The 45,129-nt window shown below is 69.9% G+C and carries 40 protein-coding genes; 14 read left to right on the forward strand and 26 right to left on the reverse strand.

The genetic code is table 11. The features are described 5' to 3' along the window. Positions 1 to 207 precede the first annotated feature (207 nt). Complete coding sequence (locus MFF54_RS14630; protein WP_238303596.1) at positions 208 to 1,527, forward strand: polysaccharide biosynthesis protein GumE; 1,320 nt, start codon at positions 208 to 210, stop codon at positions 1,525 to 1,527. A 100-nt stretch (positions 1,528 to 1,627) separates the two neighbouring features. Then, positions 1,628 to 2,620: a glycosyltransferase gene (locus MFF54_RS14635; protein ID WP_238303597.1), complete on the forward strand. Its 993-nt coding sequence runs from the start codon at positions 1,628 to 1,630 to the stop codon at positions 2,618 to 2,620. A 33-nt stretch (positions 2,621 to 2,653) separates the two neighbouring features. Here the strand turns inward: MFF54_RS14635 and MFF54_RS14640 are convergent, their stop codons facing one another. Continuing rightward, positions 2,654 to 2,935 carry a hypothetical protein gene (locus tag MFF54_RS14640; RefSeq protein WP_238303598.1) on the reverse strand — a complete coding sequence of 94 codons (282 nt, stop codon included), beginning with the start codon at positions 2,933 to 2,935 and terminating at the stop codon, positions 2,654 to 2,656. Between the two features lie 329 nt (positions 2,936 to 3,264). On the opposite strand from MFF54_RS14640, the gene MFF54_RS14645 reads away from it, so the two are divergent. Further along, positions 3,265 to 4,338, forward strand: coding sequence for a glycosyltransferase family 2 protein (locus MFF54_RS14645; protein WP_238303599.1), 1,074 nt, complete (start codon positions 3,265 to 3,267; stop codon positions 4,336 to 4,338). Between the two features lie 63 nt (positions 4,339 to 4,401). Here MFF54_RS14645 and MFF54_RS14650 read toward each other — a convergent pair whose 3' ends face one another. Next, entirely contained in the window at positions 4,402 to 6,876 is a 2,475-nt protein-coding gene (locus tag MFF54_RS14650; RefSeq protein ID WP_238303632.1) for a glycosyltransferase family 2 protein, read from the reverse strand. Between the two features lie 85 nt (positions 6,877 to 6,961). Further along, on the reverse strand, positions 6,962 to 7,774 hold the full coding sequence (locus MFF54_RS14655) for an ABC transporter permease (protein WP_238303600.1): 813 nt from the start codon (positions 7,772 to 7,774) through the stop codon (positions 6,962 to 6,964). A gap of 450 nt (positions 7,775 to 8,224) precedes the next feature. Between MFF54_RS14655 and MFF54_RS14660 the strand changes: the two genes are divergently transcribed. The 4 genes from MFF54_RS14660 to MFF54_RS14675 all read left to right on the forward strand — a co-directional run bounded on the left by MFF54_RS14660 (position 8,225) and on the right by MFF54_RS14675 (position 13,381). Further along, on the forward strand, positions 8,225 to 9,436 hold the full coding sequence (locus MFF54_RS14660; protein WP_238303633.1) for an ABC transporter substrate-binding protein: 1,212 nt from the start codon (positions 8,225 to 8,227) through the stop codon (positions 9,434 to 9,436). 269 nt (positions 9,437 to 9,705) lie between these two features. Beyond that, positions 9,706 to 10,578 (forward strand): branched-chain amino acid ABC transporter permease, encoded by an 873-nt coding sequence (locus tag MFF54_RS14665; protein ID WP_238303601.1) that lies wholly within the window; start codon positions 9,706 to 9,708, stop codon positions 10,576 to 10,578. A 39-nt stretch (positions 10,579 to 10,617) separates the two neighbouring features. Beyond that, positions 10,618 to 12,666 (forward strand): branched-chain amino acid ABC transporter ATP-binding protein/permease, encoded by a 2,049-nt coding sequence (locus MFF54_RS14670; protein WP_238303602.1) that lies wholly within the window; start codon positions 10,618 to 10,620, stop codon positions 12,664 to 12,666. Beyond that, the gene (locus tag MFF54_RS14675) at positions 12,659 to 13,381 is read left to right on the forward strand and encodes an ABC transporter ATP-binding protein (RefSeq protein WP_238303603.1); all 723 of its coding nucleotides are present in this window, start codon (positions 12,659 to 12,661) and stop codon (positions 13,379 to 13,381) included. The genes MFF54_RS14670 and MFF54_RS14675 overlap by 8 nt, the downstream gene beginning before the upstream one ends. Positions 13,382 to 13,409: 28 nt before the next feature. On the opposite strand, the gene MFF54_RS14680 is transcribed toward MFF54_RS14675, so the two are convergent. The 14 genes from MFF54_RS14680 to MFF54_RS14745 form a co-directional block, all read right to left on the reverse strand. Further along, entirely contained in the window at positions 13,410 to 14,051 is a 642-nt protein-coding gene (locus MFF54_RS14680; RefSeq protein WP_238303604.1) for a response regulator transcription factor, read from the reverse strand. Between the two features lie 10 nt (positions 14,052 to 14,061). Beyond that, on the reverse strand, positions 14,062 to 14,571 hold the full coding sequence (locus MFF54_RS14685) for a hypothetical protein (RefSeq protein ID WP_238303605.1): 510 nt from the start codon (positions 14,569 to 14,571) through the stop codon (positions 14,062 to 14,064). Next, positions 14,568 to 15,530, reverse strand: coding sequence for a YncE family protein (locus MFF54_RS14690; protein ID WP_238303606.1), 963 nt, complete (start codon positions 15,528 to 15,530; stop codon positions 14,568 to 14,570). The genes MFF54_RS14685 and MFF54_RS14690 overlap by 4 nt, the downstream gene beginning before the upstream one ends. Then, positions 15,527 to 16,066, reverse strand: a complete 540-nt coding sequence (locus tag MFF54_RS14695; protein WP_238303607.1) for an SRPBCC family protein — start codon at positions 16,064 to 16,066, stop codon at positions 15,527 to 15,529. The genes MFF54_RS14690 and MFF54_RS14695 overlap by 4 nt, the downstream gene beginning before the upstream one ends. Before the next feature lie 6 nt (positions 16,067 to 16,072). Next, positions 16,073 to 17,029: a vWA domain-containing protein gene (locus tag MFF54_RS14700; RefSeq protein ID WP_238303634.1), complete on the reverse strand. Its 957-nt coding sequence runs from the start codon at positions 17,027 to 17,029 to the stop codon at positions 16,073 to 16,075. Between the two features lie 47 nt (positions 17,030 to 17,076). After that, positions 17,077 to 17,652: an MxaK protein gene (locus tag MFF54_RS14705; protein ID WP_238303608.1), complete on the reverse strand. Its 576-nt coding sequence runs from the start codon at positions 17,650 to 17,652 to the stop codon at positions 17,077 to 17,079. Between the two features lie 242 nt (positions 17,653 to 17,894). Next, positions 17,895 to 18,962, reverse strand: coding sequence for a vWA domain-containing protein (locus tag MFF54_RS14710; RefSeq protein WP_238303609.1), 1,068 nt, complete (start codon positions 18,960 to 18,962; stop codon positions 17,895 to 17,897). Beyond that, positions 18,959 to 19,867, reverse strand: coding sequence for a nonribosomal peptide synthetase MxaA (locus MFF54_RS14715; protein WP_238303635.1), 909 nt, complete (start codon positions 19,865 to 19,867; stop codon positions 18,959 to 18,961). The genes MFF54_RS14710 and MFF54_RS14715 overlap by 4 nt, the downstream gene beginning before the upstream one ends. Positions 19,868 to 19,878: 11 nt before the next feature. Further along, positions 19,879 to 20,739 (reverse strand): DUF58 domain-containing protein, encoded by an 861-nt coding sequence (locus MFF54_RS14720; protein WP_238303610.1) that lies wholly within the window; start codon positions 20,737 to 20,739, stop codon positions 19,879 to 19,881. After that, positions 20,736 to 21,770 carry an AAA family ATPase gene (locus tag MFF54_RS14725; RefSeq protein ID WP_238303611.1) on the reverse strand — a complete coding sequence of 345 codons (1,035 nt, stop codon included), beginning with the start codon at positions 21,768 to 21,770 and terminating at the stop codon, positions 20,736 to 20,738. The genes MFF54_RS14720 and MFF54_RS14725 overlap by 4 nt, the downstream gene beginning before the upstream one ends. Before the next feature lie 71 nt (positions 21,771 to 21,841). Continuing rightward, positions 21,842 to 22,123: a methanol dehydrogenase [cytochrome c] subunit gene (locus tag MFF54_RS14730; RefSeq protein WP_238303612.1), complete on the reverse strand. Its 282-nt coding sequence runs from the start codon at positions 22,121 to 22,123 to the stop codon at positions 21,842 to 21,844. Between the two features lie 79 nt (positions 22,124 to 22,202). After that, positions 22,203 to 22,793 carry a cytochrome c(L), periplasmic gene (gene moxG, locus MFF54_RS14735; protein WP_238303613.1) on the reverse strand — a complete coding sequence of 197 codons (591 nt, stop codon included), beginning with the start codon at positions 22,791 to 22,793 and terminating at the stop codon, positions 22,203 to 22,205. A gap of 34 nt (positions 22,794 to 22,827) precedes the next feature. Continuing rightward, the gene (gene moxJ / locus MFF54_RS14740) at positions 22,828 to 23,709 is read right to left on the reverse strand and encodes a methanol oxidation system protein MoxJ (protein ID WP_238303614.1); all 882 of its coding nucleotides are present in this window, start codon (positions 23,707 to 23,709) and stop codon (positions 22,828 to 22,830) included. 144 nt (positions 23,710 to 23,853) lie between these two features. Further along, a complete protein-coding gene (locus MFF54_RS14745; RefSeq protein ID WP_238303615.1) occupies positions 23,854 to 25,740 on the reverse strand; it encodes a methanol/ethanol family PQQ-dependent dehydrogenase in 1,887 nt (628 codons plus the stop codon). Positions 25,741 to 26,097: 357 nt separating this feature from the next. Between MFF54_RS14745 and MFF54_RS14750 the strand changes: the two genes are divergently transcribed. Beyond that, positions 26,098 to 26,934, forward strand: coding sequence for a trypsin-like serine peptidase (locus MFF54_RS14750; protein ID WP_238303616.1), 837 nt, complete (start codon positions 26,098 to 26,100; stop codon positions 26,932 to 26,934). A gap of 9 nt (positions 26,935 to 26,943) precedes the next feature. On the opposite strand, the gene fhuF is transcribed toward MFF54_RS14750, so the two are convergent. The 5 genes from fhuF to MFF54_RS14775 form a co-directional block, all read right to left on the reverse strand. After that, complete coding sequence (fhuF, locus tag MFF54_RS14755) at positions 26,944 to 27,675, reverse strand: siderophore-iron reductase FhuF (protein WP_238303617.1); 732 nt, start codon at positions 27,673 to 27,675, stop codon at positions 26,944 to 26,946. Beyond that, positions 27,672 to 28,907 (reverse strand): MFS transporter, encoded by a 1,236-nt coding sequence (locus MFF54_RS14760; protein WP_238303618.1) that lies wholly within the window; start codon positions 28,905 to 28,907, stop codon positions 27,672 to 27,674. Before MFF54_RS14760 ends, fhuF begins: the two co-directional genes overlap by 4 nt. 200 nt (positions 28,908 to 29,107) lie before the next feature. Further along, entirely contained in the window at positions 29,108 to 29,569 is a 462-nt protein-coding gene (locus MFF54_RS14765) for a response regulator (protein WP_238303619.1), read from the reverse strand. A gap of 218 nt (positions 29,570 to 29,787) precedes the next feature. Continuing rightward, positions 29,788 to 29,952 carry a hypothetical protein gene (locus MFF54_RS14770; protein ID WP_238303620.1) on the reverse strand — a complete coding sequence of 55 codons (165 nt, stop codon included), beginning with the start codon at positions 29,950 to 29,952 and terminating at the stop codon, positions 29,788 to 29,790. 64 nt (positions 29,953 to 30,016) lie between these two features. After that, positions 30,017 to 31,000: a LacI family DNA-binding transcriptional regulator gene (locus tag MFF54_RS14775; RefSeq protein ID WP_238303621.1), complete on the reverse strand. Its 984-nt coding sequence runs from the start codon at positions 30,998 to 31,000 to the stop codon at positions 30,017 to 30,019. Positions 31,001 to 31,209: 209 nt separating this feature from the next. On the opposite strand from MFF54_RS14775, the gene ptsP reads away from it, so the two are divergent. From ptsP to MFF54_RS14800, 5 genes are all read left to right on the forward strand, one after another. After that, entirely contained in the window at positions 31,210 to 33,756 is a 2,547-nt protein-coding gene (gene ptsP / locus MFF54_RS14780) for a phosphoenolpyruvate--protein phosphotransferase (protein WP_238303622.1), read from the forward strand. Next, the gene (gene pfkB, locus MFF54_RS14785; RefSeq protein ID WP_238303623.1) at positions 33,753 to 34,703 is read left to right on the forward strand and encodes a 1-phosphofructokinase; all 951 of its coding nucleotides are present in this window, start codon (positions 33,753 to 33,755) and stop codon (positions 34,701 to 34,703) included. The genes ptsP and pfkB overlap by 4 nt, the downstream gene beginning before the upstream one ends. 112 nt (positions 34,704 to 34,815) lie before the next feature. Further along, the gene (locus MFF54_RS14790) at positions 34,816 to 36,525 is read left to right on the forward strand and encodes a fructose-specific PTS transporter subunit EIIC (RefSeq protein WP_238303624.1); all 1,710 of its coding nucleotides are present in this window, start codon (positions 34,816 to 34,818) and stop codon (positions 36,523 to 36,525) included. Positions 36,526 to 36,682: 157 nt separating this feature from the next. Further along, the gene (locus MFF54_RS14795; RefSeq protein ID WP_238303625.1) at positions 36,683 to 38,197 is read left to right on the forward strand and encodes a carbohydrate porin; all 1,515 of its coding nucleotides are present in this window, start codon (positions 36,683 to 36,685) and stop codon (positions 38,195 to 38,197) included. A 134-nt stretch (positions 38,198 to 38,331) separates the two neighbouring features. Next, complete coding sequence (locus tag MFF54_RS14800; protein ID WP_238303626.1) at positions 38,332 to 39,615, forward strand: MFS transporter; 1,284 nt, start codon at positions 38,332 to 38,334, stop codon at positions 39,613 to 39,615. Positions 39,616 to 39,658: 43 nt separating this feature from the next. Here the strand turns inward: MFF54_RS14800 and MFF54_RS14805 are convergent, their stop codons facing one another. From MFF54_RS14805 to MFF54_RS14820, 4 genes are all read right to left on the reverse strand, one after another. Continuing rightward, positions 39,659 to 40,897, reverse strand: coding sequence for a cytochrome P450 (locus MFF54_RS14805; protein WP_238303627.1), 1,239 nt, complete (start codon positions 40,895 to 40,897; stop codon positions 39,659 to 39,661). Then, complete coding sequence (locus MFF54_RS14810; RefSeq protein WP_238303628.1) at positions 40,894 to 42,186, reverse strand: NAD(P)/FAD-dependent oxidoreductase; 1,293 nt, start codon at positions 42,184 to 42,186, stop codon at positions 40,894 to 40,896. Before MFF54_RS14810 ends, MFF54_RS14805 begins: the two co-directional genes overlap by 4 nt. Further along, positions 42,183 to 42,425 carry a ferredoxin gene (locus MFF54_RS14815; protein ID WP_238303629.1) on the reverse strand — a complete coding sequence of 81 codons (243 nt, stop codon included), beginning with the start codon at positions 42,423 to 42,425 and terminating at the stop codon, positions 42,183 to 42,185. Before MFF54_RS14815 ends, MFF54_RS14810 begins: the two co-directional genes overlap by 4 nt. Positions 42,426 to 42,997: 572 nt before the next feature. Further along, on the reverse strand, positions 42,998 to 43,228 hold the full coding sequence (locus tag MFF54_RS14820) for a hypothetical protein (protein WP_238303630.1): 231 nt from the start codon (positions 43,226 to 43,228) through the stop codon (positions 42,998 to 43,000). Positions 43,229 to 43,409: 181 nt separating this feature from the next. On the opposite strand from MFF54_RS14820, the gene guaA reads away from it, so the two are divergent. Beyond that, a complete protein-coding gene (guaA, locus tag MFF54_RS14825; protein ID WP_238303631.1) occupies positions 43,410 to 44,966 on the forward strand; it encodes a glutamine-hydrolyzing GMP synthase in 1,557 nt (518 codons plus the stop codon). Positions 44,967 to 45,129: the final 163 nt, after the last annotated feature.

Below are 45,129 nucleotides of genomic sequence, written 5' to 3' on the forward strand. Positions count from 1 at the left end.
CCTCCTCGAACAAGCCCGAACTCGTCGTGGTGGTGGAGAGCCCGGTCTCGGAGGCGCGCCTGCGCGCCATGTTCGCCGCCGTCGACGCCGTCCTCCGCCAGAACAAAGAGGTCGGCGCCTACAACCAGACCCTCTGAGGAACCCACACGATCGAGCGCACCGCCCCTGATCGGAGGGGCGGTGCGATCATCCCACGAGGAGACCGAGATGCAATCCGCGTCCCCGATCCCCGCAGGCTTCGCCGGCCCGGGCTGGTCCGTGATGCATGCCGGTGGCGCGAGAGCTGCCGGATCGCGCCTCGTGCATCTGCCATACTGGCTGATGCTCACGGCGCTCACCTTCAACCCCGCCCTCGCCTTCATCAACGGCAACATTAGGCCGCTGACGCCCGGCGTCGTGATCGCCCTCGAAGGCGCGTTGACGCTCGGCTGTCTCCTTGTCGCGCTCCTCCATCAGAGGCGCGAGATGAACCTCCCTATGGCGTTCATCGTCTGGCTATTCCTCTTCATGGTTCTCCGCAGCGCGGTCGTAGATCCGGCAACGAGCGTCAAGTACTTCCGCGATCTCCTGATCGCGCCGACGTTCTTTATGCTCGGCCTGTGTACCGATCGTCGCTACCTTACCCGTTACGTCCTCATCGGCCACACGATCGTCTTCCTCATCGGCGCCCTGGAGGCCTTCCGGACGGACCTCTACTCAAGCCTGTTCCACGTCAAAGACTACTTCATCGCCACGCGCGGGCTGAGCGAGGCGGATTTCTGGAACACGGATTCCGATCTCTTCGTCAGCGCGACGCGGCCGAATGCCCGCTTCCTGAGCATCGCGGACGCGGTGATGGCCAACCATCGCGTGTCCTCGGTCTTCTTGGAGCCGGTCTCCCTGGGGACCTACTGCATCATCATCTCGGCCTACCTCTACGCCCTGTGGCGAAGCCTCGGCTGGAAGAGCCGGGCGTACCTCCTCTCCACCAACCTGTTCCTCATCGTCGCCTGCGATGGACGGCTCGCCTTCGTGACCTTCTTCGCCACCCTGTTCGTCTGCGTGTTCTGGCGGCGCTGGTCCCGCTATCTGCCCGTACTCTACCTTCCGGGCATCCTCATCGCGGCCTTTGCCTTCGTGCACGTCACCGACCCCGCGCGCGGCAACGACGACTTCGTGGGCCGCATCGCCTGGACGACGGACCTGTTGGAATCCTACGACATCGCGGAATTCGTCGGCATGTCCGAAGCCTTCATCGACAAGGCGGTCGATAGCGGCATCGGCTACATCATCACGACGCAATCGATCGTCGGCCTCATCCTGTTCTGGGTCCTCTGCTCGTGCTGCTCACGCTACGAGACCCGTGAGCAGATCTGCTACAACCACGCGCTCTGCCTCTATGTCTGCTTCAACTCGCTGGTCAGCTACGGCTTCCTGACCATCAAGACCGCCGCACTCCTGTGGCTGGTGAAGGGCATTCTCGAAGTCGGGCAGACGTCGCCGAGCGCGGGCGACGCCCGATCGCCGGCCCGATCCCTCCCGCGATAGGCTCATCATGATCTCAGGCCCGGCTCTGGTCGTCGATCGAACCCATCTCGGGCGCCGCGCGTCCGGCATCGAGCGCATCACCGAGGAGCTGTTCTCGGCCGTGGCGCTCGCGCCGCTGCCGGTGGCCGGCTGGGATGCGGCGGGCAGCAAGCCCTCGATGGTGCTGAACCAGCGCCTGCGGATCCCAGCAGCGGCCCTCGCGCACAGGGACAAGCTCTGGCTGTTCCCCGGCTACCCGCCCTCCCCCTGGATGACGTGGATGCCGGAACGGACGATCTTCTACGTCCACGACCTCTTCCTGCTGACCCGGCAGGACGAACTCAATCGATCCGCGAAGCTCTACATGGTCCGGCCCTTCAGGGCGGCGCTCGCACGGCTGCGCTACTTCCTGGCCAACTCGCAGACGACGGCCGACGCCCTCCGGGCGGCCGTCCGCCCCGAAGCCACCGTCCTGCCCTACCGCCCGGCGATCCGGAACGTGTTCGGCCTGAGCGACCAGCACCCCGTCGCGGCGGACGACCGTCCGCTCGTCGTCGGGGCGATGGGAACGATCGAGCCGCGCAAGAACTTCGTCGGTGCAGCGCGGCTGTGCGAGAGCCTCGGGCGAGCGCTCGGACGGCCGGTCGAACTGCACATCATCGGGCGGAGGGGGTGGGGAGACGACGCGTCGATCTTGGAACGTCAGCCGCATGTTCGCCTCAAGGGTTTTCTCGACGATGGCGCCGCGCGCGCCGTGATCGACGGCTTCGACCTCTTTTTGTGCAGCTCGCACGACGAGGGGCTCGGCCTGCCGCTGCTCGAGATGCAGTTTGCCGGCCTCCTCGTCGTCGCACCCGACAAACCCGTGTTCCGGGAGGTGCTCGGCACATCGGGCCTGCTCGTCGACATGGCCGATCCCGAGAGCGCGGCCCGAACGGTCGCCGGCCGGCTCGCCGAACCCGGCTGGCAGGCGCGGAGCCGAGCGCAGGCCGCCGCGAACATCCTGCGCTGGAACCGGCAGGCCGCGCAGGACCGCGACACCGTGATCGCGTTTCTCGAAGCGCGCCTTGCCGCGCTCGATCCGTCCGCCGCTCAGCTCATGCAGCGGGCATAGGATGCCGCGGGCCGGATCCGGCGCGGTGCGCGACTACTTCTTCGAGTGCGCGTGCTTGATACGGCGAGCGAGGCCGGAGGCTGCAGTGGCGCGGTCCGACCTCGCGAGAAGGAAGCCCGCGACGATGTAGCTGAACTGGAGTGTCAAGACCGCCAGCGCCCCGAAGCCGAGGGCGGGCCAGACGCCCTCGGTCGGTAGCGTGTAGATGAGCACCGCCATGAACAGGAAGATACCGAGCAACAGAACCGGCAACCACAGGACCGCAATGCTCAAGCCCGCGCCGACAACTGCCACAGCAACGAGAAAGAGCAGCATCAACGTCTCCCCCGTCGAAGTGCGCCGAACACGCAGAAGATTCCACCCCTTCTGCCAGCGCCGTCGAGCACGGACCGTAGGCCGGCATCAGTCGAAAGACTTACAGAATCTCTTGACGAAGTTCGTTCGACACCCTGGCCGGACGGGTAGCACGAAAATGGCGACCCGCCAAGAAAACCGCTCTCGAACAGGAGCGGCCGCCTCGCGACCGCGTTCGGGTCGCGGACGCGCGCATCCCGCCGGACGGGTCATTGTCCCACGGCGCCTGACGCGCGCAGAAGAACAGTGAACGGCCGATTGGCCGCCGTCGCACAAACCGGAGACCGATCATGCGTATGCCTGTGGGCAGCGGCCCGGACGACGCCTCGACAGACGGCCCCCGCAAGCCGGGTCCGACCTTCAGCGTCATCATCAACAACTACAATTACAGGACCTTTCTGCCCGAAGCCGTGGAGAGTATCCTACGGCAGACGTACGAGGACTATGAACTCATCATCGTAGACGATGGATCGACCGACGGATCGGTCGCCTATATCGAGAGCCTGGGGGGCGACCTCATCCTCGTCCTGACCGACCGCCGTGGCCAGGCCCGGGCCTGCCTGGAGGCATTCAGACACGCGCGCGGCCGCTACATCTATTTCCTCGACGCCGACGACGTCGCCTTCGAGGGCCTCTTGAGCGCGGCTGCCCTGGCCGTCGTGGACGAGCCGGCCAAGGTGCAGTTCCGCCTCGTCCCAACCGACGCGGAGGGTAGACCCTTCGCCGATCCGACCCCCGCCATCACGGCAGAGCACGACGCCGCGAAGCAGCGCGCCGAGATCTACCGGACCGGCATGCCGCTCTCGCCGCCCACCTCGGGCAACATCTTTCACAGGCGCGTCCTGGAGGCCATCGGCGACATTCCGTACGAGACGGCCATCGACGGGATCACGATTCTGGCGGCTCCCTTCCTCGGCGCGGTGGTCAGCATTCCCGAGAGCTTGGGAGCCTACCGTGTCCATGGCCTCGGGCATTCCGCACATGCCAATCCCCTCGATGCCGGACGTATCGGGCGCGACCGGGAGCGTTTCAGCGGACGCATCAACCATCTGAACAGGGTCCTCGAAACGCTCCGACCGTCCGCGCGGCCGGTCCGGGAGGCCGAGGGCTTCTTCTACCATTGGGACTGCGTCACCCTGGAAGCGGCCGTGAAGGGGCAGGTGATCGGGCCGCGGGCGATCCTCGCCTTCGTCGCGCGGCTGTTGGCCGAGCACGGCCTCACGCGCTTCAGCCTTCGGAAGCTCGCCTGGCTGATCATCGCGGTGGCGGCACCCGGGCCGGTCAAACTCCGCTACGTCCGGGCACGGATGAACCCATGGCCTCGCCGCCGGGTGCAGCATCCGCCCGCACTGGAGGGTCGATAAGCGTCGCGACCCGGGCGCGTTGCGTAAGGCACCGAGCGAGGCCGCCGGGCCGAAAGGCAGCCGTCAGGGCGCCGTACCTCGCAGCTCCACTGCGACCACCGGCACCTCCTCGACGCGCGCGGCCGGCAGCGAGGTGGGGTCCTTCCAAGGGGGCGGCACGCGCGGGAACTCGGCGAGTTCGAAGTCGCCGCCGCGGGGGGAGAAGGCCGGGTTGTAGAAGGGGTCGCGCAGGCCCGCGCGGCCCCAGCGCGCCTCCATCCGCTCGGCCTCGCGGCGCAGGCGCACCACCTTGGTCGGGTCGACGTCGCGTCCGCGGCTGACGGATTCCTTGTGAACCAGCCGGATGCCCGGATCGCAGATCACCTTGAGTCCCCGCTTCCGCAGCCGCAAGCACAGATCGACATCGTTGTAGGCGACCGCAAAATCTTCATCCATGCCGCCGACCGCCGCGTAATCGGCCTTGCGCAGGAAGCAGCAGGCGGCCGTCACCGCCACGAATTGCTGAAGCAGCACGCTCTTGCTGAACTGCACGTGCTCGCCGTCCGCCCGCCCCGCATGCGCGTGGGTGGCGATGCCGTAGGGGCCGACACCCGTGTAGACGCCGAAATGCTGGACCGCTCCATGCGGGTAGAGCAGTCGGCCGCCGACCGCGCCGACATCGGGAATCGACAGCCACGCGCGGGCCCGCTGGAACAGGTCCAGGCTCAGAACCTCGGTGTCGTTGTTGAGGAGGCAGAGGATCTCGCCCCGCGCCCGCGCCACGCCGAGATTGCAGAGCTGCGAGAAGTTGAACTCCGTCTCGGAGCGCAACACCACGACTCGCTCGCGGTCGCGCCGCAGGCGCTCCAGATAGGCCAGCGTCTCCGGATCGTCCGAGAAGTTGTCCACGATCACGATCTCGAGCAGCGGATCGCCGAGGCCGAGGAGGGATTCCAAGCAGGGGCGCAGCAGGTCGACCCCGTTGCGGGTCGGGATGACCACACTAATCGTCTTCGGATCGCGCACCCCCAGGGTCCGCACGGCCGCGATTCCGGCGAAGGGCCCATCGACGGATTCGAGCGGGTAGCCCTGTCGCTCGAAATGGCTGTTGATCGCGCGCTTGGCCGCCTCGAAGGCGTAGGATTTCTGCGACGCGCCCATCGAGGTCGAGCCGGGGAGCTGGCGCCAGCGGTAGAGCACGTGCGGGATGTGCACGATCTCGGCCTCCGCGCAGCGCTCCATGCAGCGCAAGGCCAGATCGTAATCCTGACTGCCTTCGTAGCCGACCCGGAAGCCGCCCACCGCCTCGAACAAGGCGCGCTCGTAGACGCCCAGATGGGTGAACATGTTGTGGCCGTACATCAGGAAGCGGTCGAACGCCCCCTTCAGGTAGGGCTGCGCCCGGCGCCCCTCGAGGTTGATCTTGTCCTCGTCGGAGAACAGCATCCGGCAGCCGGGATTGCGGTCGATGGCGTGGGCCACCGTCCAGAGCGCGTGGTCCGGCAGCAGGTCGTCGTTGTCCATGAGGACGAGGTAATCGCCCCGAGCGAGGGCGGCGGCGGAGTTCGAGGCCTCCGAGATGTGGCCGTTGCGCTCGCGGAAGACGTAGCGGATGCGCGGATCCTCCGCGGCGAGCCGTCGGATCGCGTCGCGAACCGCGAAGCTCGGCGAGGCATCGTCGGCGACGCAGAGTTCCCAGCGCGGGTAGGTCTGCCGCTGGAGCGAGCGGATCGCCTCCTCCAGCAGATCGACCGGCGGCTCGTAGACCGGCATCACCACCGAGAGCAGCGGTCGCCGGGCGAAGCGGGCCGTCTCGGCGTCCATCCAGGCGCGGTCGGCTTCGGTGAGGCGGTCGAGGCGCTCGGCCAGAGCCGCGTAGGCCGGATCGGAGGGCGCCGACTGCGCGAGATCCGCGAGCAGGCCCTGGCCGACGGCCGCCGCCAGCGCCGCTTGCGGCCGCTCGGCCGCGGCGTCCTCGGCTACCGCGTCGCGCTCTCGCTCGATCGCCGCGAGCACGCCCGCGACCTTGCCAAGGGTGAGACGCCGCCGGTCGAGGTCCGGCATGCGGAAGAGATGATCGAGGAGGTCGCGCAGGTCCGAGCGCTGCACCAGACAGGCGCGGATCTCCGTCCGCCCCAGCATCAGCCCGTGGAACTCCAGCCGCAGGCCCCGAACGAAGTGCGGCAGCGGCACGTGAATGCCCCAGCGCGAGCCCGCATCGAGGCGCCGCAGCGCGAAGGTAAGCTCGGGGGTATGGCCGGCGCCGTAGTCGATCGCCAGATGGGGCGGTCCGGTCACGGTCTCAGCCTCGATGTCGAGCACGAGCTGCACGGAGAGCGCCGAGAGGGCGAGATAGCGCTTGATGCCGAAGCTGATCCGCGAGCCCGGATGCAGCACGAGGCGGCCTTTTCCGAGCACCGTCAGGTCCTCGATCCGCGCGTCGACGAGGCCGGCGACCTGGCCGGCGAAGTGCGGCGCCTGCCGGAAAAGGCCGTCACCCCCTTGCCCCGCTCCGATCCGCCGGATCGCCGCCGAGAGGCCCTTGATCGTCAGTCCCACACGCAACCCCGGCTCGGCCGCACGCGCGGCGGGGCAGGCGCCGCGCGCCGGCCCGAATGTGACACGTTCAACGGTTATCGCTCCGCTACGAGAGCTTGCGGACGACGAAGCGCTCCATCAGCAGGCCGATGCACAAGCTCGTCAGCCCGAACATGATGACGTAGAAATAGTCCACTTGGACGTCGAGCGTCGGATAATAACCGAGCCGGACCCACTCGATGAGTTGCACAGCGGGATTGTATTTGAAGATCGCGTAGATCTGCTCGGGCAGATAATTCGGCAGAAACATCACGCCGCTGGTGATGTAGATGACGATGTTGAAGAGAACGTAGCCGAGCGCCCATTGCGGGAAATACGCCATGACGCAGACGTTCACGGTGCCGATTCCGATGCCGAGCAGGATCGCGGCCAGAAACCCCGTCACCGCGGTGAAAGGCTCGGCCGGGCGAGGATCGATGCCGAGCGCGACTAGGATCGCCATCACAACGATCAGGCTGAGGCATCCGCTCACGATCTCCACGAGGAGACGGGCGATGATCACGTCGATGAGCTTGACCTGCGGGTAGTAGGTCAGCGGCCGGTTCGCGCTGACCGCCTTCATGACTTCGCGCGACATGTACTGGTAGATCAGCACCGGCACGGCACCGCTGGCAAAGAAGATCGAGCTACTCTCGCCGATCGGCGCCGGCACCTTCCGGAGATAGAAGATTGCGACGAGCATGAAGACGTGGGCGCAGGGCCAGAGCACCACGACCGCGTAGCCCCAGTAGGAGGCCCCGAAGCGCGTGCGCATGTCGCGCAGCATCAGGGCGTGCAGCACGCGCAAGTAGGACTCGGTCGCGCTCAGCCGCGGGGCGGCCTCCGGAAGCGCGAGGGCCGGCTGACCCTGGTAGCTCATGGCGTCTTGCGTCTCTCGGAAAGGGGCTTCCGCCCCCGGTTAAGCCGTAGGCTCTGCTCGGGCAACACGTCGAGAGTATGACCGCGCGACCGGGCGGATCGCCGGATCGCTTGCTGGCACTGCCCTGATCGGGGCCTCGCACATCGCTCCGGAGACGATCGGACGTCCGTGACGGCTCCCCGGATGCCAGCCCAGAGGCGGCCTGGCCTACGGGGCCGTACGGTGCCTGCCGGCAGACTGCTGCGTCGTTTAATCCCGCTCTGGCAGGGGACAACTACTCAAGTCGCTCCGTATGTCATCCCGGCGTGAGGCATGCCCACACGATCGGCACGAAAAACAGAGTCCCCCCTCCGAGGGCGGCTTGACGGTCGAGCTCGATTCAAGGCTACTAAATACAGAGTGCCACACTGAAGGGCACGCCGCGCGAGCGGCCTTCTGGGAGAGGAAATGATGCGATTTACCGTAGGCGCGTCCGCGCTCGCGCTGGCCTGCGCGCTGGCGCTCACACCGGCTTGGGCCGCGGACCCCATCAAGATCGGCCTGACCGGCCCCTATACGGGCGGCTCCTCCTCGATGGGCGTCTCGATGCGCGATGGCGCCAAGCTCGCCGCAGCCGAGATCAACAAGGCCGGCGGCGTGCTCGGCCGGCCGATCCAGCTCGTGGAGCGCGACGACGAGGCCAAGAACGAGGTCGGCGCTCAGGTCGCGCAGGAACTGATCAGCAAGGAGAAGGTCGTCGCCACCGTCGGCTTCATCAACACCGGCGTGGCGCTGGCCGCCCAGCGCTTCTACCAGGAAGCCGAGATCCCGGTGTTCAACAACGTCGCCACCGGCACGATCATCACCAACCAGTTCAAGGAGCCGGACTACGACGCCAACTACGTCTTCCGGAACTCCGCCTACGACGTGCTGCAGGCCGGCCTGATGGTCGACGAGGCGCTCGCGCAGGGCCATAAGAAGATCGCGGTGCTGGCCGACTCGACGAATTACGGCCAGCTCGGCCGCGAGGACATCGAGAAGTACCTCGCCAGCAAGGGCGTGAAGCCGGTCGCCGTCGAGAAGTTCAACATCAAGGACGTCGACATGACGGCCCAGCTGCTCAAGGCGCAGCAGGCCGGCGCCGAGGTCATCCTTGCCTACGGCATCGGGCCGGAGCTGGCCCAAATCTCGAACGGCATGGCCAAGCTCGGGTGGAAGGTGCCGATGATCACGAGCTGGCCCTCCTCGATGCAGAGCTTCATCGATATCGCCGGCGCCAACGGCAACGGCGTGATCATGCCGCAGACCTTCATCGAGGATCAGACGCTTCCGAAGCGCAAGGCCTTCTTGGAGAACTACTACAAGACCTACGGCGTGACGAAGATCCCGACCCCGGTGGCGGGCGCGCAAGGATACGACTCGATCTTCCTGCTCGCGGCCGCGATCAAGCAGGCCGGCAGCACCGACGGAGCGAAGATCCGCACCGCCCTGGAGAACCTGAACGAGAAGGTCGAGGGCGTCGTCACCACCTACGACAAGCCCTTCACGGCCAAGGACCACAACGCGATCTCGCGGAACATGGTCGTGTTCGGCAAGGTGCAGGACGGCAAGATCGTCTACGCCAAGCCCGAGGACGCGAAGAATGCGGGCATCGTCCGCCTCAAGGAAAAGACCTCGAACTGAGGTCTCGGCTCTGCCGTCGCCGGTCCCCGCACGGGACCGGCGGCGCTCTCGCGTAGGCCGGCGACCGAAACCGGCCCGAGCGAGTCGTAACCGGTGCCGTACGAGTCGGCTCTTCCCGGCTACCGCTGTCACTCGGGTCGCTCGCCGAGCTGCCCGGTCCGACGAAGTGAAGTCGGACCGACGTGTCCACGTAAAAACCGGCATCGCACCCATCGATCCCGCGGCCAACGTCCGCGGATCACGAATCTTCACCCCCTCACGGCGCTCCCATGGCCATCCTGCTCCAGCTCATCGCGTCCGGCGTCGCGGTCGGCATGATCTACGCGGCGATCGCGTTCGGCTATCAGCTGACCTTCGCTACCTCGAAGACCCTGAATTTCGGTCAGGGCGAGGCCCTGGCGCTCGGCGCCCTGTTCGGCCTGACGCTGGTGCCCTTCACCGGCTACTGGCTGATGATCCCGCTGGTGCTGGTCTTCGGCTTCGCCCTCGGCGCTGTGGTCGAGCGGCTCGGCGTGCGCCCGGCCGTGAAGATCAAGTCCGAGTACGGGTGGATCATGGCCACCATCGCGCTCGGCATCATCTTCAAGAACGTGGCCGAGAACGTCTGGGGCCGCGACGACCTGAAATTTCCCTCGCCTCTGCCCGAGACCGCCATCCAGGTCGCAGGCGTCCGCATCCTGCCGATGGAGCTGCTCATCGTGGCCGGCGCGCTGCTGATGATGCTCGCGGTTGAGATCTTCAACCGCAAGTCGATCTGGGGGAAGGCGGTGGTCGCCACCTCCAACGACATCGACGCCGCCGGCCTGATGGGCATCAACACGCAGCGCGTCATCACCCTGTCCTACTCGATCAGCGCCATGACGGCGGCCTTCGCCGGCGTGCTCGTCGCCCCCGTGACGCTCACCGGCGCCACGATGGGCGCGGTGCTGGCGCTGAAGGCCTTCGCGGTGGCGATCATCGGCGGTCTCGAATCCGGCCTCGGCGTCATCGTCGGCGGCCTGATCCTCGGCGTCGCCGAGACACTGACCGGCTTCTACATCTCGACCGGCTACAAGGACGTGCCGGGCCTCATCCTGCTTCTCGTCGTTCTCTCGATCCGCCCCGTCGGCCTGTTCGGCAAGGCGGTCATCAAGAAGGTCTGAGCGTGTTCCCCCGCCTCCCCCTGACGGCAGCCTGACGCCATGGCGCAGACCCTCGCCCCGACGGCCGCGCCCGCGCCGGCCTCCGCCCCGAGCCTGTCCCGCTACGCGGGCCTCATCGGCACCGTGCTCCTGGTGGTGTTCCTCGCCGCCTTCCCGCACGTGGTCACCAGCTCGTACTACATCCACCTCGTGGTGGTGATCGCGATCTACGCGATCCTGATCCTCGGCCTCGACATCGTGGTCGGCTATACCGGCCAGGTCTCGCTCGGCCATGCCGGCCTGTTCGGCGTCGGCGCCTACGGGGCGGCGGTGCTGTTCCTGCACTTCAAGCTCGGGCTCTGGTGGGGGATCCTCGCCGGCATCGGCGTCACCTCGGCCTTCGGCGTGCTGCTCGCCGTGCCGGCTCTGCGCGTCACCGGCCCCTACCTGGCCATGGTGACGCTCGCCTTCGGCACCATCGTGCAGATTTTCATCAACGAGCTGACGCCGCTGACCAACGGCCCCCTCGGCATCACCCTGCCGCCGGCCCGCGTGCTCGACTTCTCGCTCATCGGCATGCAGGCGCCCTGGGGCGCGGCCGGCCGCAAGCTCGAGTTCTACTACCTGACCTGCATCGCGCTGCTCGGCACGATCCTGGTGGTCAACCGGGTGGTGCGCTCGCCCTTCGGCCGCGCCTTCGAGGCGCTGCGCGACTCGCCGATCGCCTGCGACTGCATGGGCGTCAGCGTCTACCGCTACAAGGTCTACGCCTTCGTGATCTCGGCCGCGCTGGCTGGCCTCGCGGGCGCGCTCTTCGCCTGGTCCGAGCGCTACGTCGCGCCGAACTCCTACGGCTTCGAGCTGACGGTGCTGTTCCTGCTCGCCGTCACCATGGGCGGCCGCAAGTCGCGGGCCGGCCCGATCATCGGCGCGGCCATCATCGTGATGATGCCCAACATCCTGGCCGACATCGCGCTGGTGCGGATCATGGCCGGCGTCATCGCGGCGATCGCGTTGGTGGTCGGTGTGCTGGCCTTTCTGCGCCGCCAGGACAACCGGTTCGCGATCCTCGTGCCGGTAGCGCTCTGCCTCGCCTTCTTCCCGGCGACGCTCGCCCTGGAATCCGTCACCGATTTCCGCCTGACGGTCTTCGGCCTGATGATCCTGTTCGTGGTCTACTACCTGCCGGACGGCATCGTCGGCTTCGTCCGCGAGAAGATCCCGGCGCTCCGCCCGGCGCACACCGCCGAGGGCACGCGCGTGCAGGCGGAGGGTGCTGCGCTCAGCGTCCAGAGCGGACGCGGGGGGGCCGACCCCCTGCTCAAGGTCGAGCAGGCCCTGATGCAGTTCGGCGGCCTGAAGGCGCTCGCCGGTGTCGACCTCACGGTACGGCCTGGCACGATCCACGGGCTGATCGGCCCGAACGGCTCGGGCAAGAGCACGATGATGAACGTGCTCACCGGCATCTACAAACCGACCGCCGGCTCGGTGACGCTCGCTCGCGCCGATGGGAGCACGCGGCTCGACGGGCGCACGCCCTCCGAGATCGCGGCCTCCGGCGTCGCCCGCACCTTCCAGAACGTGCAGCTCTTCCGCGAGATGACGGCCCTGGAGAACGTGCTGGTGGGCCTCCACCACAGCTTCCGCGGCAACATCTTCGACGCCATCCTGGGCACGCCGCGGCGCAAGCGCGAGGAGCGCGAGCAGCGCGCCCGCGCCATGTCGATCCTCGACTTCGTGGGCTTGGGCTCGCTCGCGCAGGTGGAGGCGCGCAACCTCCCCTACGGCAAGCAGCGTCTCCTGGAGATCGGCCGGGCGCTCGCGCTCGACCCGGTGCTGCTGCTCCTCGACGAGCCGGCGGCGGGCCTCACCGCCCCCGACATCGCGGAGTTGACCACGATCATCCGCAAGATCCGGGACGCGGGCATCACTGTGATCCTGATCGAGCATCACATGGACGTGGTGATGGGGCTGTGCGACCGGGTCAGCGTGCTCGATTTCGGCCACAAGATCGCCGAGGGGAGCGCCCGCGAGGTTCAGCAGGATCCCAAGGTCGTCGAGGCCTATCTCGGCAGCCCGGTAGGCGACGAGGAGACGACCCATGCTTGAGGTCTCCGGACTGTCGGCCGGCTACGGCCAGATCGAGGTGCTGCACGGCCTCGACTTCGCAGTGCCCAAAGGACAGGTCGTGGCGCTGATCGGCTCGAACGGGGCCGGCAAGACCACGACCATGCGGGCGCTCTCCGGCATGATCCGGCCGCGCGCCGGGTCGATCCGCCTGAACGGGCGTGAGATCGGCGGGCTCGAGAGCTACGACGTCGCCCGCTTCGGCCTCGCCCACTCGCCGGAGGGGCGGCGCGTCTTCCCCACCCTCTCGGTGGAGGACAACCTGACGCTCGGCGCTTTCCCGCGCCTGACCGGGTCGCGTCCCAAGGGCGACGTGGCCGCCGACCGCGACCGGGCCTTCGAGCTGTTCCCGCGGCTCAAGGAGCGGCGCACGCAGCTCGCCGGCACCCTATCCGGCGGCGAGCAGCAGATGCTCGCCATGGGCCGCGCCCTGATGCTGCGCCCGGAGATCCTACTCCTCGACGAGCCCTCGATGGGGCTGGCCCCGAAGCTCGTCGAGGAGGTGTTCCGGATCATCCGGCAGCTCAAGTCGGAGCAGGTGACGATGCTGCTCGTCGAGCAGTTCGCCATGGCGGCGCTTGGCGTGGCTGACCATGCCTACGTGCTGGAGAACGGCCGCATCCGCTTCCAGGGGCCGGCTCAGCAGCTGCGCAGCGATCCCGCCGTGCGCGCGGCCTATCTCGGCGGCGGCCACTGAGGCAGGCGGGGCGCCGCCGCGCCCCGTCTCAGCCCTGCGACTCGAGATCCTCGACCGCGATGATCATCTTCAAAAGCTCGGCCTGCGTGCGCGCACCGAGCTTCTTCCGGATGGACGCGCAGGTATTCACTACCGTTCGGTAGCCGATCGACAGGTTGTCGGCGATGAAGCGATAGCTGCGGCCCTCACGGAGCAGGATCGAGACCTGAATCTCGCGGGCGTTCAGCGCGTCGTAGCGTGACGGTTCAGGCATCGCGCCGATGCCGGCGATCTGCGTAGCGAGGAGGTGCGGCAGGTAGGGACGACCCTCCCGCACGGCGTCGAAGGCGGCCAGAAAATCCGGGACCGGCGAATCCTTGAAGACGTAGCCGATGGCACCTGCCTCGAGCGCGCGTGCGGCGATTATGGGATCGCGGTGCATGCTGAAGGCGAGGATGCGGGCCCGCGGCTCGAGGGCCCGCATGCGCTTGATCAGGGCGAGGCCGGCGAGCCCACTGCCCCGGAAGGTCAGATCGACCACCGCGACCTGCGGGCGGATGCGGTGGAACAGCCGGTAGCCCGACACGGGATCGCCCGCCTCGACGATCATCGCGACGCCCGCATCCTCGACCACCCGCCGAAAGCCCTGCAGGATCACCGGGTGATCGTCCACGATGAGGACGCCCGTCACGCCGATCCTCTCACGGATGCCTCTGCGCGGCGTAGCGCTCGCGCAGGCGCTCCAGCGCGGCCGCGCGCGAGAGCCCGTCGCGGCGCACGGTCGCGTAGTGCTGGCACATCTCGCCATAGAGCTGGCGCCGACCGCTCACGGCCGCCACCTCGGAGAGGTCCGCAATCAAGGCGGCCGGGCTCTCGGCGACGTCGATCTCGGCCAGCATCGCCTCCAGTTGCGCCGTGCGGTTTGCCACCATGCGCGGATCCTCGACGAATCGACCGCGTGCCTGTGCGAGGCTCGCGCGGAGTGCACCGAGTGCCGCCGGATCGACCGACGGTCCGCTGGTCGCCCGCCGGGCGAGCCAGAGTGCCGGCTCGGTCGTGTCTGTTGGCGCGAGCCAAGCCGTCTCTGGCGCGGCCCGTTCGCTACGCGCCGCCACCGTTTCGGGCTCGCGCTCGCGCTGATCCTCCTCGCCGCAGCCGGCAAGCAGGGCGAAGGCGGTCCCGAGGACCGCGAGGGCGCGCGGAACCCTCACCGGGCGGTTCCGCGCGCGAAGGCCGGCCGCGCCACGAGGGCACGGGGGCCGCCCGGCACCTTGCGCCGGGCCACTGCGCGCATCTGCGCGAGGTCGATCACCGAGACGTCGTCCGAGAACCAGTTCGCCACGTAGGCGCGCGCACCCTCGACCGCGATCCCCTCCGGGTAGCGGCCGACCGGGATCGTCGCCGTGACGGTGAGATCCAGGTCCAGAACCGAGACGGTGGCCGATTCCTGGTTCGTCACGAGGATCCGGTCGCCGTGCACGGCCACACCGTAGGGGCTTCGCCCGGCCGGCCGCGTCGCCACAGCGGTGAGCAGAGCGGTGTCGATCGCCGTGAGGTCGTTGGTGCGCACGTTGCCGACATAGAGGCGGCTCCCGTCCGCCGATAGTCCTAGCGCGAAGGGCGCGCGGCCGACGGGCACGCGGGCGAGCCGAGTCATCGTGGCGCCGTCCACGACGGCGACGGCGTCGCCGCCCCGCTCGGCGACGTAGATCCGCCCGGCCCCATCCCGCACCAGACCCGCGGGCTCGGGCCCGACCGCGAGTTCAGCCTCGGCCGCGCCGGTCGCGGCGTCGATCCGCACCAGACGGCCGCCCTGCCAGTCCCCGACGAAGAGCTTGGCGCCGTCGCCGGAGACCGCGATGCCGAAGGGTTGTCCGGCGAACGCGAGGTTCCGCAGCACGCGGGCCTCGTCGGGCGCGACCACCGTGATCGTGCTCCGGTCGGGATGGGTGAGGTAGAGCGTGCCGTCCGGCCCCGCCGCGAGGCCGGCAGGGCCCGCGCCCACAGAGACGGGCGCCCGCTCAACCGCGCCGTCGACCTCAGTCAGAGCGCCGCCGTCCTGGCTCACCACGTAAACCGCCGCCTCGCCGCGCTGGCCGCAGAGGGCGAGCAAGAGGGCGAGCACCGTCCCGAGGCTGGCTGGCCCGAGGCTGGCTGGCCAGAGCCTCACCGATTGCCCTCGACCTTCGCCTTGAGGCCCTTCAGCCCATCTCCAAAAAAGCGATCCATCGCGGCGTGTCCGGCGGCGTCGCTCAGTTCCTCCGGCGGCTCGTTGCCGGTGTCTCCACGGTAGAAGCGTCCCGCCCAGGACACCTTCGCGCCCGTCCCGTCCGGCGTCACCGTGATGGTCGCCGAGTAGGAGGAGACCGGCAGCGCCTTCAGGTCCGGCTCACCCATCCGGTACGAATAGGTCATCCCGTCGGCCTTCCACTCGTCGAGGCCCTCTTCGAGGGTGCCGCCGCTTCTGAGCGTCACCTTCCGGGTCGCGCCGCTGCCGTCGCCGCCGGTGGCCGCGACCTTGGCCACGTCCGGGTGCCACGCGCCGATATTGCCGAAGGGGCCGACCACCTTCCAGACCGCCGCCGGGGGCGCCGCGATGGTGATCGTCTGCTCGACCTTCTGGGGTGTGGGGCCGTGGGCGAGCGCCGCCCCGGGCAGGAGAGCTGAGGCAAGGGCGAGGAGCAGCGTCGGCAGGGTCAGTCGCATGCAGGATCAGGCCTTCGTGGGAGTGGAGAGCTTCAGGGTGATGGTGCGCACGGTCAGGGCGCGCAGCGGCGCCGCTGAGAAGGCCGCGAGCACGAGGAGCAGGGCGGCGGCGCCGAGGAACGGCCGCAGGTCTAGCCGGCCGGGCACCGGGCGGGCCGTGGCGGCGGCGCGAAGCGGCGCGTCGAGGGAGGCCGTCCCGTCGAGATGGACGTAGGCGAGGCCGGTGCGGGCGGCGAGTTCCTTGAGGTGAGTCTCGCGCACCGAGGATAGGTGCTCGGTGCCGCTGGCGGCCGCGGCCCCGAAGGGTGCGTTGCGCGGATTGTAGCCTTCGCGGGCTTCAGCATCGGCGGGGGGCGGGCCGAAGCGGTTCTCCTGCTGCACATCGGTCTCGCCGTAGAAACCGGTCTCGCGCCCGCGATCGTTGAATTTCGGGATCGGCGAGAGGCTGTAGCCGCCCGCGCCCGCGATCAGCCCGCGCACGGCCCCCGGCTGCCCCTCGAAGGGCGGCAGGGAGCCAGCCCGCAGCGGGGGCGCTTCCTGCCCGTCCGTGATGAAGAGAAGGTCGGTACCGATCTCGCCCGCCATCGCGACGGCGCGGTCGAGGCCCGCGGTGATCCGGCTGTCGGCCTCCCAGGCCATGCGCCAGTCCAGCGCCGCGATCGCCCCGTCGAGGGGGGTGAAATTCTCGCAGACCTCGACGGGCGCGAAGAGCAGGAAGGGCCGCCGTTCGGTGAACAGGCCGAGCGCGAAGCGCGAACCGCAGGGCAGGCCGGCCACGAGATGCCGGAGCGCCGCCTTGGCGGCCTCCAGCCGGCTCTGCGGCCGACCGTTCGCTGTATAATCCCGCACGTTCATGCTGCCGGTGATATCGACGACCGCCAGCACCTGCACGCCGTCCCGGGTCAGTGGGAGCGGGGGCACCCAGGCGGTGGCCAGCGTGAGGACGAGGGCGGCGGCGAGCATCTGAAAGCGCCGGTCGCGCAGGTTGCGCCGCCAGGGCAGCCCTATTCTCACGGCGCCCCCCGCGGCTGGCCCGGGATGTCGGTCCAGATCTTCTTGGGCTCGGCCTTCAGCTCGTCGCCGATCTGCCGATCGACCTCCGGGAAGTCGCGGATGAGCCGGGCGGCGACATCGAGGTTGAATTTGGCGTCCCAGAACTCGGGCCGGGCCTGAAGGGCGCGGCGGTACTCCTGCCGCGCCAGCACGATCAGCGGCCCGGCCGGATCAAGCTGGCTGCGCTCGATCAGGTCGAGGGCGCGGCGCAGGCGCGCGTTGCCGAGCGCATAGCGGGCGCGCGCCAGCAGGAGGGGGACATCCCGGGATTCGAGAGCGACGACGAGCGGCTCCATCTCTTCGGTGGCGTCCCGTCGGGCGAGCTGCAGCACGCGGGCCAGGATGAGCTGGGATGCGGCTGCCGTGGTCACCGGGCGGTCTTGATTCGCCTCAAGCGCGGCGATCTCGCGGTTGGTGGTCTGCGCGCGCCAGGTGAGGCCACCCGCGACGAGCGCGCCCGCCAGCAGCAGGATGGGGAGGACGAGAAGGAGGTTTGGCCGGGTGCGGGTCCAGGCCGTGTGGAGGAAGGACATGCGCTATTCCTGGCCCAAGGCGCGCCTTCCCTCCCCCCACTGCGGGGGAGGGTACCCTGCAAAGCAGCGGGGGCCGGGACCAAGTCTCGCGAAAGAGGAGCAGCGGTACAGGATCGAGCGCGGTATCGACGCTGCGCCCACCTCGGAAACGGGGTTCCCCTCTCCCGACCCGGCCTTACGGCCGGCCCACCCTCCCCCGCAGAGGGGGGAGGGAGAGAGACGGAGGCCCTTCGACATCTGGATCATGCCGCCATCCTCCGCTCCGGCGCGCGGGCCGTCCCCTGCCCTGCCCGCCCCCGTGCTAGATCGACCTCCGCCAGCTTGGCCAGCACCAGCAGCACCAGCCCCAAAGCCGCGAGCCGATAGGCCCAGGCGGCCAGATCCCGCCGGGGCCGGACCTCGACGTAGGGAATGGGGTCGCGCTCCAGGCTCTCGATCTGCCGGATCGCGGCCGCGACCGCCTCCGGCCCCTCGGCCTCGAAGGCGCGGTAGGGCACCGCCAAGCTCTTGAAGAACAGGTCGAGATGGCGCTCGGGCGCGGCCTGCGGCGTGTCCTCCCCGGTCGGACGGTCACCGATTCCGGGCGAGCCCTTCGTGCGCAGGAACAGCCAGTACAGGTTCGGTCGGATCTTGGCGAAGGCGGCGCGCAGGGTGTCCTGCATCCGAGGGTCGATCACCGCAGCCCCGTCCGAGACGAGGAGCAGTACCCGCGAGGCGTGGCCCGAAGCCGCGCCGAACTGGCCGAGCGCCATGGCGAGCCCGCGCCCGACATTGGTGTAGTCGAGGCCCGGCCGGTCGATCGCCGCGATGGCCGCCCGGACCGCGTCGTGCCGGTCGGTCATCGGCAGGACCAGCATCGGCGCGGTCGAGAAGGCGGTCACGGCGAAGAGATCGTGCGCCCGGCTGCCGACGAATTCGCCGAGGATCCGGCGCGAGGCCGCGGCCTTCGCTTCCTCCTCGCCCGAGGGCTGCCTCCCTGCGAAGGTCTCGTTCATGCTGCCCGAGCGGTCGAGCAGCATCGAGACCTCGGCGCCGGTGCCGGTGCGGGTCACGCGCTCCCCCGCGCGGTAGGGACCGCTGATCCCGGCGACGAGCCCCGTCACCGCGAGGCAGCCGGCCGCCCATAGCAGGCCCGCGAGCGCGCGCGAGAGCGGATCCGGCGGCACCGCGCGGAGGTCGGCCCAGGCGGCGCGGCGGCGCGGCGCGGAGACCAGCGGCAGCAGGGCGAGCGGCAGCAGCCAGAGCACGGCCGGCCGCTCCGCTCCGAACCGGGCGCACTCCGCCAGGACCTTGGCCAGGAACCCACTCACGCCGCGCGCTCCGCCACCGCGAGGGCGCGGGCGGTCGCCCCCGCCTCGGCGAGCGGCAGCCGGTGCCGGGCCTCCGCGACCGAGCCGCCGAAGAAGGCCAGTCGCGAGGCTGCGAAGAAGCGGGCGAGCCCGTCCCGCTGCGGCCGGTAGGCGGGGTGACGGGCGAGGAAGGCGTCGAGATCGTCGGCGAGCAGCCGGTAGCCGGCCTTGGCGTCGAGGCCGCGGTGGAGCGCCAGCAGGCCCTCACGGTAGCCCTGCTCGCTCTCCGGCCCGCGGCCGAGCGCGGCGAGCCGCCGGGCGGCGTCCGCGAATGCGCGCGCGGGTCGCGGCCGGAATGGCCACCAGGCGCGGTCGCGGGCAAGGGACACGAGGGCAAGGAGGGCAGCCGCGCCGAGCGCCAGAGCGGCGTTGCGGGCCGGGACCGGATCGAGGCGCGGCCCCAGCCCATCCGGCCGCAGGTACTCGGCCGGGTCAGCGCGCCGTGCCGGCTGTACCTCGCGCAAGGGGGAGAGGCCGAGGCTCCAGCTGGGTACAGCGACGGGCGCGGTGGTGGCGCCGTGGTCAGTCCCGCTGGACAGCACCAGGGGGAAGCCGGGCACGTCGAGGCTGCGCGCGTCGATGGCCGCGTAGAAGGTCTGGTAGGTCAGGCGCAGGATGTGGCGCGTGCCCTCTTGCCGGGCCTCCACCCTGCGCAGGTCGAGCCAGTAGGTCACCGGCCCCGGCTGCGGCAGCGACGAGGCCTGCAGCACGAAGCCCGGCTCCGCCTCGATCACGATCGTGGCCTCGACGAGGTCGCCCAGGAAGTATCCGAAGGTGCGCGGCACCCGCACCTCGACGCCGTGGAGCTGCGCCGCGGCCGGGCCGGCGGCCAGGAGCACCAGGGCGAGAAGCGGAAGGGCAAACAGACGCACGAGGATCAGGTCCCCAGGAGGTGACGGCTGAGCGCCGCAGGATCGAAGCGCTCAGCGAGGCGAAACGGGGTACGTCCGTACCGGCGCGCGAGTCGCCCGAGACGGGCGAGCCGCTCGGCATCCCGGGCGATCCAGCGGCGGCGGAGCGCCGGCCGCATCAGAACAAGCCGGGAGCCGGAGCCCTCGAGATCCTCCAGCTCCACCAGCCCCCATTCAGGCAGCGCCTCAGCCTCGGCGGGGTCGGCGAGGAGCACGGGCACGACATCGTGGAAGGCGAGGCTCGCGAAGACCTGTTCGAGCAGGGCGGGCGGCCAACGAAAATCCGAGATCAGGAAGACCATCTTGGGTCGGCCGGCGATGCGGGCGGCGGCCGCCAGAAGGCCGGCGGCGCTGGCACCGGCCGGCACGGACTCGGCGAGGCGCGCGGCCGCCAGCGCCGCCCCTGCCCGGCCGCGGGTGGCGGGCAGGAACAGGTCCTCGCGGATGGCTGCATCGCAGGCGAGAAGCCCGAAGCCGTCGCCGATACGGGTAGCGGAAGCGGCCAGACTCGCGCAAAGCGCGCCCACCAGCGCCATCCGGTCGGCGGTGCCGCGGAAGCGCATCGAGGCCGAGAGATCGACGAGCGCCCAGACCTCGACGGCAATGCGCGCCTCGAAGCGGCGGACATAGGTGTTCTCGAACGGGTCTCGGAGCGTGGCGCGCAGATCCAGCCGGCGCGCGTCCGGCAGGCGCAGGAACGAGACCTGATCCTTGAAGGTGCCGGGCCCGCCCGCGTCCCGCCCGCGATGGGCGCCCACCCGGTTCCCCCGCGCGCGCCAGCGCGGCAGGTAGACGATGTCGGCGCCGGGCCGCGCGTCCTCCGTCACGGGGCCGGCACCGTCTCGAACACTGAACGGCAAAGCGCGGGCACGATCTCGGCGCGGCGCAGCTCGTGGATCGGCTCCAGGAAGATGCGGTGGGCCATCACGGGGACGAAGACGGCGCGGATGTCCTCGGGCACCAGCCAGTCGCGCTCCTCCAGCCAGGCGCGGACGCGTGCGGCGCGGACGAGGGCCGCCACGCCGCGAGGCGAAGCGCCGCCCTGGACGAGGCCCGCCATGTCGTCGATCCCGGGGAGCCGGATGCCGGCCGTCTGCGGGCGCACCAGCGCCTCCCAGAGGGCGACGACGTAGGCCTCGATCGCCTCGCTCGCCCGCACCCCGTGCTGGATCGCCGAGGCGATGCCGCCGAGTCGGACGGGATCGAGGATCGCTGTCGGAATACCCCCAATCAACCCGTCCGTATCATGGAAGCGGGGGTCGAAGGCGAGCGTGCGGCGCGTCGCGGGATCCCGCGGCGCCTCCATGCCGATCTCCATGAGGAAGCGGTCGCGGGCGGCGGCCGGCAGTTCGAAGGTCTCCTCGCGCTCGACCCGGTTGCGGTCGGCGAAGACCTGGAGCTGAGGGAAGCGGTACTCGCGGTTGAAGGCGGTGAGACTGCGTTCGGCCATCAGGCGGAGCAGCAGCGCGTGGACCTGCGGGCGGGCGCGGTTGATTTCGTTGAAGAAGAAGATCGCGAGGTCTTCGGAGGAGCGCAGCACCGGCCCCGGCTCGACGCGCGGTCGCCCGTCCTCGGCGAGGTAGGTGTGATAGACGAGGTCGGTCGGCATCATGTCGACCGTGCCCTCGACGCGCTCGTAGGCGCCGCCCATCGCGCGGGCGACCGCGCGCAGCAGCGTGGTCTTGCCGACGCCGACATCGCCCTCCAGCAGCACGTGACCGCGGGCGAAGACGGCGATCGTGACGAGGCGGATGATCGGCTCCTGCCCCAGCACCGCGCCCGCCACTGCCGCCTCGAAGCGCTGCGCCGCGCCGCGCCAGTCGGTCAGCATCGCGTCGCCGCGGCGGATGTCGTTCATGAACCCCTCTCGGAACCCCTGAGGCGCGCCCGCACGGGGCGAGCGCGCTTGGAAAAGTCAGTCGCCGATGTTCAATTGCCGATCTTGGCGACGTCGTACTCGAACTTGCCGGTCTTCTTGGCGTTCTCGATGCGCTTCTTGTTGCGCTCCTCCATCGCCTTGATCGAATCGGCCTGCTTGTTGAGTTCCTTCGGGTCGTGCTTGGGATCGTACTTCGTGCCGGCGATCTTCTCGGGGAAGCCGGGCTTGGGCTCCCAGCAATTGCCCGGCGCCTTGCACTTGGTGCCGTCATAGGCGAGCGCCGGAGCGGCCAGCGCCAGGGTCGCGCTGAGGGCGAGGATCAGGGTGCGCATGCGGTTTCCTCCTTGGGTGGGGTTCTGCGCGCTTGGCGCGTCTGGGCGCGCTCGTGGGCGCGCGGCTTCCTGCAGGTCCTCACTCCAGCGGCTTGCACTGGCCCTTGGCGTCCTGCGGGATCTTCTCGCCCTCCTTGTAGGGCGTGTAGGTCTTCTTCTGCGCGTCGTTCAGCCAGACGGCGTCCTTGACCGGGCCGGTGTAGAGGTGCCGGATCCAGGCGATGGTCTGAAGCATCTCGTCGGGGGTCAGGTTCTCGTTGTGCGGCCCCATCATGCCGTTGGCACCGCCGAAAATCGTCGCGAACAAACCCGAATCCTCAGTGTTCGACGGATAGGTCCAGTAATTGTCGTTCAGGCCGGGTCCGAGCTTTCCTTCCGCCAAGTGCCCGTGGCAGCCGGAGCACGAGGTCGCGTAGAGGCTCTCGCCATTTCGTAGGCAGGACTTGTCGTCGATGTAGATGTTTTTGCCGGTCTGGAAGAACGTCTTCACGGCCTCAGTGTCCCGGCCGCCCTCCTTGCCCTCGGCAGTGTTCAGGGGTTCGCCCGTCACGGTGTTGCGGAAAACGATGCCGGTCTGCGGTCCGGCGCTCGGCTGCGCCACAGCGGCGAGGCCGGCGCCCGCGATCGCGAGTCCGAGGAGGGCGCCGAGTGTTTTCTTGGTCTCGATCATGCGTGGATCCGGGTCGCTCACTCGCGGGTGGTGATCAGTTCGAGGCGGGCGCGACCGGCACGCCTTCCTGCTTGAGGATGGCGTCGATCTGGGGCTTGGCCTTCACGAGCGCGGCGTCGAGGGCGTCGCGGAGCGCGGCATCGTCCCGGCGCACGCCCATCGATTGGTCGAAGACCTGCGGCATCTTCTGGCCGTCGCTGCGCTTCGTGTCGTCGGGTACCGGCGTCATGCGCAGCTTCACGCTGGAATCGCGCACGTAGCGGGCGACGTCCGGTGCGAAGGCGACGCCGACATCGGCTTTGCCCTGCGCCACCTCGGAGACCATGCGGGCCGGGTCGATCTGGGTGTACTGGTTGCGCGGCGCGCGGAAGTTCACCAGCGAGTAGAGGTAGGCCATGTCCTCCTCGTAGCGGCCGATGTCCTTGAGCATCGCCTCGCCGGGCGTGCCGAAGCCCACCACCATGTGGCCGATGTCCTTCAGGCGCGGATCCGACCAGGACTTCACGTCGAGGTCGCCGTCGGCCTTGGTGAGAAAGACGTAGCCGGCCCGATAATAGGGCTTGGTGGTCAGCACACGCTGGTCGTCTGTGTCGAGGCCGACGATCACGTCGCAGGTCTTCTTGTCGAGCCCGTCGCGCACCGCGTAGACCGCGGGCTTGCCCGAGAAGACGAAGACCGGCTCGCGGCCCATCACTTCCGCGACCGCGGCCCCGATCCTGTTCTCCAGGCCCGATCCGTCCTTCAACGAGAGCGGCGGCTGCTCGGCGGCGCAGATGCGCAGGGTGCCGGGATCGGCAGCTTGGGGCGGGTCCTTGGCGGCGGGCGCTTCGGCAGCGGCGGGGCCGCCAAGATAGGCCAGGGCGATCAGGAGGGCGGCCGGACGGGCCGCGCCGTGTCGTCCGATGACGCGCGACATGATGGTCTTCCGTTTCCTCGGGGGTCTGTTCGTTCGGCGCGGCGTCAGGGCATGGCGTGCCCCTCTTCGCTTCGCTGCGCGCCTCTCGGGTTGGGAAACCCCGCCGGCTTGGCCGGCGGGGCGTCCATTCTCCGGGCGGACCGCTTACTTCTTGGCGGCCTGCTGCTCGTACTCACCGACATTCGGGTTGTCGTAGGGGTTCTTGCCGTCGAGCGAGAACACCATCACGCCGCCGCCCATCTGGGTGTAGTTCGCGAGCTTCTTGAAGGCGCCCACCGCGCCGAGGCCGGCGGTCGGGTCGGCGAGGTCGAACACCAAGCCCACGCCCGGCCAGCCGCCGACGCCGTAGTAGATGGCGACGTACTGCGTGCCCTTATGGCTGTAGGTGATCGGATAGCCGATCGCGCCCGACGGCAGCTTGTGCTTCCAGAGCAGGTCGCCGTTGTCGGAGTCGCGGGCCTTGATGAAGCCGTCCAGCGTCCCGTAGATCACGAGGTTGCCGGCGGTGGCCGTCGTGCCGCCCCAGACCGCGAAGCGCTCCATCTTCTCCCAGTTGAACTTGCCGGTGATCGCGTTGTAGCTCTTGATCTGGCCGAGGCCCTCGTAGTTCTGCCGGTCACCCTTCGGGCCCGGATACATGTTCAGCGTCGCGCCAACGAAGAACTGACCTGCCCGGTAGGGCAGCATGAAGGGCTCCCAATCCATGCAGATATGGTTGATGCCCATGAAGAAGGCCTGACGCTTCGGATCGTACGAATCGTGGCCCTGGTTGTGGTAGCCCATCGCCGAGGGACAGATGTCCTTGGCGAGGTGGTCCATCCGGGTGCCGTACTCGGGGTCGCGCACCGGCTGACCGGTCTTCAGATCGACCGACTTGAACACGTTGACCGTGTCGTCGATCTTGTCGGCCGAGACGAGAGAGCCGTCCGTCCGGTCGAGCGTGTAGACGATGCCGTTGCGGTCGGGGTGGGTCAGCAGCTTGCGCATCTGACCCGACTTGTCCTTCTGCTCGGACAGCATCATCACGTTGACGCCGGCGTAATCCCACTCGTCGTGCGGCGTCTTCTGGTAGCCGAACTTGGCCTCACCGGTGTCGGCGTCGCGGCCGAAGATCGTCATCGTCCACTTGTTGTCGCCCGGACGCATGGTCTCGTTCCAAGGCGCCGGGTTGCCGGTGCCGAAGTAGATCAGGTTCGTGCCCGGATCGTAGGCGTACCAGCCCCAATTGGTGCCGCCGCCGATCTTCCAGGCGTCGCCCTCCCAGGTCGCGGTGCCCAGGCCCTTCTGACCATAATGGGCGTTCTTGATGTTGAAGTCGTCGGCCAGCAGCAGGTCCTTGTCGGGTCCCGTGGCGTAGGCGCGCCACTTCTGCTCGCCGGTCCGCACGTCGTAGGCGGTGAGGTAGCCGCGCACGCCGAGTTCGGCGCCCGACGAGCCGATGATCACCTTGTCCTTCACCACGTAGGGGGCGATGGTGAGCGTCGAGCCGACCTTGATGTCGGAGTTCTCGACCTTCCAGACCAGCTCGCCCGTCTCGGCGTTGAGCGCCGCGACATTGCCGTCGAGCTGCGTCTTCAAGATCAGGGCCGGCACCTTGCCGTCGCCCGGCCAGTAGGCAAGGCCGCGATTGACGAGGTCGCAGCAGGCGACCGCGCGGGCGGCCGGGTTCTGCTTCGGCTTGTCCTGCCACAGGATCCGACCCGGATCGTCGAGATCGAGCGCGAAGGTGTTGTTCGGGAACGAGGTGTGGACGTACATCTTGCCGCCGACGATCAGCGGCGCGCCCTCGTGGCCGTTGAGAAGACCGGTCGAGAAGCTCCAGGCGGGCTTCAGGTTCTTGACGGTCTCCTTGTTGATCTGCGTCAGCTCGCTGTAGTTGTTTGAATCGTAGTTCTTGCCGGGCATCACCCAGTTGTCTTCGCTCTTCGCCATCTCGACGAGCTTGTCGTTCGCCTGCGCCCCGGCGGCGAGGCCGAGGGGCGCCACCGCCATCACGGCGAGCACCGAGACCGAATTCAGAAGCCTGCTCATGTGCGTCTCCTTGCCGTCTCGTTCCGTCTCTCGACCACGCGGTCTCGCGGAACCTCTAGCGTCGGAAATCTGAAGCAGATCCGCGAGGGATCCTCGCTATTACGGTCTTTCTAAGAAAAGAACCTCGCGTTCTTATCTTATGAAGCCCTTATTACTGCCTCAGTCCCCAATATTTCTAGGACCAAGCATCGGCTTATGTCTGCGGGAAGACGGTCATTTTTGGTCGGGATCATCCGGCAAGGCGCAGGCGTACTTTGCGCATATGGCAAAACAGTTCTTGACCCACACGGGCGCGACACCAAAACTCGGTCGCCGAAGGGTGCCGCGACAAGGCACCGGCAGGGCGGGGTCGAGACGATGAGGGCAGTGCGCGCGCGCCGGCCGGATCCCCGGCTCGGAACAGCCCTCGTGCTGGCCCTCGCGCTCATCGCGCCCACCTCGGGCTCGGCCCGGGACGGCCAGGTTCGGGAAGCCGCGCTCTACCCGCGCGACGACCGCCGCGAGATGGGCGGCGAGGATTATCGGCGCTTTGCCGGTGCCGGCGTGCTCTGGTGCCGGCGACCGGACGGCGTGCCCCAGAAGGCTGCGGCGGCTTGGCTCGTCGGCGTGCCGGATCTTGTCGTGCTGAACGCGCACAATTTTCGCGATCGGCGCCTCGCGGTCATCCGTGCGGTTTCCGACTGCTACTTTCAGATCGGGGGGCGCAATTACGAGTTCGTCGCCGAATCGCTGCGCCTCGGCACGGCGCCTGGCGCCGAGGCGCTCCACATCACCGACGACTGGGCCCTGCTGCGTCTCGCCAGTCCGGTCGACGGGGTGGCGCCGCAGCCGGTGCCGGAGACACCCGACCTCACGCCCGGGCCGGCCGCGATTACCGTGACGATGGTCTCACCCGGCGGCCACGCGAACTTCCGGGGCGGAACGAGCCTCGAGAGCTGCGCGATCCGCTTCATCGATCCGCCGAGCGAGGACGCGATGCGCCGTGTGCGCCACGATTGCAACGACGGCTACGGCGGCTCGGGATCCGGGCTGTTCGACGAGAGCGGGCGCCTGCTCGCCCTGCAGAGCGCCTCGCTCTCGATGAACTCGCGCCGTCCCTTCGATGTCGAGTTCCACTATGGGTCCGCGATGCTGTTCGAGGGCGAGTTGCTCGCGGCGATCCGGGCGGTGGCCGGCGACCGAAGGCAGCACTGAGAGGCGTCGTCAGGGCTCGGCGCAGCGCTCCAGCGGGCAGAGCGCGCCGCAGGAGGGGACACCCGGCAGGCGGCTGCGCAGGCAGCAGGTGCGGCGGCGGCAGCCGGCGGCGCCCGCGCAGAGGGCTTGGGCGAGCGGCGTCCGGGCACAGGCGCAGCCGCCGGGGCGACCGAGGCAGGCGGCGACCTCGGCACAGGCGGGGGCATCGCCCGCTCCGAGTTCCCCCGCGACATAGTCGAGGATCACCGCGGCGTTGCCCCAGATCACCCGCGGGGCGAGCCCGCACTGGGCGCAGCACAACTCCACGAAGGGGCGCAGGTGGTCCTCCACCAAACCCGCGAGGCCGGGTTGAGGCACTTGCGCGGCGCCGAGGCAGGAGCCGCCGCGGCCCGTCGCCGGATCGACCAGCAGGCGCGCGGGGCGGCCGGCGGCGTCGAGTTCGAGGCTCGTCCGCTCGAAGGCGAGCGGCAGGGGGCGCCCCAGCCGGACCAGGGCGGTGAGCGCCGGCGTCGCCAGGGCGGCGAGGTAGAACTGGCTCCAGTAGGAGACGAGCGCGCGGCGCTCCAGGCCGGCCGAGGAGGCGCCGACGCCCGCGCCGAAGGCCGCGAGCGTGGCGTCGAACACGGCTGGATCGCGCAGGGAGGCGAGCGGGCGGGCATCGGGGCCGCCCGGACCGGCGGCGACGCCACCCCGGTAGGCGGCGAGCGACTCGGGCACGCGGGCGCTGACTTCCTCGATCATCGCGGTTCCGCCGGGTCGGTCCGCAGCGTCCCGGCAACCACGAGGGCGAGCCACGCCACAGCTGCCGCGTAGACCGGCATCGCCCCCGCGAAGTATCCGGGCCAGCCGGCCCAGCCAGCGAGCGCGGGGGCTGCCACCCGCAGGGGCATCGCGGAGAAGAAGGCCGCGCCGAACAGCAGCGCGTAGTCGGTGGCGGGCTGGGGCCCCTGGGCCCAGCGATAGATCATGTTGAAAACCGGCACGCCGAGGATGCCCCCGCAGAGGAAGTTCAGAACGGTGGCGCCGACCGCGAGCCCGGACGCGCCGGACGCGCAGGCCACGGCCATCAGGCCGCCAGTCGCGATCACGCCGAACCCGCCCGCCAGGATCAGGCGGACGGTCCCGAAACGGGCCGTGAGCGGAGCCGCCAGAGCCGCCATCACGAGGTTGACGACCGGCAGCACGGTCCCGGTCAGGAAACCGACCTGTGCCAGCGGCACACCGAGATCGAGCAGAGCCAGGGTGTTGGGCCCGGACACGAGGTAGGCTGCCGCGAAATAGGCACCGAGCGCCAGGATCGGCGCGACGAGTTCCCGCAGGCGGGCGAACGAGCCCGACCAGCGCGGCTGCGCGCAGCCCGCTCCGCGCAGACGCGCCTCCGGATAGGCGAGGATCGGCAGCAGGCAGAGCGCGTCGAGCGCCGCGCAGGCCAGCACCGCTCCCCGCCAGCCCAGCATCTCGTACGATCCGAGCAGGACGCCGACGCCGAGGATGCCCCCGAGGGAGGCGCCGCAGAGCTTCGCCGAGGCGACGTAGGTCCGCTGCCGCGCCGGCACCGTCTCGACCACCAGAGCCTCGAGCGCGATGTCCATCGTCGCGATGCAGGCGGCAGCGAGCACCGCCAGAGCGAGCAGAACGCCGAGAGGCCAGTGCTCGCCGAGGCTGAGCACGACGAGGAGCGCGACGGTCAGGCCGAGCGTCACGGTGATCCAGCCGATCCGATGCCCGAGGACCGGCAGGCGGACCCGGTCGAGCAGAGCGGCCCAGAGAAAGGTCAGGCCGACCGGCAGGTTGATGAGCTGCAGGAGGCCGATCTCGGCGAGCTCCATGCCGCGGCTGCGCAGGATCAGCGGCGCGCCCCCGGAGAGGAAGCCGAGCGTGGCCCCGAAGGTCACGTACAGGCAGAAGAAAGGCGCGAGCGGACGCAGCTCGGCCACGAGCCCCGCGGCCCGCACGGAGGCGTTCCCGCTCAACGCGCGCGCTGCCCGGAACGACGGCGGACGGATGTCGCGCCGCGCGCGGCGCCTCGCGGACAGCAGTTTGGAATCACGCTAATCTGTTGGTATGCCTCATCAATTCGGATTAGGCGACCTCATTCGGCGATTCAAGGCGCGGCCGCGCGCTCGCGCCGCGACGACCGGGCGCACCGGACCGGAACCGGCTCGGCCGGCCGTCAGCTTCTGTCGGGCTCGTGGACCGGCGCCGCGCCGGGGCTCGTCGGCGAGCCCTCCGGCAGAAGCGGGGCCGCGGACGGGCTGCCCAGCGCACGAATCTCCTCCGCGAGGACCTGGGCCAGCACCTGATAGTGGAACGGCTTCCACAGGATCCGCACGCCCGCCGGGATCAGCGGCGGCAGGTCGCTCGCTGCGCCGGAGGTGATCAGGATCGCGAGGTGGGGCCAGCCGTCCCGCGCCCGGTGGACCAGCTCGATGCCGTCGCCGACCTCCGCTAGGGTGCGGCCTGCGATCAGCGCGCGGATCTCCGGCCGGGCCTCCAGCACGGCCAGGGCAGCGGCCGCGTCAGCGGCCGGGGTCACCGCGAAGCCTGCGTCGCCCAGCATGTCGACCATGACCATGCGGATCAGCGCGTCCCCTTCGGCGACGAGAATGGCGTCGGGCTCGCTCGAAAAACTCACCGGATTTTCTCGGCCCCTGCCGCCGCGCCCTGCACCACGAGCGGCAGGCGCACGATCGCTCTGCCCTCCGCTCATTTACGACTGTCTAGTTACATACAGACTTCTGGTTGAGGCTGCAATCGCAGGTCGGTGCGTAAGACTTGTCGCCTCTGAAGCAACCACCACTACAGGTTGTGATCTCTCCGTTCACCCAAGCGCGATCGAGATCCGGGCGCCGCTCAGATCCGCGCGAACAGGAACAGGGCGCCCCCGGCGACGAGCAGACATCCGGCGATGCGCGCGCAGGCGGAGGCGCCGACGCCGTCGTCGAGCCGGCGCAGATGCGCGACCTGCGCGAAGATCGCGGCCCAGTAGGCGGCCCAGAGACCGAGAGCGGAGGTCAACCAGATCTGCACGCGCGCCAGATAGGGCGGTGGCGCTGTCTCCGAAATCCGGGCGCCTCCCCCCTCACCCGCGCCGGGTCGAGCCGCGCAGCACGGTCCGGCCGCTCAGCACCACTTTGCGCACCGGCTGGTCAGGCTGGGCGATCCGCTCGAAGAGCAACCGCATCGCCTGAGCGCCGATCTCGTCCACCGGCTGCTCGACCACGGTGAGACCCGGCTCGACGAGGTCCGTCCAGGGCTCGTTGTCGAAGCCCGCCAGGGCGACGTCGCCGGGCACGCGGAGGCCCAGCGTGCGCGCGGCGCGCAGCGCGCCCATCAGGATCAGGCCGTTCGAGAGGACCAGCGCCTCGGGGCGGTCGGACTCGGCGAGCCAGCGGGCGGCGGCAGCCTCGGCGGTCGCGGCATTCGGCGCCACGGTGCGGGATGAAGGCTCCAACCCGTGCCGGGCCATCGCCGCCTCGTAGCCGGCCCGCCTTTCGCGCGCGGTCGAGCTTGTCGAGCCGAACAGGCCGCCGATCCGGGAGAAGCCCTGCCCGACGAGGTGGTCGACGAGGCCGGCCCCTGCGGCCGGGTTGTCGAGCACGACGCTGTCGTGGGCGCCGGGCGGCCCGGCACGGTCGATCAGCACGACGGGAAAGGCGGGGGGCTCCGCGCGCAGCGAATCGGCCGCGGCGCCCGTCGGCGCGAAGATCACGCCGGTGACGCGCTCCTCCTCCATCAGCCGCAGATACATCGCCTCGCGGGCCGGATCCTCGTCGGTGTTGCAGAGGATCACCCGCATGCCCTTGGCGAAGGCCGCGTCCTCCACCGCCCGGCTGACCGCGGTGAAGAAGGGATTGCGGATGTCGGCAACGATCAGGCCGATGGTCTGTGCGGCTTGCGAGCGGAGGCGCCGGGCCGAGAGGTTCGGCCGGTAGCCGGTGGCCCGCACCGCCGCCTCGACCTGCTCGCGGAGGGCGTCACTCACCGGCCCGCGACCGAGCGCACGCGAGACCGTCGCGGTCGAGACGCCCGCCGCGCGGGCCACATCACGGATGCCCACCGTCATCTGCGCGCTCTTCCTCCCCCCGGTTTTGGGAAACGTTTTCACCAAACACGACGGTTTTGCCATCAGGAACGACGTTGGGCAAGGCTTGTCATGCCTTCGCTGATCGACGCCGGAGTGGCCGGCATTGACAGGTTATATGAAAACGTTTTCAGTCATCGCTACAAACAGCCGACGAACGGTCGGCGATTCGAACGGGAGGAGAGCACGCCATGCTCGCGCCGACGCCGACCTTCAGCCCACGCCTGCTCGTGCGCCTTGGGGCGCAGCCCGCCTCGAAGGAGGCGGCGATCCGCGAGGCCGCTCAGCTTCTCACCGCCGCGGGCTGCATCGACGCGGCCTACGGCGCGAGCATGCTGGCCCGCGAGGCGGTGGCGAACACGTATCTCGGCCACGGCGTCGTCATCCCGCACGGCATGGTCGACGATCGCCACCTCGTGCGCGAGAGCGGGCTGGCCGTGCTGCAGGTGCCCGGCGGCATCGCGTGGCACGACGGCCAGATGGCGCATCTCGTCGTGGCGATCGCCGCCCAGTCCGACACGCACATCACGGTTCTGCGCCGGCTCACCCGCCTGATCCAGGATGAGGCGCGCCTCGAGCGGCTGCGCACCACCGCGCGCGAGTCCGACATCGCCGCGGCTCTCAGCGAGGATGGGGCGCCCCCCGGCGCCGCCGGCCCGGCGACGGACCTGCGCCAGCGCTTCGACTGGACCGTCGACTACCCGACCGGCCTGCACGCGCGGCCGGCCGCGAACTGGGTCGAGGTCGCCAAGACCTGTCCGGCCCGGATCCAGGTCCGGCACGATGCCCAGGTCGCCGACGCCAAGAACCTGATCGCGCTCCTGCAGCTCGGCCTGCGCTGCGGCGACGCCGTGACGATCTCCGCCGAGGGCGACGACGAGGCCGGGGCGCTCGCGAAGATCTGTGCCGCGGTGACCGGCCTCAGCGCGGGCGAGAAGGCGGCAGCGCAGCGGGCGGCGGAAGCGGCGGCGCGGGCGGCCGCCCCGGTCGCCGGCTGGAACCCGGCCGACAAGCCGCGGACGGTGGCCGGCATCGGCGCGAGCCCGGGCATCGCCATCGGGCCGATCCACGTCCTCGCGAATGCCGAGGTCGCGGTGCCGGACGAGCCGGAGCCGCTGACGACCGGCGCCGACCGCCTGCACCGAGCACTCTCGGCCACGGCCGATCAGTTGAAGGCACTCGCCGATGATACCGAGCGGCGGCTCGGCAAGCAGGATGCGGGCATCTTCCGGGCGCAGGCGGAACTCATCGCCGACACCGACCTGATCACCCTCGCCTGCCAGCTCATGGTCGAGGGCCACGGCGTCGCCCACGCGTGGCACGCGGCGGTGGAGCGCCTCGCCGGCCAGCTCGCCGCGCTCGGCAACCCGGTGCTGGCGGGCCGCGCGGCGGACCTGCGCGATGTCGGCCGGCGGGTGCTGGCCCAGATCGACCCGGCCCTGAAGAGCGGGCAAGACCTGCCGGACGTGCCCTGCATCCTTCTGGCCGCCGACCTCGCGCCCTCCGACACCGCCGGGCTCGACCCGGACCGGGTGATCGGGCTGGCGACCGCGCAGGGCGGCCCGACCTCGCACACCGCGATCCTGGCGCGCACCCTCGGCATACCGGCCCTGGTGGCAGGTGGGCCTGGGCTGCAGGCGCTCGCCAACGGCACGCAGGCGATCGTCGACGGCACCACCGGCCGCCTCTACCTCGACCCGAGCGCGGCCGACATCGCATCCGCCGAGGCTTGGCGCGCGATGCAGCGCGCACAAGCCGAGGCGGAGGCGCGCGAGCGGGCGATGCCGGCGCAAACCCGCGACGGTCACCGGATCGCGGTCGGCGCCAACGTCAACAACCCGGATCAGGTCGTCTTCGCGCTCGATCAGGGTGCCGAGGGCGTCGGTCTGATGCGCACTGAGTTCCTGTTCCTAGAGCGCGGCGACACGCCCTCCGAAGACGACCAGTACGAGACCTATTCCGGCATGTTGCGGGCCCTCGACGGGCGGCCGCTCATCGTGCGCACCCTCGATATCGGCGGCGACAAGCAGGTCGCCCATCTGCGGCTGCCGCACGAGGAGAACCCGTTCCTCGGCGTGCGGGGCGCCCGCCTGCTGCTGCGCCGGCCGGACCTGATGGAGCCGCAGCTGCGCGCCCTCTACCGCGCCGCCCGCGACCACGTCCCGGCCGGCGCCCCCACCGGCAAGGACGCCCCGCTCTCGATCATGATGCCGATGATCACCTCGGTGCCCGAGGTGCTGAAGCTCCGGGAGGTCGCCGAGCGCATCCGCGCCGAGATCGGCGCGCCGCCGGTGCCGCTCGGCATCATGATCGAGGTGCCGGCCGCCGCGATCCAGGCGGACGCCATGGCCCGGCACTGCGACTTCTTCTCGATCGGCACCAACGACCTGACGCAGTACGCGCTCGCCATCGACCGGCAGAACACGGAACTGGCGCCGGAGGCCGATTCGCTCCACCCTGCGGTGCTGCGCCTGATCCACATGACCTGCGAGGGCGCGGCCCGCCACGGGCGCTTCGTCGGCGTCTGCGGCGGCATCGCGGGCGATCCCTTCGGGGCCTGCCTCCTGGCGGGCTTGGGCGTGCACGAGCTCTCGATGACCCCGCGCGACCTCGCGGGTGTCAAGGCGCGGCTGCGCGCCGCCGACATGGGCGCGCTGCGGGCGCTCGCCGGCCGGGCCTGCGAGCAGGAGGACGCCGCCGCCGTCCGGGCCCTCGACGACAAGGGAGGCGTCGCGTGAGCCCGATTCTTACCCTCACCCTCAACCCGGCGATCGACCAGACCGTCGTGCTCGATTCCCTGGTGCCGGGCAGCGTGCACCGCGCCCGTGCGGTGCGGTCCCATGCGGGCGGCAAGGGCGTCAACGTCGCCTGCTGCCTCGCCGACTGGGGCCTGCCCGTCGCCGCCATCGGCGTGCTCGGCTCCGATAACGCGGCGCCCTTCACGCAACTCATGGCCGAGAAGGGCATCGCCGACCGCTTCGTCCGGATCCCGGGCGAGACCCGGACCAACCTGAAGCTTCTCGATCGGCGCTCGGGCGACACCACCGACATCAACCTGCCCGGCCTCGCCGTCCCGCCGGATACCCTCGACGCCGCGCGCGCGGTGCTGCTCGACATGGCGGGCTCCGGGAGCCTCGCGGTGCTCGCGGGCAGCCTGCCCGGCACCCTCCCCCCCGAGACCTACCGCGACGTCGCGGCGCGGCTGCGGGGACGCGGCGCCCGGGTGGTGCTCGACGCCTCGGGCGGCCCGCTCGCCGCGGCACTTGCCACCCCGGCGGACGCTCTGCCGTACGCCGTGAAGCCGAACCGGCACGAGTTGGAAGAATGGGCGGGCCGCGCGCTGCTCACGCTCGGTGACGTGCTCGCAGCCGCCCGAGGCCTGCGGGATCGGGGGATTGCGGTGGTCGCGGTCTCGCTCGGGCCGGAAGGCGCGCTGTTCCTCTCCGAGGGCGGCGCAGTCCACGCCCGTCCGCCCGCGACGCGGATCACGAGCACGGTCGGCGCGGGCGACGCGCTTGTGGCTGGGCTCGTCGCCGGCCTGCACGAAGGGCTCTCCCTGGCGGACACCGCCCGCCGGGCACTCGCCTTCGCGGCCGCCAAGCTCTCTCGCGAGGGGGCTAGCCTGCCCCCGCGGCCGGAGGTCGAGGCCATCGCCGCGACCGTGCGGGTGGAAGCTTTGGGGTGATGCCCGACCGCGCGTGTTCCCTCCCTGTCGGGGGGAGGAGGGAACGCGCGCTCTGCGCCACTGACCCAATGTCCTGACGAACAGACCACAACGATCAAAACCGGAGGAAACCATGGCCCCCTTGCTGGCGGTGGTCGGAGGCGCGGACCTCCCCACACATGCCGTCCTCGCCCTCGAGGCCCTGCGCAAGGCCGCCGGGCGGCGCAACCAGCCGATCGCACTGGAGCTGCGCGGCGCAGGCAGCAGCAACCCGCTGCCGGAGAGCGCGCTCGGCGAGGCGCGGGCAGTGCTCCTCGTCGGTTCGGGCGATCTCGGCGAGGGCCGTTTCGGCCCTCTCGCGACGGCGCGGGCAGCGATCGAGGAGGTGTTGGCCGACGCGGGCGCCGTGCTCGACCGGGCGCTGGCGAGTGAACCCGCTTCCGCTGCAGCCGCAGCGGGAACGAGAAGACTCGTCGCGGTGACCTCCTGCCCGACCGGCATCGCCCACACTTTCATGGCGGCCGAAGGCATCCAGACCGCCGCCAAGGCGCTCGGCCACGACGTGCGGGTGGAGACGCAAGGGTCGGTCGGCGCGCGCGACGCACTGACCGCAGCCGAGATCGCGGCCGCCGACATCGTTCTCATCGCCGCCGACAAGGGCGTCGACCGGGCGCGCTTCGCCGGCAAACGCGTCTACGCGGCCGGTACCAAGGCGGCCATCCGCGACGGCAAGGGGCTGATCGCGACCGCCCTCGCCGAGGCGCAGATGCAGCCGGCGGGCGGCGCGGCCGAGACGGAGGGCCCCGCCCGCCCGGCGGCGGCCGAGGCGAAGGCCGGCGCCTACAAGCACCTGATGACCGGTGTCTCCTTCATGCTGCCCTTCGTGGTGGCGGGCGGCCTGCTGATCGCGCTGGCCTTCGCGGTCGGCGGCATCGACGCGATGGCGCCGGGCCATGCCGGGACGCTCGGCTACGCGCTCGGTGAGATCGGCGCCAAGGCGGCCTTCGCACTGATCGTGCCGGCGCTCGCCGGCTACATCGCCTACTCGATCGCCGACCGGCCCGGCATCGCGCCCGGCATGATCGGCGGGATGCTCGCGGCCAATTTGCAGGCGGGCTTCCTCGGCGGCATCGCGGCGGGCTTCATCGCCGGCTACACGGCCGCCTTCCTCAACCGGCACATCCGCCTTCACAAGAACCTGGAGGGCCTCAAGCCCGTCCTGATCCTGCCGTTGCTGGCCACCGCGATCACCGGCCTCCTGATGATCTACGTAGTGGGCGTGCCGGTGGCGGCCGTGCTCGCGGCGCTGACCTCCTGGCTCAAGGGCATGCAGGGAGCGAGCGCCCTGGTGCTCGGCCTGATCCTCGGCGGCATGATGGCGGTCGACATGGGCGGCCCGATCAACAAGGCCGCCTACGCCTCGGCCGCGGCGCTGCTCTCCTCCGGCGTCGATGCGCCGATGGCCGCGGTGATGCTCGGCGGCATGACGCCTCCCCTCGGGCTCGCGCTCGCCACCCGCCTGTTCCCGGCCCGCTTCACGGCGCCGGAGCGCGAGGCCGGAGGCGCCGCGGCGGTGCTCGGCGCCGCCTTCATCACCGAGGGCGCGATCCCCTTCGCGGCGGCCGACCCGCTGCGGGTCATCCCCGCGATGGTGGCGGGATCGGCCGCGGCCGGCGCGCTCGCGCTCAGCCTCGGCGTGACGCTGAAGGTGCCCCATGGCGGCCTGTTCGTGCTGCCGATCCCGAACGCGGTGACGAACCTCCCGGGCGCGGTCATCGCCCTCGTCGTCGGGACCGCGATCACGGCCGTGCTGGTGGGAATCCTGAAGACGCGGGCCGCCTGAGGCGAGACCGCAACAGGCGAACTACAGATCTTTCGCTAGAGACGATTGATATTATCAGTTCTTCTCGACCGAAAGCGTTACAATAAAACACTGTAACAGTTACACAACCCGGCGCGAGACCGGGAAGACAAAAATCGCACTCTCCTGGGGGATGAACATGAAGGGATCGAGCAGGCTTCTCGCCGCTCTCGGACTCTGTGCCGCGGGCGTCACCGGGCACGCGTCGGGCGCGCGGGCGCAGAGTGCGGCACAGGCGGATGGCGGCCTCGGCGTCGGCATCCCGGCGACGGCGGTGTCGCCGCTTCTGCGGCAACGGGCGGCGCGTCGGCCCCCGCCGCGTCCGGACGGCCAGGGCTTCGGCGGGGCCGACAGCGCGGCGGGCGCCGCCGACACGCTCGGCCAGACCGCAACGCCTCCGACCCTGCCGCCCGGGACGCTCGATCTCGGCAACGGCCTGTCGTTCCTGGCGAACTACACCGGGCAGGGTGCGGCCAACCCGGTCGGCGGCATCCGCCAGGGCTCGGCCTGGGCGGGGCAGCTCTTCTTCGGCATCGACGGCGACCTGCAGCGGCTGGCCGGCATCGCGGGCGGCTCGCTCCACGTCGCGGTGACGAACCGCCACGGGCGCAGCCTCGCCAACGACGTCATCGGCAACAACACCAGCGTGCAGGAAATCTTCGGCGGAGGCCAGACCACCCGGCTGACCCTGCTCTCCTACCAGCAGAAGCTGTTCGACAACCGGCTCGACATCGAGTTCGGCCGGCTGGTGGCCAACATCAGCTTCCTGAACTCGCCGCTTTACTGCAACTTCCAGACGAACTCCGCCTGCGGCAATCCGACCTTCGTGTTCAAGACCTCGAACTTCACGTTCTGGCCGGTGTCGAGCTGGGGCGCGCACGCCAAGGCGTGGCTCACCGACAGGATCTTCGTCCACGCGGGCGTCTACGAGGTGAACCCGCTCCATCAGCAGCCCGGCGACAACGGCCTCGATCTCTCGATCAAGGGGGCGACCGGCGCGATCCTGCCGTTCGAGCTCGGCTACTCGACGACCTTCGCCAACGACCCGCTGCCGCGCAACTACGGCATCGGCGGCTGGTACGACGCCTCCGACTACGCCGACCCGGTGCGCGACGTGACGGGCCGGGCCTCGGTGCTCACGGGCCTCACCCCGGCGACCCGCTTCGGACGCTCGGGCGTCTACGCGCGCTTCGACCAGATGGTCTGGCGCCCCGATCCCACCGGCATCCAGGGCCTGACCCTGTTCGGCGTGGCGATGGCCGGGACCTCCGGTCGGCTGATCGAGGATTACTTCCTGGAAATCGGCGCCGTGCAGACCGGCACCTTCGCGGGGCGGCCCTACGATACGGTCGGCTTCGTGATCAACACGCAGAAGTTCAGCCCGCTGGCGCTGCAGAACATCGCGCTCGCCCAGAACGCGATCGGCCTGAACCGCAGCCTGCCGATTCAGCAGATCATGATGGAGCTGAACTACGGGTTCCAGGTCACGCCCGCGATCCGGCTGACGCCGAACCTGCAATACATCGTCAACCCGGACCAGACCCGCTTCCCCTACCGCAACCGTAATATCCCGGACGCCTTTGTGGTGGGCGCCAAACTCTCGGTCGACCTGTTCACGCTGGCGGGCCTCGCGCGCGGTCCCGGCAGCCCGTAAGGGCCCGGCGGGGCTGCCATTCCGGCGCGGGGTATCTCGTCGCCAAGATTCGGTGCTACCAGCCCCGCGGCCGCGGCAGACAACCCATAATCCACATCCTGCCGGCGCCAGAGATGAGCCAGAGTCTGAGTGTGATGAGTGAGATCGTATCGCGTAAAGTGCTCAGGCGGCTCGTGCCGTTTCTGATGCTCTGCTACTTCGCCGCCTTCCTCGACCGTGTGAACGTCGGCTTCGCCGCCCTCACGATGAACCGGGACCTCGGCCTCTCGGCGGCCGTGTACGGGTTCGGTGCGGGCATCTTCTTCCTCGGCTACTTCCTGTTCGAGGTGCCGAGCAACATCATCCTCGAGAAGGTCGGGGCGCGGCGCTGGATCGCCCGCATCATGATCACGTGGTCGATCGTGTCCGCCTCCACGGCCTTCGTGGTCGGCGAGTACTCGTTCTACCTCGTTCGCTTCCTGCTCGGCATCGCCGAGGCCGGGTTCTTCCCGGGCATCATCCTCTATCTGACCTACTGGTTCCCCTCGGAGCAGCGCGCCAAGGTGGTGGGCGCCTTCATGGCCGCGATTCCCATCTCCTCGGTGATCGGCTCGCCGCTCTCGGCCTGGATCATGGCGGCGACGGACGGCGCGCACGGGCTCGCCGGCTGGCAGTGGCTCTACCTGATCGAGGCGGCGCCGAGCTTCCTCCTCGGCTTCGCGGTGCTGGCCTACCTCACCGACCGGCCCGCGCTCGCGACCTGGCTCACCCCGCAGGAGCGGGACTGGCTCGTCGCCCGCATCGAGCAGGACCGCCGCGAGCGGGTCGTGGTGCAGAAGATCGGTCTGCGCCAAGCGCTGATGCATCCGCGCGTGCTCGGCCTCGCGCTGGTCTATTTCGGCGTCAGCACCGGCCTCTACGGCATCGGCCTCTGGCTGCCGCAGATCGTGAAGGGCTTCGGCCTCTCCACGATCGAGACCGGGTTCGTGACGGCGATCCCCTACATCGTCTCCGTCGTCGGCATGATCGCCTGGACGCGCCACTCGGACCGGACGATGGAGCGGACCTGGCACACGGCGCTCCCGGCGCTCGTCGGCGGCCTCGCTTTCGCGGCAGCGGGCTACATCCCCTCCCCGACCCTCGCGATGGTGGCGCTGAGCGTGGCCGCGCTCGGCGTGTTCGCCTGCATGCCGACCTTCTGGACGCTGCCCACCGCGCTCCTCACCGGCAGCGCGGCCGCGGGCGGCATCGCACTGATCAACGCGATCGGCGGCCTCGGCGGCTTCGTCGGACCCTACCTGATCGGCTGGATCAAGGACGCGACGGGCCAGTTCAGCCTCGCGCTCCTCGCCATCGCGGGCTTCATGGTTGCGGCGGGCCTGCTGGCGCTTGTCCTCGGTCGGTCCGGCACTGTGCCGGAGGCCGTGCCAGCGGAGTGAGCGGGCTGGCGAGTCGCCCTGCCGGGCGGCTCGCCGACCGGCCTCACCCCTCCCCAACCCCGGCGATCGCCAGCGGCAACGCGCTCGGGCCCCGCAGCGAGGCGCCCTGGCGATACGGCGGCGGGTCGGCCAGCAGCCGCGGCTCGCGCAGCCGGCGGCTCAGTGCGACGAGCGCGATCTCCGCCTCGATCCGCGCGAGCGGCGCGCCGACGCAGTAATGCAGCCCGCCGCCGAAGCCGAGATGGCAATTGTCGCGCCGGTCGGGGTCGAAGCGGTCGGGATCCGTGAAACGCGACGGGTCGCGGTTGCCCGAGGCCAGCAGCAGGACCACGGGCGCGCCCTCCGGGATCGTCGTGCCGGCGATCGGGATGTCGGCCAGCGCGAGGCGCGTCCGATAATGCACCGGCGGCTCGTAGCGCAGCAGTTCCTCGATGAGACGTGGCGCGATCTCAGGCTCCCGACGCAGCCTCTCCAGATGCTCGGGGAAGCGCAGGAGCGTGAGCATGCCGTTGGTGATCAGGTTCACGGTGGTCTCGTGGCCCGCCACCAGCAGCAGCACCGCCGTGGCGATGAGGTCGTAATCGTTCATCCGCTCGGCATCGTCCCCGGCCGCCAGATCGGTGAGGATGTCGTCCTCGGGTTCCCGGCGCTTGGCCTTCACGAGGTCCTGGATGTAGTCGGCGATCTCCGCGAAAGTCTCCTCGTTCTTGATCTGCGTCGCCTCGTCGCCCCGCTGGTTCGGCTCCAGGGCGGTCGCGAGCTGCGTCGCCCAGCCGTGGAAGCGCGCCTCGTCCTCCGGCGGCACCCCGAGCAGGTGGCAGATCACCGTGACAGGCAACGGGTAGGAGAATTCCTCGACGAGATCGATTCGCGTCTTGCCGGCGAGTTTGTCGATCAGCTCGCGGGTCAGCCGCTCGGTCTTGGCCCGCATGCCGCGCACGCGCGCGACGCTGAAGGCACGCATCACCCGGCCGCGCAGCGCCTCGTGGTCGGGCGGATCACGGAAGATGAAGGGCCGGTGCCGCTTCCGGATCTCGGCGCGCACGGGCCGGACGATGAGGTCGGTGATGGGGTGCCCGGTCCAGCGGAAATGCTGCGGGTCGGGCAGGTCGTCGGAGCTGATGCGCGGATCGTGCAGCAGGCGGTCGATCTCGGCATGCGTACCGACGACGTAGGTGCCGTCGTCCTGTGGGCAGATGGGCTGCCGTCGCAGCTCGGCGTAGAGCCCGTAGGGATCGGCACGATTGGCCGGATCGAGGATCCGCTCGAACAGGGTGCTCACCGGGCGGCATCCTCCAGAACCTGCGTTTCGATGCGGCGAGGCGCGTCGAGACCGCCGATCAGCGGCGGAAACGGTGCGCCCTGCAGGATCGCCGCCCTGTAGGCCGGGAGCCAGCGCGCGGAATCGACCGAGGCGGCCGCAACCGTGCGCCCGGCCTTGCCGAACACCGCGAGGAAGCGCCGCTCGGCCATCGAGCCCCGTACCACCGCGAAGCTGTCCGCACCCGCAGTCAGTCCAACGAGCTTGATCGTCAGCCCGAACTGCTGGGACCAGAAATCCGCCAGGTGGTCATGCGCCACCATCGCGTCGGGCCCCGGCGCCAGCATGTTGCGGGCGGCGGTGCGCCCCTGCGCCACCGCGTTGCCCCAGTGCTCAACCGCCACCAGGGCGTCGCCGTCGTGCGGGTTGGGCCAGTGCGCCACGTCGCCCGCCGCGAAGATCCCCCCCGCCGGGAGCCCGTCGGCACCGAGCGCACGGCAGAACCGGTCGCAGCGCAGGCCGTTGCGGTCAGTGGCGAGGGCGGCCCCGTCGAGCCACGCGATGTTGCGCGCGGCACCGATCGCCACCACGAGGCAGTCGGTCTCGATCCGCCCGCCATCCTCCAGCACCAGGGCGGCGAGGCGTCCACGCGGATCCGCCTCCATTCGGGCGATCGACGCGCCGAGGCGCAGGTCCACACCCGCTCCGCGCGCGACCTCAGCCATGAAGCCGCCGAGCGGTGCGCCGACCGCCCCGGCGAGCGGCACCGCGTCGCGCACCAGAACCGAGACCGGAATGTCGAGCTCCCGGCAGACCGAGGCGACCTCGAAGCTGATGAAACCGCCGCCGACGAGCACGACACGGGCCGGGCGGTCGCGCAGGCGCTGGGCCAGCCGCTCGGAATCGTCGCGGGTGCGCAGCGTCGCGACGCCGTCGAGGGCGGCCTCCGCCGGGTTGGGCCAGGGCCGGGCCCGCGTCCCGGTCGCCACAAGGCAGCGGTCGTAAGGGAGGCGCTCGCCGTCGGCGAGAATCACCGCGCGCTCGGTCCGGTCGAGCCTCGCAGCCGCCATGCCGAGGCGGAAGACGATGTCGAGGTCCGCCGGCTGCGGCAGGGTGGTCTCGGCACCGAAATCGCGGCGCAGAACCTGCTTGGAGAGCGGCGGCCGGTCATAGGGCCGATGCGCCTCGTCGCCGACGAGGACGAGGACGCCTGAATATCCCTCCGCGCGCAGGGTCTTGGCTGCGCTGAGGCCGGCGAGCGAGGCACCCACGATCACGATGCGGTCGGGGGCTGAAGAATCGGCGCTCACCGGGCCGCTCCGTTCTCCGCGGTGTGCTCCGCGGTGTTCTCCGCGGATTCACTGAGGCAGGCGGTGATCGCCCGCACCGGGCAGGCCTGCGCCGCACGCTCGATCTCGGCGCGGTCGGCATCGTCCGGCGCGGTGTCGTAAACCAGTGCCTCGCGGCCGTGCAGCACGAAGTGTCGGGGCGCCGCGTACACGCACTGCGCATAGGCCTGACACCGGTTGAGATCGACCACGACCCTCACTGCGCACCCCCCGCCTGTGGGGCGCTGCCGCGGTGCCCCACAGCCTAGATCGGCCGCGCGGGACCGGTATCAAGCGGGGCCGGAGAGCGGGATCAGTTCATCAGGTGTCGCAGAGCGCTGCCGTCCTCGCGCGCGAGCCGCTTGCCGACGGCGAGTAGCAGCATCTCGGACAGGCGGCGCAGGTCCGGGTCGTTCAATTCGAGCACGGCCTCGTAGGCCGCGATGCAACGGTCGGCCGCGATGGCCAGCGGTCTCTCGCTTTGCGCGCAAGATCCGCCGGACCGGCGATCCGATACTCGGCGGCCGTCCCTGGGTTTCGGCATGATTGGTGGGTCCCTCCGCCGGACCGCCTTAACATCCGATACTTCCCCTGTGTTTGCCAAGGGAACTGAAAATGACAGTTAGGCGAAAGGCCCAAAACGGTCGGCGGAAGTGACCCTAACTCACTGTCCGCTTAAAAAATTGACTTAGATTAATTTCCAACGCTCTGTCGAGGGCGACGACGCCGGTATAGTGCGGAGATGACCGGTGTCGTCGCCGTGCAAGAGAGGTTTTTTACCCCGAGGGCAGCCTCAGAAGCAGCGGCGGGTGCGCACCACCGCCACGCGGCCGTAGGGGCCGCGGCGCTTGGTCACAATCGTGCGGCACCGGGGACCGCGGATGACGGTACGGCGCACCACGCGCGCCTGTTCGATCCCGCTGCCGGGCGTGAGCACCGGGCCGGGGCCGAGCGGAAGGGCCGAGGCCGGAGCGGTGAGTCCGGCCAGGGTCAGGGCGGCAAGTCCGACGAAGATCGCTTTCAAGGGTCAAGCTCCTGCTTCGGTTGCGGGGCAGGCGGTGTCGCCCCCGAGTCCTGAACGATCGCTTAACCCCGGTTGCGGTTGCGCCGGTCAACGAATTGTGGGTTGAAGCAGTGGAGCCTTGCGGGCAGGCGCGTTGCGTGCGTCCCGGCGCTCGTCTAATCGCGGGTTCATGGCGACTTCCATGACGACCGACCACGACAAGATCCTGATCGTCGATTTCGGCAGCCAGGTGACGCAGCTCATCGCGCGCCGCGTGCGCGAGGAGGGCGTCTACTGCGAGATCGTGCCCTTCACGAAGGCGGCCGAAGCCTTCGCGGAAACGCGGCCGAAGGGGGTGATCCTCTCGGGCGGCCCGGAATCGGTGACGACAGAGGCCTCGCCCCGGACGCCGCAGGTGGTGTTCGATTCGGGAGTGCCGGTCTTCGGCATCTGCTACGGCCAGCAGACCATGGCGGCCCAGCTCGGCGGCGAGGTCGAGGGCGGGCACCACGCCGAGTTCGGCCGGGCGGAGATCGAGATCCTCAGCGACTGCGCGCTGTTCAAGGGCGTCTGGCACGTCGGCGAGCATTATCCGGTCTGGATGAGCCACGGCGACCGCGTCACCAAGCTGCCGGACGGCTTCACCACGGTGGCGATCTCGAAGAACGCGCCCTTCGCGGCGGTGGCCGACGAGGCACGCAAGTTCTACGCGGTGCAGTTCCACCCCGAGGTGGCGCACACGCCCCACGGCGCGCTGCTCATCCGCAACTTCGTGCGCGACATCGCCGGCTGCTCCGGCGACTGGACCATGGGCGCCTACCGCGAGGAGGCGATCGCCAAGATCCGCGAGCAGGTCGGCAGCGAGCGTGTGATCTGCGGGCTCTCCGGCGGCGTCGATTCGGCGGTCGCCGCGGTGCTGATCCACGAGGCGATCGGCAGCCAGCTCACCTGCGTCTTCGTCGACCACGGACTGCTGCGCCAGGGCGAGGCCGAGGAGGTCGTGCGGCTCTTCCGCGACCACTACAACATCCCGCTGGTCCACGTCGAAGCGCAGGAGATGTTCCTCTCCGCGCTCGAAGGCGTCAGCGACCCCGAGGTGAAGCGCAAGACGATCGGGCGACTCTTCATCGACGTGTTCGAGGCCGAGTCGAAGAAGATCGGGGGCGCCGCCTTCCTCGCCCAGGGCACGCTCTACCCCGACGTGATCGAGAGCGTGTCCTTCACGGGTGGACCGTCCGTGACGATCAAGAGTCACCACAACGTGGGCGGCCTCCCCGAGCGCATGAACATGAAGCTCGTCGAGCCGCTGCGCGAGCTGTTCAAGGACGAGGTTCGGGTGCTCGGGCGCGAGCTCGGCCTGCCGGAGGGCTTCGTCGGCCGCCACCCCTTCCCGGGCCCGGGTCTCGCCATCCGCTGCCCCGGCACGATCACGGGCGAGAAGCTCGACGCGCTGCGCAAGGCCGACGCGATCTACCTCGAGGAGATCCGCAAGGCCGGCCTCTACGACACCATCTGGCAGGCCTTCGCGGTGATCCTGCCGGTGAAGACGGTCGGCGTGATGGGCGACGGGCGCACCTACGACCACGTCTGCGCGCTGCGCGCCGTCACCTCGGTCGACGGCATGACGGCCGACTTCTACCCCTTCGACATGGCGTTCCTGGGCCGGGTCGCGACCCGGATCATCAACGAGGTCAAGGGCATCAACCGGGTGACCTACGACATCACCTCGAAGCCGCCCGGCACGATCGAGTGGGAGTAGCGGGGCCTCAACCCCGCCAGACGTCTCAGCCCCGCCGCTCAAGCGTCGCCACGTAGAACCCGTCTGTCCCGGTGCGGGCGGGACTCATCTGAAGACCGTGGTGGCGCGGGTGCGTCCCGATCTGGCGGACGCCGTGCGCTTCACCCACCACGGTCTTCAGATG

Origin of the sequence: Methylobacterium gregans, assembly GCF_022179245.1 — a bacterium.
Lineage (GTDB): Bacteria > Pseudomonadota > Alphaproteobacteria > Rhizobiales > Beijerinckiaceae > Methylobacterium > Methylobacterium gregans.

Bases quoted from the DNA above. Each gene is read 5' to 3' on its own strand.
- MFF54_RS14730 (WP_238303612.1), bottom strand. From the start codon at position 22,123: ATGCGCACCCTGATCCTCGCCCTCAGCGCGACCCTGGCGCTGGCCGCT.
- MFF54_RS14655 (WP_238303600.1), bottom strand. From the start codon at position 7,774: ATGAGCTACCAGGGTCAGCCGGCCCTCGCGCTTCCGGAGGCCGCCCCG.
- guaA (WP_238303631.1), top strand. From the start codon at position 43,410: ATGACGACCGACCACGACAAGATCCTGATCGTCGATTTCGGCAGCCAG.
- MFF54_RS14705 (WP_238303608.1), bottom strand. From the start codon at position 17,652: ATGTCCTTCCTCCACACGGCCTGGACCCGCACCCGGCCAAACCTCCTT.
- moxG (WP_238303613.1), bottom strand. From the start codon at position 22,793: ATGATCGAGACCAAGAAAACACTCGGCGCCCTCCTCGGACTCGCGATC.
- MFF54_RS14660 (WP_238303633.1), top strand. From the start codon at position 8,225: ATGCGATTTACCGTAGGCGCGTCCGCGCTCGCGCTGGCCTGCGCGCTG.
- MFF54_RS14695 (WP_238303607.1), bottom strand. From the start codon at position 16,066: ATGCGACTGACCCTGCCGACGCTGCTCCTCGCCCTTGCCTCAGCTCTC.
- MFF54_RS14725 (WP_238303611.1), bottom strand. From the start codon at position 21,770: ATGAACGACATCCGCCGCGGCGACGCGATGCTGACCGACTGGCGCGGC.
- MFF54_RS14775 (WP_238303621.1), bottom strand. From the start codon at position 31,000: ATGACGGTGGGCATCCGTGATGTGGCCCGCGCGGCGGGCGTCTCGACC.
- MFF54_RS14645 (WP_238303599.1), top strand. From the start codon at position 3,265: ATGCGTATGCCTGTGGGCAGCGGCCCGGACGACGCCTCGACAGACGGC.
- MFF54_RS14630 (WP_238303596.1), top strand. From the start codon at position 208: ATGCAATCCGCGTCCCCGATCCCCGCAGGCTTCGCCGGCCCGGGCTGG.
- MFF54_RS14700 (WP_238303634.1), bottom strand. From the start codon at position 17,029: ATGCTCGCCGCCGCCCTCGTCCTCACGCTGGCCACCGCCTGGGTGCCC.
- MFF54_RS14640 (WP_238303598.1), bottom strand. From the start codon at position 2,935: ATGCTGCTCTTTCTCGTTGCTGTGGCAGTTGTCGGCGCGGGCTTGAGC.
- fhuF (WP_238303617.1), bottom strand. From the start codon at position 27,675: ATGATCGAGGAAGTCAGCGCCCGCGTGCCCGAGTCGCTCGCCGCCTAC.
- MFF54_RS14790 (WP_238303624.1), top strand. From the start codon at position 34,816: ATGGCCCCCTTGCTGGCGGTGGTCGGAGGCGCGGACCTCCCCACACAT.
- MFF54_RS14670 (WP_238303602.1), top strand. From the start codon at position 10,618: ATGGCGCAGACCCTCGCCCCGACGGCCGCGCCCGCGCCGGCCTCCGCC.
- MFF54_RS14750 (WP_238303616.1), top strand. From the start codon at position 26,098: ATGAGGGCAGTGCGCGCGCGCCGGCCGGATCCCCGGCTCGGAACAGCC.
- moxJ (WP_238303614.1), bottom strand. From the start codon at position 23,709: ATGTCGCGCGTCATCGGACGACACGGCGCGGCCCGTCCGGCCGCCCTC.
- MFF54_RS14675 (WP_238303603.1), top strand. From the start codon at position 12,659: ATGCTTGAGGTCTCCGGACTGTCGGCCGGCTACGGCCAGATCGAGGTG.
- MFF54_RS14800 (WP_238303626.1), top strand. From the start codon at position 38,332: ATGAGTGAGATCGTATCGCGTAAAGTGCTCAGGCGGCTCGTGCCGTTT.
- MFF54_RS14665 (WP_238303601.1), top strand. From the start codon at position 9,706: ATGGCCATCCTGCTCCAGCTCATCGCGTCCGGCGTCGCGGTCGGCATG.
- ptsP (WP_238303622.1), top strand. From the start codon at position 31,210: ATGCTCGCGCCGACGCCGACCTTCAGCCCACGCCTGCTCGTGCGCCTT.
- MFF54_RS14745 (WP_238303615.1), bottom strand. From the start codon at position 25,740: ATGAGCAGGCTTCTGAATTCGGTCTCGGTGCTCGCCGTGATGGCGGTG.
- MFF54_RS14795 (WP_238303625.1), top strand. From the start codon at position 36,683: ATGAAGGGATCGAGCAGGCTTCTCGCCGCTCTCGGACTCTGTGCCGCG.